Annotated in this window: 56 protein-coding genes (2 of these 56 only partly in view); 26 read left to right on the top strand and 30 right to left on the bottom strand. The window is 62.8% G+C overall.

All coding sequences use genetic code 11. The annotated features are described in order from the left end of the window. Positions 1-459 carry the 3' portion of a Gfo/Idh/MocA family protein gene (locus tag QM996_RS12100; RefSeq protein ID WP_500270302.1) on the top strand. It extends 630 nt beyond the left edge of the window, so 459 of the gene's 1,089 nt are visible here — the last part of the coding sequence; its start codon lies off the left edge, out of view; the stop codon is at positions 457-459. A gap of 41 nt (positions 460-500) precedes the next feature. On the opposite strand, the gene QM996_RS12095 is transcribed toward QM996_RS12100, so the two are convergent. From QM996_RS12095 to QM996_RS12070, 6 genes are all read right to left on the bottom strand, one after another. Beyond that, positions 501-1,535, bottom strand: coding sequence for a Gfo/Idh/MocA family protein (locus tag QM996_RS12095; RefSeq protein ID WP_500267687.1), 1,035 nt, complete (start codon positions 1,533-1,535; stop codon positions 501-503). Positions 1,536-1,825: 290 nt separating this feature from the next. After that, the gene (locus QM996_RS12090) at positions 1,826-2,170 is read right to left on the bottom strand and encodes an ArsR/SmtB family transcription factor (protein WP_500267686.1); all 345 of its coding nucleotides are present in this window, start codon (positions 2,168-2,170) and stop codon (positions 1,826-1,828) included. Positions 2,171-2,289: 119 nt separating this feature from the next. Continuing rightward, positions 2,290-3,033 carry a HugZ family pyridoxamine 5'-phosphate oxidase gene (locus QM996_RS12085; protein WP_500267685.1) on the bottom strand — a complete coding sequence of 248 codons (744 nt, stop codon included), beginning with the start codon at positions 3,031-3,033 and terminating at the stop codon, positions 2,290-2,292. 186 nt (positions 3,034-3,219) lie between these two features. Next, positions 3,220-4,269 (bottom strand): choline ABC transporter ATP-binding protein, encoded by a 1,050-nt coding sequence (choV, locus tag QM996_RS12080; protein ID WP_500267684.1) that lies wholly within the window; start codon positions 4,267-4,269, stop codon positions 3,220-3,222. Continuing rightward, a complete protein-coding gene (choW, locus tag QM996_RS12075) occupies positions 4,266-5,111 on the bottom strand; it encodes a choline ABC transporter permease subunit (protein WP_429816236.1) in 846 nt (281 codons plus the stop codon). Before choW ends, choV begins: the two co-directional genes overlap by 4 nt. An 84-nt stretch (positions 5,112-5,195) precedes the next feature. Continuing rightward, on the bottom strand, positions 5,196-6,152 hold the full coding sequence (locus QM996_RS12070; protein WP_500267683.1) for a choline ABC transporter substrate-binding protein: 957 nt from the start codon (positions 6,150-6,152) through the stop codon (positions 5,196-5,198). A 244-nt stretch (positions 6,153-6,396) separates the two neighbouring features. On the opposite strand from QM996_RS12070, the gene QM996_RS12065 reads away from it, so the two are divergent. From QM996_RS12065 to QM996_RS12030, 8 genes are all read left to right on the top strand, one after another. Further along, positions 6,397-6,984, top strand: a complete 588-nt coding sequence (locus tag QM996_RS12065; RefSeq protein WP_500267682.1) for a thymidine kinase — start codon at positions 6,397-6,399, stop codon at positions 6,982-6,984. A gap of 103 nt (positions 6,985-7,087) precedes the next feature. After that, entirely contained in the window at positions 7,088-7,474 is a 387-nt protein-coding gene (locus QM996_RS12060) for a c-type cytochrome (RefSeq protein ID WP_500267681.1), read from the top strand. A gap of 167 nt (positions 7,475-7,641) precedes the next feature. Further along, entirely contained in the window at positions 7,642-8,730 is a 1,089-nt protein-coding gene (locus QM996_RS12055) for a coiled-coil domain-containing protein (protein ID WP_500267680.1), read from the top strand. A gap of 58 nt (positions 8,731-8,788) precedes the next feature. Beyond that, positions 8,789-9,937, top strand: a complete 1,149-nt coding sequence (locus QM996_RS12050) for a hypothetical protein (protein WP_500267679.1) — start codon at positions 8,789-8,791, stop codon at positions 9,935-9,937. A 2-nt stretch (positions 9,938-9,939) separates the two neighbouring features. Further along, positions 9,940-11,856, top strand: coding sequence for an AAA family ATPase (locus tag QM996_RS12045; protein WP_500267678.1), 1,917 nt, complete (start codon positions 9,940-9,942; stop codon positions 11,854-11,856). Positions 11,857-11,977: 121 nt separating this feature from the next. Further along, on the top strand, positions 11,978-13,267 hold the full coding sequence (locus tag QM996_RS12040; RefSeq protein WP_500267677.1) for a DUF6638 family protein: 1,290 nt from the start codon (positions 11,978-11,980) through the stop codon (positions 13,265-13,267). 3 nt (positions 13,268-13,270) lie between these two features. Then, positions 13,271-14,491 carry a DUF2333 family protein gene (locus QM996_RS12035; RefSeq protein ID WP_500267676.1) on the top strand — a complete coding sequence of 407 codons (1,221 nt, stop codon included), beginning with the start codon at positions 13,271-13,273 and terminating at the stop codon, positions 14,489-14,491. Positions 14,492-14,586: 95 nt separating this feature from the next. Continuing rightward, on the top strand, positions 14,587-16,266 hold the full coding sequence (locus QM996_RS12030; RefSeq protein WP_500267675.1) for a formate--tetrahydrofolate ligase: 1,680 nt from the start codon (positions 14,587-14,589) through the stop codon (positions 16,264-16,266). A 99-nt stretch (positions 16,267-16,365) separates the two neighbouring features. On the opposite strand, the gene QM996_RS12025 is transcribed toward QM996_RS12030, so the two are convergent. Further along, on the bottom strand, positions 16,366-16,875 hold the full coding sequence (locus QM996_RS12025) for a DUF1993 domain-containing protein (protein ID WP_500267674.1): 510 nt from the start codon (positions 16,873-16,875) through the stop codon (positions 16,366-16,368). A gap of 245 nt (positions 16,876-17,120) precedes the next feature. Here QM996_RS12025 and QM996_RS12020 point away from each other — a divergent pair, with 245 nt between their 5' ends. Beyond that, positions 17,121-17,573 carry a thioesterase domain-containing protein gene (locus QM996_RS12020; RefSeq protein ID WP_500267673.1) on the top strand — a complete coding sequence of 151 codons (453 nt, stop codon included), beginning with the start codon at positions 17,121-17,123 and terminating at the stop codon, positions 17,571-17,573. A gap of 27 nt (positions 17,574-17,600) precedes the next feature. Here QM996_RS12020 and QM996_RS12015 read toward each other — a convergent pair whose 3' ends face one another. Beyond that, the gene (locus tag QM996_RS12015; RefSeq protein WP_500267672.1) at positions 17,601-18,506 is read right to left on the bottom strand and encodes an extensin-like domain-containing protein; all 906 of its coding nucleotides are present in this window, start codon (positions 18,504-18,506) and stop codon (positions 17,601-17,603) included. Positions 18,507-18,900: 394 nt separating this feature from the next. Here QM996_RS12015 and QM996_RS12010 point away from each other — a divergent pair, with 394 nt between their 5' ends. The 5 genes from QM996_RS12010 to queF all read left to right on the top strand — a co-directional run bounded on the left by QM996_RS12010 (position 18,901) and on the right by queF (position 25,486). Next, positions 18,901-21,003 carry a TonB-dependent receptor gene (locus tag QM996_RS12010; protein ID WP_500267671.1) on the top strand — a complete coding sequence of 701 codons (2,103 nt, stop codon included), beginning with the start codon at positions 18,901-18,903 and terminating at the stop codon, positions 21,001-21,003. A 124-nt stretch (positions 21,004-21,127) separates the two neighbouring features. Continuing rightward, on the top strand, positions 21,128-21,172 hold the full coding sequence (gene trpLE, locus QM996_RS12005; RefSeq protein WP_178385070.1) for a trpE operon leader peptide TrpLE: 45 nt from the start codon (positions 21,128-21,130) through the stop codon (positions 21,170-21,172). 216 nt (positions 21,173-21,388) lie between these two features. Further along, positions 21,389-23,578 carry an anthranilate synthase gene (locus tag QM996_RS12000; RefSeq protein WP_500267670.1) on the top strand — a complete coding sequence of 730 codons (2,190 nt, stop codon included), beginning with the start codon at positions 21,389-21,391 and terminating at the stop codon, positions 23,576-23,578. A 373-nt stretch (positions 23,579-23,951) separates the two neighbouring features. Then, positions 23,952-24,872 carry a cation diffusion facilitator family transporter gene (locus tag QM996_RS11995; RefSeq protein ID WP_500267669.1) on the top strand — a complete coding sequence of 307 codons (921 nt, stop codon included), beginning with the start codon at positions 23,952-23,954 and terminating at the stop codon, positions 24,870-24,872. A gap of 149 nt (positions 24,873-25,021) precedes the next feature. Next, entirely contained in the window at positions 25,022-25,486 is a 465-nt protein-coding gene (gene queF, locus QM996_RS11990) for a preQ(1) synthase (protein WP_173517425.1), read from the top strand. Positions 25,487-25,643: 157 nt separating this feature from the next. On the opposite strand, the gene QM996_RS11985 is transcribed toward queF, so the two are convergent. After that, positions 25,644-26,222, bottom strand: a complete 579-nt coding sequence (locus QM996_RS11985) for a HupE/UreJ family protein (RefSeq protein ID WP_500267668.1) — start codon at positions 26,220-26,222, stop codon at positions 25,644-25,646. 239 nt (positions 26,223-26,461) lie between these two features. Here QM996_RS11985 and QM996_RS11980 point away from each other — a divergent pair, with 239 nt between their 5' ends. After that, positions 26,462-27,049: an ATP-dependent Clp protease proteolytic subunit gene (locus QM996_RS11980; protein WP_483503893.1), complete on the top strand. Its 588-nt coding sequence runs from the start codon at positions 26,462-26,464 to the stop codon at positions 27,047-27,049. A 474-nt stretch (positions 27,050-27,523) separates the two neighbouring features. Then, entirely contained in the window at positions 27,524-29,233 is a 1,710-nt protein-coding gene (gene leuA / locus QM996_RS11975; RefSeq protein WP_500267667.1) for a 2-isopropylmalate synthase, read from the top strand. A gap of 119 nt (positions 29,234-29,352) precedes the next feature. On the opposite strand, the gene QM996_RS11970 is transcribed toward leuA, so the two are convergent. Both QM996_RS11970 and QM996_RS11965 read right to left on the bottom strand, forming a co-directional pair. Further along, a complete protein-coding gene (locus tag QM996_RS11970) occupies positions 29,353-30,180 on the bottom strand; it encodes an anti-sigma factor family protein (RefSeq protein WP_500267666.1) in 828 nt (275 codons plus the stop codon). A 3-nt stretch (positions 30,181-30,183) separates the two neighbouring features. Beyond that, positions 30,184-30,702, bottom strand: coding sequence for an RNA polymerase sigma factor (locus QM996_RS11965; RefSeq protein WP_500267665.1), 519 nt, complete (start codon positions 30,700-30,702; stop codon positions 30,184-30,186). Positions 30,703-31,014: 312 nt separating this feature from the next. On the opposite strand from QM996_RS11965, the gene QM996_RS11960 reads away from it, so the two are divergent. Next, a complete protein-coding gene (locus QM996_RS11960) occupies positions 31,015-31,932 on the top strand; it encodes a DUF3313 domain-containing protein (RefSeq protein ID WP_500267664.1) in 918 nt (305 codons plus the stop codon). A 102-nt stretch (positions 31,933-32,034) separates the two neighbouring features. Here the strand turns inward: QM996_RS11960 and QM996_RS11955 are convergent, their stop codons facing one another. Then, a complete protein-coding gene (locus tag QM996_RS11955; protein WP_500270301.1) occupies positions 32,035-32,583 on the bottom strand; it encodes a tetratricopeptide repeat protein in 549 nt (182 codons plus the stop codon). Positions 32,584-32,821: 238 nt separating this feature from the next. Further along, the gene (locus tag QM996_RS11950) at positions 32,822-33,724 is read right to left on the bottom strand and encodes a metallophosphoesterase family protein (RefSeq protein WP_500267663.1); all 903 of its coding nucleotides are present in this window, start codon (positions 33,722-33,724) and stop codon (positions 32,822-32,824) included. 111 nt (positions 33,725-33,835) lie between these two features. Here QM996_RS11950 and QM996_RS11945 point away from each other — a divergent pair, with 111 nt between their 5' ends. Further along, positions 33,836-34,303, top strand: a complete 468-nt coding sequence (locus QM996_RS11945) for an NUDIX domain-containing protein (protein ID WP_500267662.1) — start codon at positions 33,836-33,838, stop codon at positions 34,301-34,303. 28 nt (positions 34,304-34,331) lie between these two features. Here the strand turns inward: QM996_RS11945 and QM996_RS11940 are convergent, their stop codons facing one another. Further along, on the bottom strand, positions 34,332-35,309 hold the full coding sequence (locus tag QM996_RS11940) for a glutathione S-transferase family protein (protein WP_500267661.1): 978 nt from the start codon (positions 35,307-35,309) through the stop codon (positions 34,332-34,334). A 259-nt stretch (positions 35,310-35,568) separates the two neighbouring features. Here QM996_RS11940 and QM996_RS11935 point away from each other — a divergent pair, with 259 nt between their 5' ends. Continuing rightward, positions 35,569-36,114, top strand: a complete 546-nt coding sequence (locus QM996_RS11935; RefSeq protein ID WP_500267660.1) for a GNAT family N-acetyltransferase — start codon at positions 35,569-35,571, stop codon at positions 36,112-36,114. Between the two features lie 8 nt (positions 36,115-36,122). Here QM996_RS11935 and QM996_RS11930 read toward each other — a convergent pair whose 3' ends face one another. Genes QM996_RS11930 through QM996_RS11905 form a run of 6 tightly spaced genes read right to left on the bottom strand, consistent with a single transcriptional unit; the run spans position 36,123 to position 43,865 of the window. Continuing rightward, complete coding sequence (locus QM996_RS11930; RefSeq protein WP_500267659.1) at positions 36,123-36,545, bottom strand: GNAT family N-acetyltransferase; 423 nt, start codon at positions 36,543-36,545, stop codon at positions 36,123-36,125. Positions 36,546-36,555: 10 nt separating this feature from the next. Further along, positions 36,556-37,029, bottom strand: coding sequence for a GNAT family N-acetyltransferase (locus QM996_RS11925; protein ID WP_500267658.1), 474 nt, complete (start codon positions 37,027-37,029; stop codon positions 36,556-36,558). Beyond that, positions 37,026-39,095: a hypothetical protein gene (locus QM996_RS11920; RefSeq protein WP_500267657.1), complete on the bottom strand. Its 2,070-nt coding sequence runs from the start codon at positions 39,093-39,095 to the stop codon at positions 37,026-37,028. The genes QM996_RS11925 and QM996_RS11920 overlap by 4 nt, the downstream gene beginning before the upstream one ends. 10 nt (positions 39,096-39,105) lie before the next feature. After that, entirely contained in the window at positions 39,106-41,931 is a 2,826-nt protein-coding gene (locus QM996_RS11915) for a DUF4159 domain-containing protein (RefSeq protein ID WP_500267656.1), read from the bottom strand. Beyond that, positions 41,928-42,848 carry a DUF58 domain-containing protein gene (locus QM996_RS11910; protein ID WP_500267655.1) on the bottom strand — a complete coding sequence of 307 codons (921 nt, stop codon included), beginning with the start codon at positions 42,846-42,848 and terminating at the stop codon, positions 41,928-41,930. The genes QM996_RS11915 and QM996_RS11910 overlap by 4 nt, the downstream gene beginning before the upstream one ends. A gap of 3 nt (positions 42,849-42,851) precedes the next feature. After that, positions 42,852-43,865: an AAA family ATPase gene (locus tag QM996_RS11905; protein WP_500267654.1), complete on the bottom strand. Its 1,014-nt coding sequence runs from the start codon at positions 43,863-43,865 to the stop codon at positions 42,852-42,854. 273 nt (positions 43,866-44,138) lie between these two features. Between QM996_RS11905 and QM996_RS11900 the strand changes: the two genes are divergently transcribed. From QM996_RS11900 to QM996_RS11890, 3 genes are read left to right on the top strand one after another with little or no spacing between them, the layout of a single operon-like run. Next, positions 44,139-44,762, top strand: a complete 624-nt coding sequence (locus QM996_RS11900) for a DUF1285 domain-containing protein (protein WP_500267653.1) — start codon at positions 44,139-44,141, stop codon at positions 44,760-44,762. Then, positions 44,759-45,391 carry a CoA pyrophosphatase gene (locus QM996_RS11895; RefSeq protein WP_429816133.1) on the top strand — a complete coding sequence of 211 codons (633 nt, stop codon included), beginning with the start codon at positions 44,759-44,761 and terminating at the stop codon, positions 45,389-45,391. The genes QM996_RS11900 and QM996_RS11895 overlap by 4 nt, the downstream gene beginning before the upstream one ends. After that, positions 45,388-46,647 (top strand): CCA tRNA nucleotidyltransferase, encoded by a 1,260-nt coding sequence (locus QM996_RS11890; protein WP_500267652.1) that lies wholly within the window; start codon positions 45,388-45,390, stop codon positions 46,645-46,647. The genes QM996_RS11895 and QM996_RS11890 overlap by 4 nt, the downstream gene beginning before the upstream one ends. Before the next feature lie 92 nt (positions 46,648-46,739). Here the strand turns inward: QM996_RS11890 and QM996_RS11885 are convergent, their stop codons facing one another. Next, positions 46,740-46,925 (bottom strand): DUF1059 domain-containing protein, encoded by a 186-nt coding sequence (locus QM996_RS11885; RefSeq protein WP_500267651.1) that lies wholly within the window; start codon positions 46,923-46,925, stop codon positions 46,740-46,742. A gap of 194 nt (positions 46,926-47,119) precedes the next feature. Here QM996_RS11885 and QM996_RS11880 point away from each other — a divergent pair, with 194 nt between their 5' ends. Continuing rightward, positions 47,120-47,665, top strand: coding sequence for a purine phosphoribosyltransferase family protein (locus QM996_RS11880; RefSeq protein ID WP_500267650.1), 546 nt, complete (start codon positions 47,120-47,122; stop codon positions 47,663-47,665). A gap of 249 nt (positions 47,666-47,914) precedes the next feature. Here the strand turns inward: QM996_RS11880 and QM996_RS11875 are convergent, their stop codons facing one another. From QM996_RS11875 to ychF, 4 genes are all read right to left on the bottom strand, one after another. Then, positions 47,915-48,127: a hypothetical protein gene (locus QM996_RS11875; protein WP_500267649.1), complete on the bottom strand. Its 213-nt coding sequence runs from the start codon at positions 48,125-48,127 to the stop codon at positions 47,915-47,917. 200 nt (positions 48,128-48,327) lie between these two features. Beyond that, positions 48,328-48,798, bottom strand: a complete 471-nt coding sequence (locus QM996_RS11870; RefSeq protein ID WP_500267648.1) for a MaoC family dehydratase — start codon at positions 48,796-48,798, stop codon at positions 48,328-48,330. After that, the gene (locus QM996_RS11865; RefSeq protein ID WP_500267647.1) at positions 48,798-49,250 is read right to left on the bottom strand and encodes a MaoC family dehydratase; all 453 of its coding nucleotides are present in this window, start codon (positions 49,248-49,250) and stop codon (positions 48,798-48,800) included. Before QM996_RS11865 ends, QM996_RS11870 begins: the two co-directional genes overlap by 1 nt. A 278-nt stretch (positions 49,251-49,528) precedes the next feature. Further along, complete coding sequence (ychF, locus tag QM996_RS11860; RefSeq protein ID WP_500267646.1) at positions 49,529-50,632, bottom strand: redox-regulated ATPase YchF; 1,104 nt, start codon at positions 50,630-50,632, stop codon at positions 49,529-49,531. 377 nt (positions 50,633-51,009) lie between these two features. Between ychF and clpS the strand changes: the two genes are divergently transcribed. Then, complete coding sequence (gene clpS, locus QM996_RS11855) at positions 51,010-51,321, top strand: ATP-dependent Clp protease adapter ClpS (protein ID WP_057253114.1); 312 nt, start codon at positions 51,010-51,012, stop codon at positions 51,319-51,321. 39 nt (positions 51,322-51,360) lie between these two features. On the opposite strand, the gene QM996_RS11850 is transcribed toward clpS, so the two are convergent. Together QM996_RS11850 and QM996_RS11845 are read right to left on the bottom strand one after the other, a co-directional pair. Further along, positions 51,361-51,663: a DUF6958 family protein gene (locus QM996_RS11850; RefSeq protein ID WP_500267645.1), complete on the bottom strand. Its 303-nt coding sequence runs from the start codon at positions 51,661-51,663 to the stop codon at positions 51,361-51,363. Continuing rightward, positions 51,647-52,207 (bottom strand): GFA family protein, encoded by a 561-nt coding sequence (locus QM996_RS11845; protein ID WP_500267644.1) that lies wholly within the window; start codon positions 52,205-52,207, stop codon positions 51,647-51,649. The genes QM996_RS11850 and QM996_RS11845 overlap by 17 nt, the downstream gene beginning before the upstream one ends. A 119-nt stretch (positions 52,208-52,326) precedes the next feature. Between QM996_RS11845 and QM996_RS11840 the strand changes: the two genes are divergently transcribed. Next, entirely contained in the window at positions 52,327-52,956 is a 630-nt protein-coding gene (locus QM996_RS11840) for a TetR/AcrR family transcriptional regulator (RefSeq protein WP_500267643.1), read from the top strand. 106 nt (positions 52,957-53,062) lie between these two features. On the opposite strand, the gene pth is transcribed toward QM996_RS11840, so the two are convergent. From pth to QM996_RS11825, 3 genes are all read right to left on the bottom strand, one after another. Beyond that, complete coding sequence (pth, locus tag QM996_RS11835) at positions 53,063-53,782, bottom strand: aminoacyl-tRNA hydrolase (protein ID WP_500267642.1); 720 nt, start codon at positions 53,780-53,782, stop codon at positions 53,063-53,065. Between the two features lie 67 nt (positions 53,783-53,849). Further along, positions 53,850-54,584 (bottom strand): substrate-binding periplasmic protein, encoded by a 735-nt coding sequence (locus QM996_RS11830; RefSeq protein WP_500267641.1) that lies wholly within the window; start codon positions 54,582-54,584, stop codon positions 53,850-53,852. A gap of 92 nt (positions 54,585-54,676) precedes the next feature. Further along, positions 54,677-55,588 carry the final stretch of a putative bifunctional diguanylate cyclase/phosphodiesterase gene (locus QM996_RS11825; RefSeq protein WP_500267640.1) on the bottom strand. Its footprint extends 1,473 nt past the window's final position, so the window shows 912 of its 2,385 coding nt (coding positions 1,474-2,385); the start codon falls outside the window, past its right edge — the gene reads right to left on this strand; the stop codon is at positions 54,677-54,679.

Below are 55,588 nucleotides of genomic sequence, written 5' to 3'. Positions count from 1 at the left end.
TTCTCGGTGGGGTGTCTCACCTTCCGCTCCGGCGTGACGGCGCGCGTCACCTGCGGCCTGGCGGCGCCTCGCGATCGGTCGCTGACGATTATCGGCGACAAGGGAACCATCGTCGTTCGCGACCTCTGGGACAATCGTTCGCCCGTTCATGTGGAGGCGTTCGGCGCCAAGCGCTCGCTTGTGCATCGCGGGCTCGATTGGCTGGAATGGAAAATGGGGCGCAAATTGCCTCTGCGGCTCTATCCCGGAACGAAGGTGCACTACGCCAAGGCGACGTCCGGGCCGGCCCTTCCGGCCTTTCCATCGCAGATCGATTTCGTGCGGGGGATCGCAGTCCAGGCCGACGCGATCAAGCGCGGCGAAACACCATTTTTCTCCGGCGCGACGGCACGGCACCTGACCGAGGTCGTGCTCGCACTCAACAGCGGCTGGCGGGACTATCGTCCGCTCGATCTCTAGAAACTCTACCGAAGGACGGCCACCATCGTGTCGGGGCGCGGTCAGGCCAGGGGTGCCTTGGCGCGGATCGTCTCGATGATTTCCAGAGCTGCGATGCTGCGCGAAAGCGGCATCAGCGGATGCTCGCGCCCGCCCTCTAGAATAGCTGCGCTGGCGGCCTCGATCTCGAATTGCAGGCCGTTGCCCGGAAACGCATGGTCGAAGCGTTCGAGACCGGGCAAGCGGATCCGCCGTGCGACCTTGAAAAGGGTTTGCCCTGTCGATGCCAGCAGCCTGCGCGCCGGGGCGCTGGTGCCGACGAACAGGCGGCTTGCCTTCAGGAACGGTGCGTCAATGGCGAGTGTGCCGCGGTCGCCTTCGATGACGAAGCGATTGCCGCCGTTTCGATCAAAACCACAGCGGAGTTCGGCATCGAAGCCGTAATAGGCCAGCGCGACGTCTGCCGAGACATCAACGCCGGTCGGCGCGCTTCTCCAGGTGCCGCCAATGGACTTCGGGTGGCCGAAGAGGTTCAGGCAAAGCGCGATCGGATAGATACCGAGATCGAGCAGCGAACCACCGCCCAGCGTCGGATCGAAGAAGCGGCTGCCGGCATCGAACGGCTTTTCATAGGCGAGTTCCGCCCGGACGTGCCTGATGGTGCCAAGCCTCTCCTCGCGAAGGAGCATGCGAAGCTCGGCGATCGCCGGCAGGAAGCAGGTCCATAGCGCTTCCATCGCGAAGGCGCCGCTGGCGGCGGCAGCTTCCGCGAGGACGCGCGCATCAGCGACGTATGTGGTCAGCGGCTTCTCGATCAGCACGGCCTTGCCGGCAGCAAGGGCCAAGACGGCATGCTCGCGGTGCACCGCATTGGGTGAGGCGATGTAGATGGCATCGATATCCGGCGCCTCCACCAGCGCCTGGATGTCGTGATAGCTGCGGATGCCGCCATAATGCGCGGCGAAAGCATGGGCCTTCTCAGCACTGCGGGAGGAAACGGCGGCAAGCGTCGCATTGCCGGCGAACCGCAAATCGGATGCGAAGCTGTTCGCGATTATGCCGGTTCCGGCAATGCCCCAACGGACCCTGTCACGCATTCCCTAATGTCCGCTGTTCAGGCTGATCTGTCGGGCGCATGGTGCCGCGGAAGTCTCAAGGCCCGGTAAACGGCGGAGGCGAGGCTGGCGCCCGTCACGGGCTTGTTGCGATCCCCTACAGCGCCGCGCGTCTTATCAGACGCGCAAAGGTCGCTGTAGCACTTTGATTTTCTGCATGTCTTCGTCCTTAAATCGAAGTCGATTTAAGGAGACATGCAGTAGAAAAGAATAAGCCCCGCGCGATTTCTCGTGTGGGGCTGTTCGAACGGGTCCGCAGAGCGAACCGAATATCAGGCCGACTTGCGGACCATAGTCTTTTCTGCGGTGACGTTTTGCTCGTCGCCGTAGATTTCGTTGAGCGTGCCTAGAATCCGCATCACTGCGTCGGATGAGCTCGAATAATAGATGGTCTGCGCATCGCGGCGGGTGCTGACGAGATTCTGGGCACGGAGCTTCGAGAGATGCTGGGAGAGAGCCGACTGGCTCAGCCCAACCTTGTTGGCCAATGCGCCGACCGCCATCTCTTCCTTGACGAGGGAATCGAGGATGAGAAGGCGCTTAGGGTTTGCCATGGCCGAGAGGAAACCGGCTGCTACCTCGGCTTCATCGTGTTTTTCAGGCGAAAGTGGCTGCATTGCGTGCTCCATGCGAAAATTACATCACACGTAGTTATGGTTGACGAAGCACGATAATTAGTCGTGGCGCATAAAAGGGCAACCACCCACTGCAAGAAATGGGGGTAGGTCTTTTGCGATTAACCGTAAAGTTCACGCAAAATTGCCCGTAAATTGGAACTGTCTTCAATTGGCACGGAAAATTCAAGGCGCTTCAGCCGATCGCCATCGGCGAGATCGATGCCGGCAGCGTCGATCCCGACGATCTTCCAGTTGCCTTCCGGCGCGTTGCAGAGCTTGACGGCATAGTGCTGCACGGCGTCCGAATGATCCGCATTCATGTGCTCGATCGCACTTGCTTCCTTGGCGGCGAGCGAGGCTATGGCGGGCGTGTCGATCAGCAGATCTTCCGCCGTCAGGACATAGGCGCGACCGAAACCGCCGTTGAGGCTGGCGCGCAATGGTTTCAGCCGGAAGAAGCCGAAATCGGGAAAATCGACATAGAGCTTCGACTTCGGGTGACGACGAACGAATCGCTCACGGATGCGGACGTGGGTTTCGCTGTCGCGGGCGACCTGTTCGGCGGCGCACTGCACGGTGAGGCGCGGATGCGCCAGAGGATCGCCCTTGCCGGGCTCGCCCGTCAGCAAGGAGGCGCGGTTGTCGGCGAGCAGCGCCTGGGTGTGGGTCGAGAGCCTGGAGATCAGAATGACCGGCACGCCGTCGACATCCGTGCCGACGAGAACGCGGCTGACGAAGGGAAAGCCGCCGCTTTCTGGTTCGATCGCGGCGAGCGAACCGCTGCGGGCGCCCCGCAAAAGGGTGCGGGCGAGGGTGCGGGCCTCGTCATCGGTATCGCGCAATACGTTCGGCTTGTCGCTCATGTCCTCAACCCTTCCTGTCATGCTATCACGGCGCCGCGCGTCTTATCAGACGCACAGAGGTCGCAGCGGCACTTTGAAGGACTGCATGTTTTCACCCTTCGGTCGGTTATGACTTAGGGAAACATGCAGAAACAAAAAGGCCCGGAGCGATACTCCGGACCTTTATTGGCTTGCTGAGCGGTTTCGTCAACTTTTGTTGCGGTGCTGCGTCAATCCCTGAACGATGTCCTGGGCATCGATGGTGCCGACCACCGAACCGTTGTCGACGACGCCGATGCTGCCCGGCTGGCGGGACATGGCGTCGAGAATATCGACGAGCGGCGTCGTCGGCTTGGCGGTGGCGGTAACGCCGGCAACCGTTGCGCCGCGCTGTACGCCAGTCTGCATCACGTCCTTGGCGGTCAGCATGGTGATCGGGTTCATGTGCTGAACGAAATCGGCGACATACTGGTTGGCCGGATTCTTGACGATATCCTGCGGCGTGCCGCACTGGATGATGCGCCCGCCTTCCATGATGGCAATGCGGTTGCCGATGCGGAAGGCCTCGTCGAGGTCGTGGCTGACGAAGATGATCGTCTTCTTCAGCCGCCGCTGGAACTCGAGCAGTTCGTCCTGCAGACGGGTGCGGATCAGGGGGTCGAGCGCCGAGAACGGCTCGTCCATCAGAAGGATCGGCGCGCCGGTGGCAAAGGCGCGGGCAAGCCCGACGCGCTGCTGCATGCCGCCCGAAAGCTCGTTGACCTTGCGCCCCGCCCATTTCGTCAGGTTGACGAGGTCGAGCTGTTCGCCGACACGCGCCTTGCGCTCGGCGTCCGGCATGCCGGCAAGCTCGAGGCCGAAGCCCACATTGTCGGCAACGGTGCGCCAGGGCAGCAGTGCAAACTGCTGGAACACCATCGAGACCGTGTGCATGCGGAAGTCGCGTAACGATTTCGCATTGGTCCGGTAGGGGTTGAGCGGTCCGTTCGAGGTCTTCACCTCGACATCGCCGCGCACCACAGGGGCGAGGCCGTTGACGGCGCGCAGAAGCGTCGACTTGCCGGAACCCGAAAGCCCCATCAGCACAAGGATTTCGCCCTCGGTGATTTCGAGCGATGCGCCGGCGACACCCAGCACCAGCCCGGTTTCGGCGCCGATCTCGTCGCGGGTCTTGCCCTGATCGACCATCTGCAGCGCTGTCTGCGGGTTGTTGCCGAAGATGATATCGACATTCTTGAAAACGACGGCGTTGGTCATGCGCCTTCTCCTTCGTCGGACGAGCGGAAAAGGCGATCGAGAATGATCGCCAGAATGACGATGCAGAGGCCAGCTTCAAAGCCCTTGGCGACGTTGACGGAGTTCAGCGCGCGCAGAACGGGAACGCCGAGACCGTTGGCGCCGACGAGCGCCGCGATAACCACCATCGACAGCGACAGCATGATCGTCTGGGTCAGGCCGGCCATGATCTGCGGCATGGCGAAAGGCAGCTCCACCTTGCGCAGCACCTGGCCGGGCGTCGCGCCGAAGGCCTGGGCGGCCTCGACGAGCGACGGCGGTGTCGAGATGATTCCGAGGCGGGTCAGGCGGATTGGCGCGGGGATCGCGAAGATCACGGTGGCGATGAGGCCGGGGACCATGCCAAGGCCGAAGAGAATCAGCGCCGGGATCAGGTAGACGAAGGTCGGGATCGTCTGCATCAGGTCGAGGATCGGCCGCATGATGGCGTAGACCCAGGCCCGGCGGGCGGCGGCGATGCCGAGCGGCACGCCGACGGCCATGCTGACGAAGCTGGCGGCAAGCACCAGCGCCAGGGTTTCCGTCGTTTCCTTCCAATAGCCCTGGTTGATGATCAGCAGCAGGCCGAGGCCGGTGAACAGCGTGACGCCGAGCGAGCGGCGGAACCACCAGGCAGCCGCCGTGATGACGGCGACGACGATCAGCGGGTGCGGGGTCTGCAGCACCCAGAGCAGCACGGCAACGACGCCGGAGAGGAAGCGGGCGAGCTGGTCGAAGAAGAGTTCGAAATTGGTCGTCAGCCAATCGACGAACGCCTTGGCCCAGCCCCCGATGGGGATGCGGTTATCGGTCAGATATTCCACGAAGGTAGATCCGTTTCGTCAGGTCAAAAAGTGCGCATGACGCGGTGAAAAAAAGGCGGGGTCTTTCCCCCGCCTTGATGCCGATCAGAGGCCGAGCGCGGCCTTGACCGCGGCGAGCCCATCGCCGCCGTCCTTGGCGGTCACACCGGCAAGCCACGGATCGATCACGGTCGGATTGGCCTTCAGCCATTCTTCCGCGGCCTTGTCCGGCTCCTGCCCATCGTTCAGGATCTTGCCCATGATCTCGTTTTCCATCTGGAGCGAGAACTTCAGATTGGTGAGCAGCTTGCCGACGTTGGGGCACTCGGTCGTGTAGCCGGCGCGCACGTTGGTGAAGACTTCCGCGCCGCCGTAGTTGGCGCCGAAGATGTCGTCGCCGCCCGAGAGATAGGTCAGCTTGAAGTTGGCGTTCATCGGGTGCGGTTCCCATCCGAGGAAGACGATCGGCGAGCCGTCCTTTTCGGCACGGGCGACCTGGGCAAGCATGCCCTGTTCGGAGGATTCGACCACCTCGAAGCCCTTCAGGCCGAAGGTGTCCTTGTCGACCATGTCGATGATCAGGCGGTTGCCGTCATTGCCGGGCTCGATGCCGTAGATCTTGTTATCAAGCGCGTCCTTCTTGGTGGCGATATCCTTGAAATCCTTGATGCCGAGTTCGGCACCCTTGGCATTGGTCGCCAGCGTGTACTTGGCGCCGACCAGGTTCGGCCCGAAGGATTCGACCGACTTGTCGTCGAGATAGGGGCGCACGTCGTTTTCCTGGGTCGGCATCCAGTTGCCGAGGAAGACGTCGATGTCCTTGTTCTTGAGCGAGGTGTAGGTGACCGGAACCGAGAGAACCTTGATGTCGGTCTGGTAGCCGAGGCCCTTGAGGACGGTCGAGACCGTCGCGGTGGTTGCAGTGATGTCCGTCCATCCGACATCGGAGAAACGGACGGTTGCACAGCTTTCCGGCTCGGCAGCTGCAGCCTGCCCAGCGGTAATGGCGACGACCGAAACGGCGCCCGCCAGCATCAGTTTGAGAGAGAGTCCTTTTTTCATTGTCGTTCCCCTGCCTCTATTATTGTTTTAGCCAAACACCATTGGATAGCGAATTCAAGCGCTTTGATGTCGAAGGAAGTGTATTGCGTCAATATGCTGACGGGGTGCACGATGCGACGCTGAATGTCGCAATGTCCACGAAATGCTCGAGTCCGGCGAAAAACTGTGGGTGCTGCAAACACGCTCTGGCCTTCCGGGACAAGCCTCGTCATTACCCGGGAGACGGAAACCGGACACGGTAAAGATGGCCAAACTCTATTTCAGCTATGCAACGATGAACGCGGGCAAGAGCACGATGCTCTTGCAGGCCTCCTACAACTACCAGGAGCGCGGCATGCGCGTCGTGATGCTGATCGCCGCGCATGACGACCGGGCAGGGGTGGGCCGCATCTCGTCGCGCATCGGCCTTGCCTCCGACGCCATTCCGTTCCATGGCGACGATGACCTCTATACGTTGGTAGAAACGCTCCATTCCGATGGTGCCGGCGAGATCGCCTGCGTGTTCGTCGACGAGGCGCAGTTCCTCAACGAGGGGCAGGTCTGGCAGCTCGCGCGCGTCGCTGACCGCATCGGCGTTCCCGTCATGGCCTACGGCCTGCGCACGGATTTTCAGGGCAAACTGTTTCCGGGATCGATGGCTCTGCTGGCAATCGCCGACGAGCTGCGCGAAGTGCGCACCATCTGCCATTGCGGCCGGAAGGCGACCATGGTCGTGCGTCTCGATGGCCAAGGCAAGGTCGTCCGCGAGGGCGCCCAGGTCGACGTCGGCGGCAACGAAAAATATGTCTCTTATTGCCGGCGTCACTGGGAGGACCTGATGCGTTGCCAGTGACTGCGGCGCAGCGCGTCTTTTAAGATGCGCCGAGCGGCTGCAGTACGTTGAATCGCCACAGTCACGGTGCCATTGTGGCCCGATCTTCTCCATGAGGTCTTCCATGTCGCGTCTGGTTGCCGGCCTTCTCCTCTGTCTCTGTCTTGGAGCATCGGCCGCTGAGGCCGGTGGCGATGCGACTGCGGGGGCGGTGGTGTTCCGCAAATGCGCGACCTGTCACACGGCGAGCGAGCCGGTCAATCGAGTGGGCCCGAGCCTCATGGGGGTCGTCGGCCGGCCGGCGGCATCGGTTTCCGGCTACAGCTATTCTGAGGCGATGAAGGCTTTCGGCGCCGAGGGACATGTCTGGGACGAGGCGACGCTGAGCGAATATCTCCTGAGCCCCAAGGCGATGGTCGGCGGTACCAAGATGAGTTTTCCCGGTCTCAAGAAGCCTCAGGACATTGCCGACGTGATTGCCTATCTCAAGGCGCCGCAGGCCGCCAAATAGGCAATGCCTTCGATATCTCAAGCACTTCGCTGCAACGCCTGATCGAAAAAAGCCGCCGGGAAAGGCTTGTTCTCTTCCCGCAAACACCCTTTATATAACTGCAATCGAAGGCTGAATAATTCGGCCGGGCTGGCGCGTTTGGCCGGGGTAGATCGAGGGGGCAGGACATGGCGACTCTTCAGAATTTTGATGCGGAGATCGAGAAGACGAAAGGCGTCGTCGAACAGATGCGCGGCAAGCTCGAGCAATCCGGTGTGGTGCTGGAGCAATTCGCCAAGGCCGAGACCAAGCTCGGCGACGTCAACTTCGACATCGAGAACGCCCGCATCCAGGACGTGATCAACCAGCAGAAGGTGATGGAAGCCAACATCGCCGACCTGATCATCGGCCTTGAGGATGCGACCAACGTCTTCGGCTCCGAATTCGAGAGCATGAAGAACTATACGGGCTACGAGAAGTTCATCGGCATCTTCTCCAAGCAGAAGATGCAGCGCATGCGCACCGACCGCGTGCGCAACATGTCGCTCGCCGGCAATCTGCAGGAACTCCTGTCGAAGTCCGACATGATCGTCGGCATCCTCAAGGAGCAGAAGTCGATCCTCGACCAGCGCTACAAGACCTCGGAGCAGAGCCTGATCCAGGTGATCGAGCGCCGCAAGGGCACGATGGCCAACCTCGAAGCCGTGCAGAAGCGGATCGAAGAACTGAACCCGCTGCTGCTCGACATCGAGAACCGCATCGCCGCTTCGACGGAGCAGAAGGCTCGCACCGAGCTTGAAGGCGAACGCTCCGCGCTTGCCACCGAATACAACGAGAAGCAGGCCAAGGAGCAGGAGCTGCTTGCCGAGAGCCAGACGCTCGAGCGCTACACCTCGATGTTCCAGACCTTCGTTGATTCGCTCAACAACCAGATCGCCGCGCAGAACACGCTGATCAACAAGCTGACGATCGATACCGAGCAGCGCATCGTGCTCTACAAGGCGCTGGAAGACTCCTTGAAGACGGCTGCCCAGCAGGACGTTGCCCACAAGATCAACACGCTCGGCAGCCAGGTCGACACGGCCGCCGAAGAAACGATGGCCGGTATCGGTGCCGCGGCACAGCGCCATATCGGCGATCTCCTCGAAATGCACGAAAAGAACATGCTTTCGACGCAGGATATCCAGCGCCGCAAGAAGCTCGCCGACGACGCTTTTGCCCGCCGCTTCCAGGCGGTGATGGATAAACACAACACTGCCAACTACGTGAAGCAGTGATCGGCAGGCGCATGATCGGAACCGAGTTTGCCGGCTGGCACGCGCCACGGGGATTTGCATGAAGGTCGCGGCTTCATCCGCTGTCGCACAATATTTCGCGTCGATCCACGCGGCGCTCGCCGGGCTCGAACTCTTTCTCGGCGACCGCAACTCGCCGCTCTATCGCAACACGGTCGTCGGCGAGGTCATCGTTCCCTATCTCGCGCGCTTGAAAGCCTCGATCGACTGCTGGGAGAACCGGATCGGCTTCGTCGACCAGTTCCGGATTTCCCGCGCCGAAAGCGGTTTTCCTGTCTTCCAGAACGTGCTGGAACTGGAGAACGATCGCCAGACGGCGACCAAGCGCCTGGCCGACATTCCCTCGGCCGATGCGCTGCGCGACGAGATGGTCGATTTCATCCTGAGGCAGAAGGCCTTTCCGGAGGCGCTGCAGACGCGCATGGCCGAGCGGCTCTATCTCGAGCAGATCGGCAAGGGCGAGATCTTCTCGCCCTTCATCCTGCCGGAAACCATCCGCGTCGCCGTCAATTCCAAGACGATGCGGCCCTATTACGTGGTGAGCTGGGGTGCCTTCGACGGCGCCAACACCTTGCCGATGGTCTATATGGCGACGATCGAGGATTCGTCCGAGAAGATCGTCGAGATGCTGGTGACCGAGGACGGCAAGCTCAACCCGCAGGTCGAGATCCCGCTGCCGGTGGGCGGCCTGCTCAATCCGGATCTTGCCAGCCGCTTCGACGACTTTGCCTCCAAGAACAGCAACTATTCGCTGACGCCGGCGACGATCGCCACCAATCTCGACAAGGATTTCGACGAGCTGCACCCGAAGCAATTGCGCCGCATCGTGCTCGGTCCTTTCTATTCGGCAGGGATCACCGAGAACAATGCGCGCATCAACGACATTCTCTCCAAGGTACGCAAGACCGAGAATGCCTGGCTTTTGACCTGGACGGTGCAGGAAGTCTTCTCGAAGGCGGAGCGGCCTGCCAAGCGCGGCTTCTGGTCGACGACGCCGGCGCAGGAGGAATTCCACATCGATACCGCCAATCTGGAAGCGACGCGCATGGGGGTCTCCTCCTACGAGAAACATGCGCTGGTGCCGCATGATGCCTATCAGGCGCTCTATGCCGCCGGCGAGGCTGAACAGGTCTTCGGCGACTACAAGGTCCACGTCATTTCCGGCAACCAGGTCGTGAGCGAGGTTTGACGATGACACTCAATACGGGGCTGACGACGCTGCACGAGGACGACATCGCCAAGCACCAGGCGGTGGCGCAGGGGCTGGTGACCAAGCTCATCATCCTGGAGCGCGAGGATGGATCCGCCGGCACGTCGCTTGCCGGTACCGGTCGCCGCTTCGTGTCGACGGTCTCGACCGGCGGCCAGCGGCGCACGCGCGAGGTCGAGCTGACCAAGACCATCCAGGCCGTGCGTCAGGGCGACCCGATGTTCTCGCCGGCCCAGCACGCCGTGCTCTTCCGCACGCGCCGCGGCATTCAGGTGGCGCTTGCCGTCGCCGACGTCTTTGCGCGCCAGACGAGCCTGGAACAGTTGCAGGCGAGGAATGCCACCTCACCGCTTGCCGGAGACGAGGCGAACCAGTTCAAGGCGCTGCTTTCGGCCTCGGCTTACGTCGCGGCCTTCACGCTTGCAGCCTATCTCGGCTCGACGCTGTCGGGTGAGGGCGAGCCGGTCGATGATGCGGTCGAGCCCGACTTCCTGTTCGACACGCCGCAGGACGCGCTGAAGAGCCTCGTCTCGGCGCTCGACCGAAGCATTGCCGGGGCACCCGATGATCTGGCGCTGACCGCCCGGGCGCGTGCCTTCTCCCGCGTGGCGATCGAAGGGCTGATTGCCCGCAAGGCGCGCTTTACCGGCCTGCAAAGCTTCGAGACCGTGCATATCCGGCTCGACCAGGACGATTTCACGCTGAACGGTTTCGACGTCGCGCCCGGCCAGAAGCGCAAGCCGCTGGTCATGACCTTCAAGAAGCCGGAGGAGATCATCGGCAACCACATCGCCAAGTACCAGGCGCTGAAGCTTGCCAAGATGCTGATGGCCTACGACTTCGACCGGCAGATGAACCCCTTCGTCGAGCTCGGCGGCTTTCTCTTCACCTTCATCGGCGACGGCATGCCGGGTACCGGCAAGACGATCCTGATCCAGATGCTCGCCGGCATGCTCAACGATTATTGCGCGATTGCCGGCTACGCCTTCCACTATGAGAATTTCGGCGTCGACCAGATCTCCTCCTATCAGGGTAAGTCGGGCCAGAACTGCAAGGAGTTCGTCAACAACGTCATGAACCCGCGGGCGATCGGCTTCGGCACGATCGACGATGTCGACCAGGTGGCGGCGAAGCGCTCCGACGATCGGGCCTCGGCCGGCCAGCACGAGGTGACGGCGGTGCTGATGGAAAGCTTCGCCGGTGCCTCGACAGTGGTGCGCGGCAATTGCACTTTCGGCATGTTCTCCAACTACCCGGAAAATGTCGACGATGCGCTGCGCCAGCGTGCCGGCGCCCGCTGGCAGGTGGACGGGCCGCAGACGGAGGACGACTATATCGACATCTTCGCGCTGCTCGTCGGCAAGAACCACAAGATCCCCCTCGGCGACCACCAGCTTTTCGAGGGGCAGGAGATCAAGCGCGCGGTATCGCAATCCTATGCCGAACATTCGCGGCCGAAGGAGGATGGTCTCGTCGCCGTCTGGGAGCGTTACGAGAAGGAGAAGGGCGCAATCGCCTCGCTCGCCGATGTCGGCGCCTATCTGCACATGATCAAGGAGGCGGAACCTCGCTTTACTGGCCGGGCGATCAAGAACATCACCGACGCGATCAAGCTCAGGGCCATGGATGTCGAGCTTCCGGACGACTGGTTCAGGGACGCCGGCTCGTTCATGCACAAGAGCTACGACGAGAAGAAGGCGATGATCGAGGCGCTGCGCGGTCCGATCACCATCGAGATGGTGCTGCAGGAGATCAACCGCTACGCCGACAGCGAATTCCGCTACACCGACAAATCCGACGATGCCGCCGTCACCGACATCATCCGCCGCGAGCGCCAGCGCGAAAAGGCGATCCGCGAGATCGAGACGATGAAACGCGAGGGCCGGTGGCAGGGATGAAGATGTCTAGGCCGTGCTCAAGACTGAGAGGGTGGCTGCGAGCCACGACGCCGTCCCCTCTCCCCGCCTGCGGGGAGAGGGGACGTGGCCCATGCTGGGTTGGCGTTAGCGGAGATGCTGCATGAAACGCCTGCTTGAAGCCGAATTGATCTATGGGCGGCTGCTCGATATTTCCGAGCCGCATCTGATCGCGCGCTACAACAAGGCGCTCGAAGGCTTCGGCCTGCGGCCGACGGCACTCACGGCCTTCAGCATCGACATGACCGGATTTTCGCCCGAGATTGCCGAGGAACTGGGCGATCGCGACTATCTCGATCCAAACCGGGTCAACCGCCGCTTCATCATCATGACGCCGGAACAGGCGGAACTGCCGGTCGTTCACACGAGCTTTTCCAACACCGCGGCGCTGATGCATGAATTCTTCAACGCCAATAGCCGCGCGATCAACGCGGTTACGATCAAGGATGCGCTCTACGGCGAGATCGAGGATTCGGTTTCGATCGTCGACGACATCGACGATCTGCTGTCGATCAACGAAGTGCGTTTCCGGGTTCTGTCTGCTGAGGACATGCTCGGCAAGGCGGCCGAGTTGCGCGGGCTGGTCGACCGGCTGAAGAAGGTGCCGACGGCCTGGGCCGACGATGAGATGCTGAATCGCATGGTTGAGCTCGCCAAGCTGACCGGCGATATCCGCCAGAACGCGCTGGTGCCGGATCAGCTCGTCTTCCGCCACGAAGCCTTCTGGGCCAATCATTTCGGCGGCGTCTACGTCTTCCTCGACGACAAGACGACCACCGTCATCTGCGACCCCTCGGTTCCCGGCTTCCGCCGGTCGCGGCCCTGGCAGGTGAGCTACATCGCCATCAACGACCACGCCCGGATCTACGATTTTCTCGCCTCGACCAAACGCCTGCAATTGCCGCAGGCCTCCTGGGTCGAGGACTCCGGCCTCTACCAGCATCGCGCCGACATGGTCGTGCGCGGCCTGATCAACGAGAGCGATCCGACGGCCGATCTCGCCAATGCCGATCGGATCTGGCTGCAGACCTGGATGCATCGCAATGCGGCCGCTGTCGCCAGGGACGGGGCCTATCCGTTCCTGCAGGAGATGATCCGCATGGTCGCTGCGACCGGCACGATCAAGATGCAGGATGTCGCGCCAGCGAACCGCTTCATGCTGGTGCGCGCCGCTCCCACCCATCCCGATCAATGGCTCGTCAACCGGCTGATTTCCCAACTCGTCCCGCGCGATTTCGTCTCCCGCTTCGTCTTCGACAAGCAGGGCTTCTATGACGCCTATGAGCGCTACAGCGAGAGCTTCAAGGCCTATGTTGTGGCGACGCTGACGGGGTCATATCTCAAGGACAAGGCGGCCTTCCGCCACAAGCTTTACGGCCTCAGAGAGGAATAGGACATGTTCGACCCGATCGTTGCGTTTTTCCAGCGTGTCTTTACCGCGATCGGCCGCGGCATCGGGCTCGCCGTTGCCTGGCTGCTCTGGCCCTTCATCGCGGTCGGCAACTGGTATCGGCAGCGCAGCTGGATCATCAAAGGTCCGATCGGCATCATCCTGCTCGGTCTGATCCTCTTTTACGGCTATTTCATCTGGCAGACCCAGGCCTGGACGAACTTCAACGAGGACTATGTCGACCGCTACAAGCTGGCGGAACGCAAGGTGCCTGCCGGCTCGCCGATGAGCGGGCCCGGCGCGACGACAGGACAGTCGGCTGCGGGCGGCGCCAGCAATCTCGCGGGCGTTGCGGGGCAGCCGCAGGAATCGACGCCGGAAGCGCTGTCGGCCGTGCAGTTGCCGGCCGGCACCGTCTGCCAGACCTCGGCAATCGTCGATGTCACCGCCGACCTCATCGATTTCAATGTCAACGAGAATGCCTGGATCTCGTCGATGCTGCTCTACAAGCTCGGCTTCTTCGGGCTCGACTGGGACGACACGCCCTGGCTCGACAACAAGGCGTCGTTCCAGCGCGGCATCAACCAGGCGATCCGCCGTACCTCGGTCGAGCTCGTCGATTCGCTCGGTCGCGTCCGCGGCACGTCCGGCATCAACAACGACCTTCAGCGCGCGCGCGGCAACCTCCAGTTCGACGAGGAGACCTGGTATTTCGGCCTGAACCCGTTTGGTCCGAAGACGCCGACGCCGAGCTTCTATCGTGCGGCAATGAAGGACCTGCGCTCCTTCAACACCTCGCTCAGCAAGTGTGAAGCGATCTTCGACGGCCGTTCCGACAACCTCGTCGAGTTTCTCGATCGCGTCGCCAACGACCTCGGCAACACCTCGGCGATCCTTCGCGAGCGTTCGGAAAACCACAATGGCGGCTGGTTCGACACGCGCGCCGACGACCGCTTCTGGTTCGCCTATGGTCAGCTCTATGGCTATTACGGCATCCTGTCGGCAGCCGGTGCTGATTTCGAAAACGTGGTTGCCCAGCGCGGGCTGACGCCGATCTGGGTCGAGACGATCAAGCAGTTGCGTGCCGCCTTGCGCATCCAGCCGTTCATCATCTCCAATGGCGAGGAGGCCGGTTGGATCATGCCGACGCATCTGGCGACCATGGGCTTCTACATTCTGAGGGTGCGCTCGAACATCGTCGAAATGCGCGATATTCTCGCCCGCTAAAGCGAAAGAGGGCGGTCGCCGACGGCCGCCCTTGCAGGCGTTCATAACGCGCCCGAAACGGAGCGAACAAGAAAAGAACCAGGGAGGAGCAGGGCATGACGGAGGTGAAGTCGGATATCGAAATCGCGCGCGCGGCCAGGAAGAAGCCGATCCTGGAAATCGGGGCGGCGCTCGGAATACCACCCGAAGATCTGCTGCCCTATGGCCACGACAAGGCGAAGATCAGTGCCGATTTCATCGCGCGCCAACAGGACAAGAAGAACGGCCGCCTGATCCTGGTAACCGCGATCAACCCGACGCCGGCCGGCGAAGGCAAGACGACGACCACAGTGGGTCTCGGCGACGGGCTGAACCGCATCGGCAAGAAGGCGATCGTCTGTATCCGCGAGGCCTCGCTCGGCCCCTGTTTCGGCATCAAGGGCGGCGCCGCTGGCGGGGGGTATTCCCAGGTCGTGCCGATGGAAGACATAAACCTGCACTTCACCGGCGATTTCCATGCGATCACGTCGGCCCACAATCTGCTCGCCGCGTTGATCGACAACCACATCTATTGGAGCAATGAGCAGAATATCGACGTCCGCCGTATCGCCTGGCGGCGGGTGATGGACATGAACGACCGGGCGCTGCGTCACATCGTCGGCTCGCTCGGCGGCGTCGCCAACGGCTATCCGCGCGAGACCGGCTTCGACATTACCGTCGCCTCCGAGGTGATGGCAATCCTTTGCCTGGCGACCGATCTTAAGGATCTCGAACAACGGCTCGGCAACATCATCATCGGCTATCGCCGCGACAAGAGCCCGGTCCTTGCCCGTGATATCAAGGCTGATGGCGCGATGGCGGTGCTGCTCAAGGACGCGATGCAGCCGAACCTGGTGCAGACGCTCGAAAACAATCCCGCTTTCGTGCACGGCGGTCCCTTTGCCAACATTGCCCATGGCTGCAATTCGGTGATCGCGACGACGACGGCGCTAAAGCTCGCCGACTATGTGGTGACAGAAGCCGGTTTCGGTGCCGATCTCGGCGCGGAAAAATTCTTCGACATCAAGTGCCGCAAGGCGGGGTTGAAGCCAGACGCCGCGGTGATCGTCGCGACCGTCAGGGCGATCAAGATGAATGGCGGCGTCAAGAAGGACGATCTCGGCAAGGAAAATCTGGATGCGCTGCGCAAGGGCTGCGCCAACCTCGGGCGGCATGTGCAGAACGTCAAGAAATTCGGCGTTCCCGTCGTCGTCGCGATCAACCACTTCACCTCCGATACCGAGGCGGAGATCCAGGCGATCAAGGACTATGTCGCGACGCTTGGTGCCGAAGCGGTGCTCTGCCGGCATTGGGCTCAAGGGTCGGCTGGCATCGAGGAGTTGGCGCGCAGGGTTGCGGAACTCGCCGAAGCCGGCCATTCGCAGTTCTCGCCGCTTTATCCCGACGACATGTCGCTCTTCCACAAGATCGAGACGATCGCCAAGGACATCTACCACGCGAGCGAAGTGATCGCCGACAAGACGGTGCGCGATCAGCTTCGCACTTGGGAGGAGCAAGGCTATGGCCACCTGCCGATCTGCATGGCGAAGACGCAATATTCCTTCTCGACCGATCCGAACCTGCGCGGCGCGCCGACCGGCCATGCGGTGCCGATCCGCGAGGTGCGGCTTGCGGCCGGCGCCGGCTTCATCGTCGTCATCACCGGCGAGATCATGACCATGCCCGGCCTTCCCAAGGCGCCGTCGTCGGAGAAGATCTTCCTGAACGAGCAGGGTTATATCGAAGGCTTGTTCTAGGCGAGTTGCTTGCCGACAGCCTGACGAAAACAACGCCGCGCATCCGGTGGATGCGCGGCGTTGGCATGCCTGCATTTCTGTTCGCTTGCGTAGCGGAAACTAGGCCGTGAGGCTGAGGAAGTCACCCTTGCCGATCGGAACGCCCTTGTGGCGCAGGATGTCGTAGGCCGTCGTCAGGTGGAAATAGAAGTTCGGCAGCACGAACCTCAACAGATACTCTTCACCCGTGAGCGTCACTTTCAGCGTCGGGAAGTTGAGGACGACTTCGCGGCTGGCGCTGTCCTCCAGATCGACCGGACGGACCGTTTCGAGGAAGGCAACAGTGTTGGCGACGCGCTGACGCAGTTCGTCCAGGGCCTTTTCCTCGTCCGGGAAACGGGGCACCTCGATCGAGGTCAGGCGGCCGACCAGGCCCTTGCTCGTATCGCTGACGCGCTGCACCTGGCCGGCCAGCGTCAACATGTCCGGCGCCAGCCGGGCATTGACGAGGTCGTCGGAGGAGATGCCGTTGTCGCGCGCGAAAGCCTCGGCCTTGTCGAGCAGTTTGGTGAGGACACCGAGCCCGCGAATGAGAGCGGGAATGGAGAGCTGGTACATCGTCAATGCCATGACAATTATCCTTGAGACTGGGCGCAAATCGGGTGGATTTCCTCGCACCTGTATTTGGGAGCAGATGTACGGTCCTGCAAGGCGGGCGAGCCGGTATCTTTGCGGGCCATGGAACGCTGGCAAGAGGCGATAGGACGCAGGCCTGCTGCTCTGGCCGGGACATAGGGTTTCGTGCATTGATCGAAAGCGAACGCCGTGCGTCTAATATGGTGTGCAACGCTGCAGAAAAGACCATGGACACCGCGATGACACCACAGGATTTGCAGACCTATCTTCACGCCCATATTCCGCTTTCGGCGGCGATGCAGGTTCATGTGGACGACATAACGGACGACCATGTGCGGCTCTCTGCCCCCTTGGCGCCAAACATCAACCACCGCGAAACGGTGTTCGGCGGCAGCGCCTCGGCGCTCGCAATCCTGTCGGCCTGGTCGCTCCTGCATGTGCGGTTGCGCAACAGCGGCATGGCGGCCCGCCTGGTGATCCAGAGCAACCGGATGGATTATCTGAAACCCGTCGCCGGTGCCTTTGCGGCCCGCTCGTCGCTGGCGGACGCCGCGCAATGGCCGAGCTTTCTGCGGATGCTCGAACGGCGGGGCAGGGCGCGCGCCGTGGTCGTTGCCGATCTCCTTGACGGCGACGCTGTGGCCGGACGCTTCGAGGGTGAATTCGTCGCCCTCGGATATGGCAAGGGCTGAGCGGCGACGCCCCTCGCAAGTCCTCGCCTAACGGCAGTAGCGATAGCCGTTGCGGCGGTCGATGACGTCGAGATGCAGGTGGGATTCGTGGGCGACATCGCTGCCGGGATCGAGCACGGTCTTGAAATACAGGCAGGCGGAGGCGGTGACCGCGCGCTGGAACGCGCCTTCCATCGTGCCGTCCTCATCGCGCGGCTGGATGGCGATCGTCGTCCCGTCGCTCAAGCTGAAGGACGCGATGTCGACGGCATTGCCGTGGGCATGTTCGGAGATCTTGCCTGTCGTCGCATTGTTGCGCAGGCGACAAACATAGGTCGACGCCTGGTTCAACGCCTTGATCTTGATGTTCTTGGCGAAGGCGACTTCCGCGGCCGGCTGGGCGGTCTCCTTCGTCCAGCGTGCCAGCGCCAGCGCCGTCTCGCACCGCATCAACCCCTTGGGCGCGAGCTTGACGTCCGGCAGAATGCTGGTGACCTCCAGCGGCTTGTCGATGCCGCAGCCCTTGCCGTCGTCAATGCGCTTGGCTTCGACGAACGTTGCCCCGACCGCCCTCAAGTCGGTCAGACACTTCGCATATTCGGCAGCATTCTCCGTCTCGACCGGTGGATAGACGATTGGCGCCGGCATGGCATCCTTCTTCTCGTCTGCGTGCTGGTCCTTCTCGTCCGCCACCGGCTTCTCGTCCTCTTTCGGTTGCTCATCTCCAGCCGTCGGCTTCGGCTGCGGGACAGGTCGTTCGCCGTTGCCCGCCGGCGGCTCATGCGTCGTTGCGCCCTCGGCATCGTCCGCCGGCTTCTTGTCGGGCGTTGGAACAGCCTCTTCCGTTCCCGCATCTGGCGGCGGCCTTTTTATCGGGAGGGGACCGGATTTCGGCAGGCTTGCGCCCGTCAGGATCAGGAATGACAGCAGGATCAAGGGGAAAGAGCGACGCATCCGGTTCCTTTCGCACTGCCCGCGCAGCGGGCTTTGAGCGGAGGGAACGCGCAGAACCGGATCTGGTTTCATCGGATCACGATGATTTGGGTGCAATCGACCCAAATCATAAACGTCACCGATTCCAATGAATTAAGAACGGATGCGGGCGGAAAGCCGCAACTCCTCATCCGCTCCGGCTCTCCAGCAAAAGCGTTGCAGTTCGGCAACGCCTCGAATTGGCACGACCCCACAAATTATGGGGAGGATCTTTGTATGTTGACAAATACACTCATGTTTTTTATGCGGCATAAATGAGGCGGCGACATGTCGCAACGCCCAGAACACGCCCAGCCAGCCCCTTGAGTTTGCCGCTCAACAGCAAGCCCGGCCTCGAACCTCAAAGGATTGGTCCATGCTCACCCGGCATCGTCGCCAGGCCCTCTTGGCTTGCACGACAACTCTTGCAATTTCAGTCGCCACCGTCGCCTTCGCCCAGAGCGCGACTACCCAGGCAATGCCGGAAGAGAAAAGGGCCGAGGAGACCAGGAAGGGCGATACCTACCTGTCGCCGATCGTTGCCAAGGGCTCGCGCACCGCTGATCCCTATGCCAAGGCCGGCCCGGTCAGTGTCGTCACCTCCGACCAGATCGACCTGCAATCCGGTCTCGAGACCGACGACCTGCTGCGCGGCGTTCCCGGTACTTCGACCGCGAACAACCCGCAAAACCCGGGCGTCGCCGTGAACATCCGCGGCTTCGAGGGCTCCGGCCGCGTCAACATGATGATCGACGGTGTACGCCAGAACTTCCGTTTCACCGGCCACGAAGCCCAGGGCTTTGCCTATTTCGATCCGGCATTCCTGTCCGAGATCGACGTGACCCGTGGCGCCGTCACCGGTGTTGGCGGTGGCGCACTCGCTGGTGCGGTCAATTTCAAGACCTATGACGTCGAAGACCTGATCCAGGACGGCAAGAACTACGGCGGCATCGCTTCGGCCACCTACGGCAGCAACGAGGCCGGCTGGTCGGAATCGCTGATCGGCGCCTACCGTTTCAACGACGTCTTCTCGGTGCTCGGCGGTATCAGCAAGGCCGACCCCGGCAATTACGACAACGGCAATGGCGTAAAGGTGCCCTTTACTGAGGAAGACCTGCTTTCGGGCCTGCTGAAGTTCGAGGTGACGCCCGACAAGGACCACACCTTCAAGCTCACCGGCATCACCTATGACAACGACTTTTTCGCGAACTCCTACTTCCAGAACGTGAAGAATGAGACCGTTTCGGCGAGCTACTCCTACACGCCGGACAACGAACTCATCGACTTCAAGGCCAATGCCTATTGGAACCGGCTGAGGATGAAGTACGACGCGAACATTGCCGGCGGCGGCTCGGCAGCAGGCCGTCGCATCACCGATACCGGTAAGGGCTTCGATATCTCGAACACCTCGCTGTTCGATCTCGGCGATGTCTCGGTCAAGGCAAACTACGGTGTCGAATACTTCCGCGACGACTACGACGTCATCAACAGCGCGGCACGCCCGGCCGGCGGCGTCAACGGCAGCGGTACCAATGCCACGACCGGTGTCTTCAGCAACACCACCTTCACCTATGGCATCGTCGACCTGACGGCCGGCCTGCGTTGGGATCACTTCAGCCTGGATGGCTCCGGTGCCGTCTCGGCCGGCAACCCGATCGGCTTGCCGGCGGGTCCGTACACGGTCGACAAGTCCGATGGCCGTCTCAACCCAAGTGTCACGGTTGCGCTCAACCCGACCGACTGGTTCCAGCCCTATGTGACCTATGCCGAGACTTCGCGCTCGCCGACGGTCAACGAAACCTTTGCCGGCGGCTCCCACCCCGGCGGCTTCCAGATGTTCTTCCCCAATCCGTTCCTCGAGCCTGAACTCTCGAAGGGCTGGGAAATCGGCGCCAACTTCACCTTCGACGGTCTGCTCGATCCCAGTGACAGCCTGCGCCTGAAGGCCAACTACTTCCACAACCGCATCGACAACTACATCACGGCTGCTCTGCGCAATGGTGGTAGCCAGGTCTTCTTCGTCAACAATCCGGGCAAGTCGACCGTCCAGGGCTTCGAGCTTCAAGCGGCCTATGATGCCGGTTATGTCTTCGGCGATCTCGCCTACACCTACACCGAGAGCAATCTGCCTTCCCAGGTCAACGGTTTCGGCGTCCAGAGCTACCTGCCTGACAACATCATCAGCGCAACGCTCGGTGCGCGCTTCCTCGAAGACCAGCGCCTGACGGTCGGTACGCGGTTCTATGCCGTATCGAACGCCTTCGTCGGCGAGATCAACCGCACGCCGCCAAACGTTCCGGGCTACGGTCTCGTCGACCTCTTCGCGAACTACAAGTTCGAGAACGGCTTCGAGGTGACGGCGACGGTGACGAACCTCTTCGACAAGACCTACACGCCGTCGTCGAGCACGATTGCCGGCAGCACGATCGATACCGGCCGCGGCCGCACCTTCCTGGTGACGGCGAAGGCGAAGTTCTGATAGTATCGGATCAACTCCAGTCGGGGCGGCTCGCAAGGGTCGCCTCTTTTTTTGCCGCAACCGCCGCAGTTGCCGTCGCTTTCCCGCTTGCGCGTGGCATAAACCCACGCTAACACTTTCGCCCATGGAAAACGCACGCAACATTTCGATCTGGTGGTGGGCTCGCTGAAGCGGCCTTGACCAGTCATGCGTGATTGAGAGATGAAGCCGCCCGGAGATTTCGAGGCGGCTTTTTTCATGTTTGGGCCGCTTACTGCATAATTCCTTAAATCGGAATCGATTTAGGGACAAAATTATGCAGCAACTTTAAAGTGTTACAGCGTCCTTGGCGCGTCTTGAAAGACGCGCGGCGCTGTAAGGACCGGGCTTTTACGGAGCGAGGCGAATGGCAACGGTAATTCTCGAAGATGGAGCGGAGAGCTACACCACCAAAGGCGGCATCGTGGTGACGCGCAGGCGGCGCGAAGCCTCCTATGGCCAGGCGATCGCGAGCTATGTGGACAAGCTCGATGAACGCCGCGGCGCGGTGTTTTCCTCCAACTATGAATATCCCGGCCGCTACACCCGCTGGGACACGGCCGTCGTCGACCCGCCGCTCGGCATCTCCTCCTTCGGCCGCTCGCTCTGGATCGAAGCCTATAACGGCCGCGGCGAGGTGCTGCTGTCGATCATCGCCGAGCATCTGAAGACCGTTTCCGACATCACGCTCGGCGCTTCGACCAGCCGTCGTCTGGATCTCACGATCAACGAACCGGATCGCGTCTTCACCGAGGAAGAGCGTTCGAAGATACCGACGGTGTTCAGCGTGCTTCGCGCCGTCACCAATCTTTTCCATTCGGCCGAGGATGCGAGCCTCGGCCTCTATGGCGCCTTCGGCTACGATCTCGCCTTCCAGTTCGATGCGATCGAGCTGAAGCTGAAGCGGCCGGACGACCAGCGCGACATGGTGCTGTTCCTGCCGGACGAGATCCTGGTCGTCGACCACTATGCCGCCAAGGCCTGGATCGACCGCTACGACTTTGCCAAGGATGGCCGCACCACCGAAGGCAAGGCGGACGAGATCGCGCCGGAACCGTTCCAGACGGTCGACACTATCCCGCCGCATGGCGACCATCGTCCAGGCGAATATGCCGAGCTGGTCGTCAAGGCGAAGGAGAGCTTCCGCCGCGGCGACCTCTTCGAAGTGGTGCCCGGCCAGAAGTTCTATGAGCGCTGCGAGAGCAAGCCTTCGGAGATCTCCAACCGGCTGAAGGCGATCAATCCGTCGCCCTATTCCTTCTTCATCAACCTTGGAAACCAGGAGTATCTTGTCGGCGCCTCGCCGGAGATGTTCGTGCGCGTTTCCGGCCGCCGCATCGAGACCTGCCCGATCTCCGGCACGATCAAGCGTGGCGACGACCCGATCGCCGACAGCGAACAGATCCTGAAGCTCTTGAACTCGAAGAAGGACGAATCCGAACTCACCATGTGCTCGGACGTCGACCGCAACGACAAGAGCCGTGTGTGCGTCCCGGGCTCCGTCAAGGTCATCGGCCGCCGCCAGATCGAGATGTATTCGCGCCTGATCCACACGGTCGACCATATCGAAGGGCGTCTGCGGGACGACATGGATGCCTTCGACGGCTTCTTGAGCCACGCCTGGGCGGTGACGGTCACCGGCGCGCCGAAGCTCTGGGCGATGCGCTTCATCGAAAGCCATGAGAAGAGCCCGCGCGCATGGTATGGTGGCGCCATCGGCATGGTCGGCTTCAACGGCGACATGAACACGGGCCTGACGCTGCGCACGATCCGCATCAAGGACGGTATCGCCGAGGTGAGGGCAGGGGCGACGCTGCTCTACGATTCAAACCCGGAAGAAGAAGAAGCCGAAACCGAACTGAAGGCCTCCGCCATGATCGCAGCCATTCGTGACGCGAAATCCGCCAACAGCGCCAAGGCAAGCCGCGACGTTGCGGCGGTTGGCGCCGGCGTCAACATCCTGCTCGTCGATCACGAGGACAGCTTCGTTCATACGCTGGCGAATTATTTCCGCCAGACGGGGGCGACGGTCACGACGGTGCGTACGCCGGTGGCCGAAGAGATCTTCGATCGCGTCAAGCCGGACCTCGTCGTGCTTTCGCCTGGACCGGGCAATCCGAAAGACTTCGATTGCAAGGCGACGATCAAGAAGGCGCGGGCGCGCGACCTGCCGATTTTCGGCGTCTGCCTCGGCCTGCAGGCGCTGGCCGAAGCCTACGGCGGAGACCTGCGCCAGCTTGCGATCCCGATGCACGGCAAGCCGTCGCGCATCCGCGTGCTGGAACCCGGCATCGTCTTCTCCGGCCTCGGCAAGGAAGTGACGGTCGGTCGTTACCACTCGATCTTCGCCGATCCATCGAGCCTGCCCAACGATTTCATGATCACTGCCGAAAGCGAAGACGGCACGATCATGGGGATCGAGCACACGAAGGAACCGGTGGCGGCAGTGCAGTTCCACCCGGAATCGATCATGACGCTCGGCGGCGACGCCGGCATGCGGATGATCGAGAACGTGGTGGCGCATCTCGCCAAGCGCGCCAAGATCAAGGCCGCCTGACCGCGGGGCACTGCGCCTTCACCGAAGGCGGAGACGATACCCAGCAATAACCGGGCGCTGCTTCTGCGATAGAGGCGGCGCCCTTTTTAACTCGCCGCCGCCGGCACGCTCATGCGATGAGAGCGCTTCACTCAGAGAACCTGTTTTCTTTGTCGGTCGCGCTGGAGGGGACCTGCGGAATAGGCGAAACCGAGGGCTGTTCGATACCGTGCCGCTCGGCGAAACCGGATCCAACCGAACCAATCTTTGACAAGCGGCGTTTAATCCACCATATGCTTGTCCATCGACCGCCTGCGCGAAAATTCGCGCGGGCGGTTTTGCGTTTGAATGGGCTTGCGTTTGCAACTCGTTTGCATCTGCATGAGGAATGACAATGACGACTGGAACCGAAAACCGTGCCGTGCTCCGACTGGCCTTCTGGGGCATACCACTCTCGCTCGCCGTGCTCGGCCTGAAACTGCTCGCCTGGTGGCTGACCGGTTCGGTCGCGCTTCTGTCCGATGGGCTGGAGTCGACGGTCAACGTGATCGCGGCGGTCATCGCCTATGCGATGATCGGCTATGCGGCAAAGCCCGCCGATGCGGGTCATCCCTTCGGCCACCACAAGGCGGAGTATTTTTCGGCCGTCATCGAAGGTGTGCTGATCGTCGTCGCGGCACTGCTCATCGTCTGGGAGGCGGTGCCGGCGATCCTGTCGCCGGTGCTGCTAGAGGCTCCCGTGCTCGGGCTTGCGATCAACTTCGTTGCAGGTGTCATCAACGCCGGCTGGGCCTATGTGCTGATCCGCGCCGGCGCGCGCCATCGCTCCCCTGCGCTCAGCGCCGACGGCCACCATATCCTTTCCGATGTGGTAACCTCGGCCGGCGTGCTCGTCGGCCTTGTTCTCGCCATCGCCACCGGCTACGCGATCCTCGACCCGCTGCTGGCAGTGGTCGTTGCCTGTAACATCCTGTTCCAGGGCTGGAAGGTCATCTCCCGTTCGATCGACGGCTTGATGGACCGGGCGGTTTCGGGTGAAGAGGAAGAGGCGATCAAGCAGGCGATCGCCGCCAATGCCAAGGGATCGCTCGGCGTGCATGACCTCAAGACCCGCCAGGCCGGCCCTGCGATCTTCGTGGATTTCCACATGGTCGTGCCGGAGGCTATGCCGGTCGGCGAGGCGCATGATATCTGCGACCGGATCGAGGACGCGATCCGCGCCGTGCATCCGGGCGCCAGGATCGCGATCCATGTGGAGCCGGAAGGTGAAAAGGCGCACGGCGTGCGCGTCAAGACGACGTCGGCGCGCCACTGAAAACACAAACGGCCATATTTCTCTTGAACCGCAAGAAGGTTTCCTTCTTAAGGCAGTTCTGATTTAAGGGCCGCAAATGAGGCGGGTCGGCGCGGTGCGAGCCGGAACCGATCGCGCTGCTGCGCAATGTTCTCACGGAGCAACGGAAAATGAGCAAGACCGACGTATCCGGCCTTTCGCAATTGGGCGCGAAGGTCGATCTACCGCAAAGCCCGGAAGAGGCAGTGCTGGAGCGGGTGCCGAGCGGCAACCAGGGCAAGGACTATCTGGTGCGTTTCACCGCGCCGGAATTCACCTCGCTCTGCCCGATGACCGGCCAGCCGGATTTCGCCCATATTGTCATCGACTATGTGCCGGACGAGTGGCTGGTGGAATCGAAGTCGCTGAAGCTGTTCCTGCATTCCTTCCGCAACCATGGCGCTTTCCACGAGGATTGCACGATCGAGATCGCGAACCGGCTGGTTTCGCTGCTTTCGCCGCGCTGGCTTCGCATCGGCGCCTATTGGTATCCGCGCGGCGGCATCCCGATCGACGTCTTCTGGCAGACCGGCAAGCCGCCGGAGGGTTTGTGGCTGCCCGACCAGGGCGTGCCGACCTATCGCGGTCGCGGCTAAACGAAAATGGCGGGCCTACAGCGCCGCCGCACGTCTTATCAGACGCGCAAGGGTCGCTGTAGAACTTTGATTGCTGCATGTCTTCGTCCTTAAATCGAGGTTGATTTAAGGAGACATGCAGTAGCCCGCCATCTGCTTTTCTCTGGGTGATTTCAGATCAGCCGAAGATCAGCGCTGCACCCGCAAACGCCGTCAAGCCGCCGAGGATGCGGGCCAGCAGGCTGCCGCCGGAGAGGCGCTGCAGGGCGATACCGAGGCCGATGCCCGCCCCGTGAAGAGCCGCAGTGGCAGCGATGAAGCCGGCCGAGAAGGCGAGCGCGCCGGCGCTGCCGAGTTCGCCGCCATGGGCGTGACCATGGAAGAGGGCGAAGACGCCGACGATTGCTGCCGACGCAGCCGTGTCGAGACGCACGGCCATGGCGACGAACAGGCCGAGCGCCACAACGGAAGCGAGAATTGCCGGCTCGACGAAGGGGAGTGTGACGCCGGCCACAGCCAGCGCGAAGCCCGCCGTCATCATGGTGACGAAGGCGGTCGGCACGACCCACAAGGCGCGGCCGCCGATCTGGGCGGCCCATAGGCCAACGGCGACCATGACCAGGATATGGTCGACGCCGAAGAGCGGATGGGAGAAGCCGGCGGCAAGCGAGCCGTGTTCGGCCGGATTGAGATGGGCAAAGGCGGGCGCGGCCGAAGCCGCCAGTGCCGCCGCAGCGATCAGGATGCGTCTGTTCATGCGTGTCCCCATGGATCGGCGGGGCCTGGGAGAATGGCCCCGTCCTGCGATTGTTCGACGCGGTTAATCCTATTGGCCTTTCCGGACCTGTCTATACGGCATTTGGCGCAAGCAGTTTTTACCATAAGCATAGTCCGCCCCGCCGCTATGTTGCCCCTTCCGTTTGTTGCATTGTTTTCGGGGCCGAGTCGCATTATCTGATTTTGACTGTGAATTCATGAGACGCCGGAGAAATACGGATGAACGACAACGACGACGAGGACGACAAGAAGATTGAATTGCCGCTCGGCAAGGAAACGGAGGCGAACCTTTTCAAGTCGCGTTCGATTTTCATCTACGGCACGATCAACCAGGAACTGGCGCAGAAGGTCTGCTCGCAGCTCGTGGCGCTTGCCGCGGCCAGCGACGAAGACATCCGCATCTTCGTCAATTCGCCGGGCGGCCATGTCGAGTCGGGTGACAGCATCCACGACATGATCAAGTTCGTGAAGCCGAAGGTCTGGACCATCGGCACCGGCTGGGTCGCTTCCGCTGGCGCCCTGATCTATGTCGGCGCCGCGAAGGAACGCCGCATCTGTATGCCGAACACGCGCTTCCTGCTGCATCAACCGTCCGGCGGCACCCGTGGCATGGCTTCGGACATCGAGATACAGGCACGCGAAATCATCAAGATGAACGAGCGCCTGAACAAGATCTTCTCCGATGCGACCGGCCAGCCGGTCGAGAAGATCGCCAAGGACACCGACCGCGACTACTGGCTCTCGGCTGAAGAAGCCAAGGCCTACGGTCTCGTGTCGCGCATCATCACGTCGGCTGCGGACATCTGAGTTCGCGTCATTCGAATGGATATCGAGGGCACCGGCATTGCGCGGTGCCCTTTTCTTTTGCAGCGACCTTCGCGCATTGCGACGCTTGCTCCGGTCCGGCAAGCCGTGTATAGGCTTTGACCATGACCAAGGCAGACGCATATCGGATCACCTCGATCCCCGCCGGACACGATGACAATCGTGCGCCGTCGCGCGCCTTCGCATCGCTTCTTCTTCTCGGCCTTACTCGCGGTTGCCGGGTTCGCTGAGGAGCGCCCGGCGGCCGAAAAGCCACGCCGGCAGATGCTCCTCGAATCCATAAGAGTTTTACGATAAAGCGCGTTCGACGCGATGCTGTAACGCTTTAGGTCTGCTGCATGATTTTGTCCTTAAATCGCTTTCCGGTTTAAGGAATTATGCGGTAGCCATCGCAATCCGATCTCCGATCGGTTATGGCAAGGCGGCCAGGACGCTCAGTGATGAAGAGAAGCTGCAATGATCCAGAAATCGCACCCCGTTAAGATTGGCATGCCGGAAGCGGCGGTGAAGTATCAACCCTATCCGCAGATCGCGCTTGCCGACCGCACCTGGCCGTCGAAGACGATCACCAAGGCGCCGATCTGGTGCTCGGTCGACCTGCGCGACGGCAACCAGTCGCTGATCGACCCGATGGGCCACGATCGCAAGGCGCGCATGTTCCAGCTGCTGCTCGACATGGGCTTCAAGGAAATCGAGATCGGCTTCCCTTCGGCGTCGCAGACCGACTTCGACTTCGCCCGCTGGTGCATCGAAGAGGGCAATGTTGCCGAGGACGTGTCGCTGCAGGTGCTGGTGCAGTGCCGGCCTGAGCTGATCACCCGCACATTCGAAGCATTGGAAGGCGCCCACAAGCCGATCGTGCACTTCTACAATTCGACCAGCGAATTGCAGCGTCGTGTGGTCTTCGGCAAGGACGTCGCCGGCATCAAGCAGATCGCCACCGATGCCGCCAAGATGATCACCGATATGGCGGCCAAGGCCGGCGGCGGCTACCGCTTCGAATATTCACCGGAGAGCTTCACCGGCACCGAGCTCGAAGTGGCGCTGGAGATCTGCAACGCGGTCACCGAAATCGTCAAGCCGACGCCCGACAACAAGCTGATCCTGAACCTGCCGTCGACCGTCGAGATGGCGACGCCGAACATCTATGCCGACCAGATCGAGTGGATGTGCCGCAACCTCGACAACCGCGAGAGCCTGATCATCTCGCTGCATCCGCATAACGACCGTGGCACCGGCATTGCCGCCACCGAATTGGGCCTGATGGCCGGCGCCGACCGCGTCGAGGGCACGCTGTTCGGCAATGGCGAGCGGACCGGTAACGTCGACGTTGTCACGCTGGCGCTGAACATGTTCACGCAAGGCGTCGATCCGCAGCTCGACTGCTCGGATATCGAGCGGATCAAGGAAGTCTACGAATACTCCAACCAGATGGTCATTCCGGAGCGTCATCCTTATGTCGGCGAACTGGTCTATACGGCCTTCTCCGGCTCGCACCAGGACGCGATCAACAAGGGCATGAAGGCGATCAAGACCGCCAACAAGCCGCTTTGGGAAGTGCCTTACCTGCCGATCGACCCGCGCGACGTCGGCCGGTCCTACGAGGCGATCATCCGCATCAACTCGCAGTCGGGCAAGGGCGGCATCGCCTACATCCTGCAGGAGGACTACGGCATCAACCTGCCGCGCAACCTCCAGGTCGAGTTCCGCGAGGACATTCAGCGCATCACCGACGAGGAAGGCAAGGAGCTGCCCTCCAAGCGCATCTACGAACGCTTCATCGAGCGTTATGTCGAGCAGCCGGGCGCGCGCATCAAGTTCGTCGATCACCACACCTACCCGGTGGGCGAACATAAGGGCGTGCGCGTGGTTGCAGCCGAGATCACCGACAATGGCGAGGTCAAGCGGATCGAAGGCAAGGGCACCGGCCCGATCGACGGCTTCATCAATGCGCTGTCGATCTATCTCGGCATCGACCTCTCGGTCGCGGACTATTCCGAGCATTCGCTGCAGCACGGCTCCAACGCGGCGGCTATCGCCTACGTTGAGATGGAGCATCCGGGCGGCAAGCTCTTCGGCGCCGGCATCAACACCAACATCGTCGCCGCCTCGCTCGAAGCGATCGTCTCGGCGGCGAACCGCGTCCTGGACATGAAGCGCGGCTGATCGGCGCGTCAGGCGAACAAACAATAGGCCGTACCGGCAAGCCGGTGCGGCCTTTTTCATGTCATGAATTCGATTGTGGCATGCGCCTTGAAAGGACGCCGTTTTTTCAAGAAACGGCTTCAGATCGTTGCGGCGGCCGCCTCGGCGATATCCTGCATTCCCACATGGGCGGAAGGGCCGACGAGCACGAAGGAGGCGCCGCCTCTCTGCCAGGAGACCATGCCGAGATCGTCGCGGATGCTTTCGTCAAAATTGTTTGACTGCGGGCCGGTGGTGTTCTTGAGGAAGCAGATCGCGAAGATCTCGCCCTCGGCGCTGCGGTAGACGAGCTGTGCCACGGGTTTGCCGTTGGCCACCAGCAGGCGGGCGCCTTCGAAGGTCAGGCCCTTGCCGCCGAGCTGCGGAATCTTGAAGAGAACGCCGACGCTGGACGCAAGCCAGGTCTCGATCTTGGGGGCCTCGGAGGCGGGAACCTCGACGAGATGTTCCTTCTGGCGCGAGTAGACCCGGTGATAGTCGGCGATATCGTCCAGCCAGCCGCGCGCGGCGGCCACTTGGGTCGGTTCGCCCACATTGTTTGCCGCGCCGATGATGAAGCCGGCCGAGCCGCCGAGCAGTAACAGCGCCACCGACGCAGCAAGCACGCGCGGCCAGATACGCACATTTCGGACGCTGGCGGCCGTCGCCGTCACGCGTTCGGTCTTGGGGCTGACACCGGGACCCTGCTTGATCTGCCGCACCAGGGCCAGCGGCACCGGATCGTGCAGAAAATCCTCAAAAGCTGTATCGCCGAAGCTGCTGCCGGCCTTCAGCTTTTCAAACAAGGCCTTGGCATCGTCGTCGCGGGCGAGAAGCGCTTCGAGTTCAGTTCGTTCCGCTTCGCCGACCTCGCCGTCGATATAGGCGGATAGGCGAACTTCGAGTGCGTGACCCTTTGTCTGTTGCAACGGTCAGGCCCTCCTTTCGGTATTCTCGGAGATCAAGGCCGCAAGCCTGAGGCGCGCGGTCGACAGCCTGCTCATGACGGTGCCGATCGGAATGCCGAGGATGTCGGCCGTCTCGCGATAGCTATGGCCTTCGACATTGACCAGCAGGAACACACTCGCAAGCCCCTCGGGCATCGACAGGATCATTTTCTGCAACTGGTTGGCGTAGACGGCTTTTTCGGCCGAAGGCTCGATGCTGAGCTCGTCCTCGCCAAGCGCATCGACCGTGCCGCTGCCGGCACGGACCTTGCGCTTGCGGATCTCGTCGACCCAGAGGTTGCGCGTCATCGCATAGATCCAGCTCTCCAGACGGCCTTCTCCGTTCCAGAGGTGGCTGCGCGTAATCGCGCGCTCACAGGCTTCCTGAACGAGATCGTCGGCGTCATTGGCATTGCGCGTCAACGTCATCGCGAACCGACGCAATTTGGGCAGGAGGCTGACCAAGTCGCGTCTGAAGTCCTTCGTTTCTGCCGCTGGACGCATTGCTCTTCCAAATGAAACGTGCCGGATCGTGCGTTTATTCGCAGTGCGGGGCACGAGCCGGATTGTATGAAACATTTGCCCCTTAGTCTGCAAGGGAAGTGCCGGAACGGAAAGCAAATTCTGCTGTTTCTTGGCGTCTTTTCCCAAAAAGCTTTCGCTTGCCGGCTGCCGTTAACCAAGGTCCTCGTTACCGTAAACTGCAGCGGCACCCGGAGATCGCGTCAAAGTTCGGCCCGAATCTGGCCGGACCTCATCGCACAACTGCAGGTCGATGTCGGGGACACGCCAATGAATGCACAGCATCGGAATAGGATGAATTTTGCCTGGTTTGTCGGGAGGCGTCGTGGCGGAGGCTGTGTCCGGGGAGCCGCCGCGGCCATCCGCACCGCTGCCCTGGCTCCGTTGCTTGCGGGGCTCGCTGCTTGCCAGAGCGCCGAGGTCATCGAAACCGGATCGCTATCGTCCTACAAGGATTTCGTCGCCAGCAACGGGATGGTGACCAAGACGAAATATCGGGTCGATGCCGCCGCCACCAAGAACGTGAAGACGGTGCACGTGATCCCGACCACCTTCGCGGCCAATGCCGATCTCGACAAGCTTGGAGATCCGCAGAAGAAGCTGGTGGCGACGGCGATCGACCGCTCGCTCTGCGAAGCATTGAGTGCGCAATTCGATGTCGTGCCGATATCGAACCCGGCGGATATGGCCGTGCGTTCGGTGATCAGCAAGGTCAAATCGACAAATGCCGTCGTCGCGGGCGTGTCGACCGTCACCTCGGCGGTCGCGCCCGTTCCGGTTCCGCGCATTCCGATCGGTCTCGGAAGCCTCGCGGTCGAGGCGGAGGCTTTCGATGCGACCGGCAAGCAGATCGCCGGGCTGACCTGGGCGCGCGGCGCCAACATCCTCACCAATGGTTCCCGCGCATCGACGGCAGCCGACGCCTTTGAACTCGCCGGAGATTTTTCAGCCGATTTCAGTGCCTTGCTGGAAAAATCGGGTGACCCGATGAAATCCGATTTCGAACTGCCTTCGATGAAGAACGTCAAGAACAGCGTCGCCTATGCGGTGACCGGCAAGCCTACCGATCCGGATTGCGCTGTTTTCGGAAAAGGATCCGGTCTCGGCGGCATCGCCGGCGGCGCACTCGGCCTACCGCCGGAATGGTCGGAGAAGAAGAACGAGAGCGCGCCCCTTGCAAGCGGGACCGACGGAGGCGCAAAGAAGAGCTAGAAACCAATGCGGAAGCGCCTCTCGTGCCCTCGGCTGAACGCAAGGCGGATCCGTCGCTTGGCAATCGAGGTGGCGCCCAGCGCCACCCCATGCTGCCGTTGGTCAGTATTGGCGAATGCCGCCCAGCGACTGCAACAGGGCGCGGTAGGCCCAGGTGTTTTCGCCGCCGCGATCGCGGATCTCGACGAGCTGCACGCGGGCTTCCTCGACGCGTCCCTGTTCGATCAGCGCCTGGCCCATGTAGGAGCGGGCGAGAATGTAGTTCTCGTCGGCCTGGAGCGCGCGTTTGTAGTATTGCATGCCGAGTTCCATGCGGCCGGCCTTGCGGTTGGCATAGCCGAGATAGTTGAGTACGCGGGCGCTCTTCTGGTCCTTGACCGCGCCGAGCACCTTGATCGAATTTTCATACTGGCCCGCATAGGCGAGCTCGCGGGCGGCCTGGAACAGGATATCGTCACCGAGGTCGCTCTTCTTGGCGTTGACGCAAGCCTTCTTCTTTGCGTCCCACACCTTGCCATCCGTGCATTCGCTGGTCGTCTTGGTCTTCTTGGGCGGTTCGCTGGTGTCTTCGCCGGCGGCCATCACGGCCTGCGCCGTGAAGCTGGTTGCGGCGGCCACAATCATGGCACCAAGCAGGCTCTTCCAGTACATCATGCCATCCCCCGTTCCTCGCGCATGCCCTTGAAAGTCCGCGCGTCGTTTCAAATTGATCGCATGTCCTTGACGCTCCGAAAAGGAGGTGAGCCGCCGTCGGGCCGATCCACCCACGAAGATGCCAAAGACAGTGCACGCCACCAGCGAGTGGCACGCAACCGGCGTATGACGCATGAATACGGGAAATTATTCGCCGGGTGGTGAAGATTCTGCGAAGCGGATCCGCCTGACACCTTCAGAAACGCGTCGTTTCGGCGAGCGTCAGCGTGGTTGCGTCGCTGTTCAGCGCATAGCGCTCGCGCGTGAGGTGCCAGTTTCCAGGCTCGCCGACCACGGTGAACAGGTTGTAGGCCGCCGGCGGCTTATGGCCGTCCGGTCCCTGCGAAGCGGAGGCGATGCCGACGACCGGGACCGGAGCCTCCGGCCCCTTGAGCCAATAGACGGTGTTGAGGTGGGTGTGGCCATGAATGACCAATTCCGCGCCGCCCGATGAAATCGTCGCGGCAAAGCGGCGAATGCCGATCATGCGCTTGTGCATCGAGGTCGCGCCGCGGATCGGCGGGTGATGGATCATGACGATGCGAAAGAGGCCGGCCTCGCCGGCGGCCCTGAGCATGTTGACGGTCGCGCGCGCCTGGCGCTGGCCGAAATAGCCGCTTGCGGCAAAAGGGGGCGTCGCGACGGCGGTCGAGCAGCCGATCAGTGCGACGGGCCCTCGCACCCGCATATAGGGAAAGCAATGGTACCGGTCGTGCCAATCGGCGGGCGCATCGTCGCCCCGCATATAGGGGTACCATGCACGGGTGGTCTTCTCGTAAGCGCCCGGCACATAGGCGTCGTGGTTGCCGGGCACCACGGAAATGTTCTCCGGCTTGCCGGCACCCTCCAGCCATTCGGTCACGGCCTTGATCTCCAGCGAAGACGCCAGGTTCACGAGGTCGCCGGTGATCGCCAGATGGTCGGGATCCTTCTTCTCGATATCGGCCAGCAGGGTGTCGAGCATGCCGGTGAAGAGATTCCGGCTGCGGTTGCGGTGCCAGTTGACGAAACCGGTGATGCGCTTCGACGCGAGCTCCCGCAGGGACAATTCGGGCAGGGGGCCGAGATGGACATCGGAGATATGGGCAAGTTTGAACATCGCCCCCGTCTAGCGCATATTCCGGTCGAGGGGAATCAGGTCGCCCGATGAATCGCGTGCGGCCCAAAACTGAGAAGGACGAGACGACTGAGCGACGAACGGCCACCGGAGATGCGGCGCTGGTATCTCCGGCTCCTGATGCGGCTCGCGCATGGCTATTTCGCAGTTGCGCGCGGCATGACGATGGGCGTGCGCGCTGCCTGTTTCGATGACGAGGGCCGGATCTTTCTGGTGCGCCATTCCTATCTGCCGGGCTGGCACCTGCCGGGTGGGGGCCTCGATCGCAACGAAGCCTCGATCGACGGGCTGCTGCGGGAGCTGCGCGAAGAGGGGAACCTGGAGGTAACGACGCCGCCGGTTCTGGTCCAGGTTTATTACAACAGGCGCACGAGCCGCCGTGACCATGTCATCTTCTATCGCTGCAACGGCGTCAGGCAGACGGCGCCGAAGGCGCCGGACTTGGAGATTGCCGCGAGCGGCTTCTTCCCGCTCGATGGGCTGCCGGAAGAGACCACGCCGGCGACGCGCCGCCGGCTTGCGGAACTCGCCGGCAGCGCTGATTTCGACCTTTACTGGTAGAGGCGATCGATCCGCTCGAACGATCGATCTACAGCCGCTCGCGTCCGTGCGGGGAGGCGAGGTTGAGCACCGGCCCCACCGGCACGACGCCGGTCGGGTTGATGGTCGTGTGGCTGCGGTAGTAGTGCTCCTTGATGTGGCGCATGTCGACCGTCTCGGCCACGCCCGGCACCTGGTAGAGTTCCCGAAGGTAACCGTGAAGGTTCGGATAGTCGGCGATCCGGCGAATGTTGCACTTGAAGTGGCCGACATAGACCGGGTCGAAGCGCACCAGCGTGGTGAACAGGCGCCAGTCGGCCTCGGTGAGGCGGTTGCCGATCAGGTACCGGTGCGATGCGAGGCGTTCTTCCAGCTTGTCGAGCCGGGTGAAGAGCGCGGTGACGCTCTCCTCATAGGCGGCCTGCTTGGTGGCGAAACCCGCCTTGTAGACGCCGTTGTTGACGTCGTTATAGACGTCCGTGTTCATCGCATCGATCTCGTCGCGCAGTTCTTCCGGGTAGAAGTCGAGCGTCGAGCCGGTGAGGCCATCGAAGGCGGAATTGAACATCCGGATGATTTCGGAGGATTCGTTCGAGACGATGGTGTCTTGCTGCTTGTCCCAGAGAACCGGCACGGTCACGCGGCCGGAGTAGTGGGCATCGGCGCGGGTATAGATCTGCCACAGCGCTTTCGATCCGAAGAGATGGTCGCTCGTGCCGATGCCGCCTTCTTTGAACTCCCAGCCCTGGGTGAGCATCAGCGGATCGACGACCGAAACGGAGATGAGGTCCTCGAGCTTCTTCAGCTTGCGGAAGATCAGCGTGCGGTGCGCCCAGGGACAGGCGAGCGAAACATAGAGATGATAACGGCCGGCCTCCGCCTTGAAACCGGCGTCACCGCTTGGGCCCGCCGATCCGTCTGCCGTCACCCAGTTGCGGAACTGCGAAGCGCTGCGCTTGAAATGGCCGTTCGTTGCCACCGTATCGTACCAAACGTCCTGCCAGACGCCGTCCACCAACCTGCCCATCTTGAAATCTCCTTCGTGATCCTTGCCGTCATAGATAGCGCTTCCAGCGGCGTCCGATAGATAGCGAATTGGGAACAGTGCGTTTTAGGCTTTGACAGAGGGCATTTTTCTGATATCGGCGATCTCACGACTTTTTTCGTGTTGGAAGAAACCACACTGATGATGCTCTCGGGAAACCTGCGACGACGCTGATGCTGCCAACGCCCTATTTCGGGCGACGCCATCCCTATGTCTGTCCGCATGCTTGGTTCCCGTTCCCATGAAAAAGCACGATCTCGTCTACCTGACCGAAGACGCGTCTCATGACGCAGCCATCGAAATCATCAATGAAGAAGCCTTCGGCCCCGGCCGGTTCGCCCGGGCGGCCGCACGGATTCGCGAGCAGGGGCCGCATGATCGGTCGCTCTCCTTCATCTGCGCCGACAACGGCGAGACGATCGCCTCGGTCAGGATGACGCCGGTCATGGCCGGTTCGGTCAAAGGTCATCTGCTCGGGCCGCTCGCGGTGCGGCCGTCGCACAAGAACCAGGGCATCGGCCGGGAACTGGTGCGCATCGCCGTCGAAGCGGCACGGCGGAAGGATTCGCAAGCGGTGATCCTCGTCGGTGATCCGCCTTACTACCAGCCGCTCGGCTTCGAGAAGGTTCGCTACGGCGCGCTCGAGTTTCCGGGACCGGTCGATCCCGCGCGCGTGCTCGTCGTGCCGATGGCAGACGACGTGCATGCCGGCCTTGCTGGCGTCATCGGCTGGCGGGACGATGCGGTGGTGCCGGCCGTGGCGCTCGATCTGCCGCTTGCGGTCTGACGCAGACGCTATCCGGCGGCGAGCGATTTCTTCAGGAAAACCCGCGTGCGGCCGATGGGGAAGGCAGGCAGTTCACCGAAGGCCTGGTAACCCTGGCGTTCGTAAGCGCGCCGGGCTTGCGGATTGAAGGTATCGATCCAGGCACCGTGGCAGCCGCGGTTTCGAGCCTCATCCTCCGCTGCCTGGAGCAGCTTGCCGGCGAGCCCTTGGCCGCGAAGATCCTCCGGCAGCCACAGCCACTGCACGAAGAGCCAACCCCAGCCGGTGTAACCGTTCAGGCCACCGCGTTGCCCCTTCGCATCGGGACCGCCGACGAGAACGGCGAGCGGTCGCCGCTCCGACGGGCCGACATCGGCGGTATTGAAGGCCGTCAGGCCATTGCCGATCGCTTCCAGCGCCTCGGGCGAAGGCGCGTCGGTCACCTCGAACATCGAAGACCTCTCACGTGCGGCGCATGCTGAAGACGTCGAGGCGATCCGCGCCCACGTCCCTTTCATCGAGCCGCCAGCCGAGGCGCTCGTAGAAGGCCCGCTTGCCGGGAAGGGCGCAGAGATGCACGGCCTCTGCGCCTGTATCGAGCGCCGCACAAGCGGCCTTCAGCACGATATCGCCGCCGATGCCGAGCCCACGGAACGGCGGGTCGACCCAGACGGCTGCCACCCAAGGGGTGAGGTTCGGCCGCTCCTCAAGATCCGAGGCAATTACGGAGGCGGTGCCGACAAAGCGATCTCCGGCATGAGCCACCAGGCAATGGGATTCTGCGCCATCGGCGAGGCTCTCCTCGAGCAGGCCGGTGATATGGCTCAGCGGGAAGCCCTGTGGCTCCCACCAGGCGCGCCAGATACGGTCGGCCACCGCATCGAAGAAATGCGGCGCGTCGCGAAGGTCGCTGACGACCACGGTCCGATCGGTCATCGTCCCTCGCGATACCAGGTGGCGGAGATCAGGAAGAGCAGTGCCGCAAGCCCGAGAAGCCCGGTGAACAACGGCAGCGAGTTGATGCCCTTCAATACGGTTTCGTCGGTCATGCGGATGGAGAGGCGCTGATCGTCGGCCGACCTTATCGAGCCCCTGACCGGCAGCACCGTCGGCAGATCAAGCGGGCCGTCGGCGCTTGCGAGACGCCGCACCAGCCCCTTGGTCTTCTCCGCCCAGGGGCGCAGCTTGTCCTCGGTCGAAATCGCCGCCTTGAACTCCGGCGCATTGGGATCGCCGACATGGGCAAGGGCCGTGAGTTCGCCATTGCTCATCTCGAACAGGCCGGTCTCGGTCGTGGCGAGTTCTGCCGAATAGAGACCCGGCTGGCGCTCGGTCAGCTTCACGTCCTGCTTTTGGCCCGACGGGGAAACGAGGGAAACGGGACCAGGATCGCCATCGATCGTCTGGCGGGTGATCTCCAGCGTCCGGCCCCGGGCGCGTGCCGTCAAGGCTTCTTCCTCGAGCGACGGCTCCTGCATCAGCCAATGGGCGGTGCGGCGATAGAGCGAGACGTGCGGGCCGCCACCTTCAAAGCCGCGGGCCCAGAGCCAGCCCTGGTCGGAGAGCAGCATCGCGACGCGACCCTTGCCGACGCGGTTGAGCACGAGCAGCGGCTTGCCGTCGGCCGCTTCCATCACCGTATTGCCCTGCGGCCTGTTGACATCGACCGTGCGGAACCAACGGCCCCAGTGCGGCGGCTCGCTGTCGGAGCCTTCGAGGCCGCGGGTGACCGGATGTTTCTTCCCTTCCTCCGACAGGCGGGGGAAGAAGGCCTTGTCGTTCATGACGCCTGTGGGCGCGGCCGGAAGCACGGCCGAGAGCGGTGTTGCGGCGATCGAATCGTCGCCGGCATGTTCCGGTCCGGCGGCAATCAGAAGCGCGCCGCCATTCTCCACATATTGCGCGATGTTGTCGTAGTAGAGGATCGGCAGCAGGCCGCGGTGCTGATAGCGGTCGAGGATGATCAGGTCGAACTCGTTGATCTTGTCGACGAACAGCTCACGCGTCGGGAAGGCGATCAGCGACAGTTCGTTGATCGGGGTGCCGTCCTGCTTTTCCTGCGGACGCAGAATGGTGAAGTGCACCAGATCGACAGCGGCGTCGGATTTCAAAAGGTTGCGCCAGGCGCGCTCGCCGGCATGCGGTTCGCCGGAGACGAGCAGCACGCGAAGGTTTTCGCGAATGCCGTCGAGCACGTGCACCGCGCGGTTGTTGGCCGTGCTCACTTCGCCAGGAACCGCATCCACTGCAAATTCAAGCACGTTGTTGCCGCCGCGCGGAACCTTGAAGCTGAAGGGAACGTCGGTACCCGGCTCGGCCCTTTCCCGGGCGATTTCATTGCCGTTGAGGCGGATGCTCACTTCCGCGGTCCCGCCGGGTGCGGCGCCGTCGTCGACGACCCGGAACGAAAGCTTCTGCTCTTCGCCGACGATGCCGAAGCGCGGCGGGTTGATGAGCTCCACGCGCCGGTCGAATTCATCAGGCTTGCCGGTGATCAGGCCGTGAATCGGGGCATCGAAACCCAGCTTGCGGCTGACGTCCGGCACGTCGTGGATCTGGCCGTCGGTTACGAAGATGGCGCCGCCGATGCGCGCCGGCGGAACGTCGGCGAGCGCTGTCGCGAGGGCGGAGAAAAGATTGGTCGCCGGCGAGACGCTTGCCGGATCGGACTTGGCCTCGATGATGCGCGGCTCGATCAGCGGGATCCCCGCCAGCCGCGCCTTCAGGCCTTCGACCGCGCGGTCGGTCTGCGCGGTGCGGTCGCCATTCTGCTGGCTCTGGCTGCGGTCGACGACGATCGCGACGATCGTCGAAAGCGGATCACGCAGTTCGACGAAGATGGAGGGGTTGGCGATCGCCAGGGCGAGCGCAGCCAAGGCGAGGGCGCGCAGCCACGCCCCGCGTATCTTTCGCCACAGGCCATAGCCGATGAACAGCGCCGCGACGACCAGAAGCGGCAGGAAGAACATCAGCGGAAGCAACGGAGCAAAACCATAGGTCATCGATCGGCCCTCACTGCCCAAGCCTCTGGAGGAGGTCCGGCACATGAACCTGATCGGACTTATAGTTGCCGGTCAGCATATACATCATGATGTTGACGCCTGCCCGATAGGCATATTCGCGCTGCATTTCGTCCGGCGGCACAGTCGGCAGAAGCGGCGCGCCGTTGGCGTCCACAGCCCAGGCGCCGGCAAAATCGTTGCCGGTGATCATGATCGGCGTGACGCCGTCGCCGCCGCGCACCGGTCGGTTGCTCTGTTCCTCGGCGCCGTTGGGGGCGGCCTCCACCCACAACTGGCTCTCGGTGTAGCGGCCGGGAAAATTCGAAAGCAGGTAGAAGGCCTTCGTCAGGACGTGGTCGGTGGGCACCGGTTCCAGCGGCGGAATGTCGAGACCGTTCAGCATCTCCTGCAGGCGCTGCACGTTGGGGCTGTCGCCTGCCGCCGAAGGCGTGAGCGAGGAGAACTGGTCGCGCGTGTCGAAGAGAACGGTGCCGCCGTTGCGCATATAGGCGTCGATCCGGCTCATCACTCGGCTGCTCGGCATCGGCGCGGTGGCGGATACCGGCCAGTAGATGATCGGGTAGAAGGCCAGCTCGTCCTGTTCGAGGTCGACGCCGACAGGTGCGCCCGGTTCGAGAGCCGTGCGATAGGTCAGATAGTTGCTCAGTCCGACGAGGCCCTGTTCCGACAGTCGGTCGACCTCGGCCTCGCCGGTGATGACATAGGCGAGGTGGGTCGTGTCGAGCCGTTGCAGCGTCTGCTCGTCGCTCGGCTGGCTGTCCTGTGCGTTCGCGACCGTCGGTGCCAGCGCGGCAAAACCAAGTGTTGCGAGGCCGAGTGTGGCGAGCACCGCTGCGGTGGCGGCGCCACGGCTTCCGCGGCCGCGCAATCCCGCAAGGCCGCCGGCCATGTAAAGCACGATTAGCGTGTCGAGCAGGAAGAGCATCAGCGCCAGCTCGAAGAGATAGGGGCGGATAGAGAAGGGGCGCGCGCCTTCCAGCCCTTCCGCGCGTTCGCTGACGAGGTTGCCTCTGATCGGAGCGAGGCTGCCGCCGTCGGGAAGAAGATTGTTGGCAACGAAGCCCTCTTCCGAGCCGTAGAGGCCGGGCGGTGTGTCTGCGGAAACGGTCGGGGGAACTCCTGGGGCGATCTCAAGCGGCCGGGCGCTGCCGGTCTCGGTGGTCAGTTCGCCGCGGGCATTTACCAGGCGATAGGGCGGCAGGGTCTCTGCCTTGCTCGTCTGGTCGCCGGCGATGCCGCCGGCACGGGAAAGCTGGATGGACCGGCGCAGCATGTCGACGAAGGAGCCTGAAATCGGCAGGTTCGACCAGCCCGGGTCTGCGCTCACATGGAAGAGCACGATGCGGCCGCGTCCGCGTTCGGCTGTCGTGACCAGCGGCGTGCCATCGGCGAGGTTGGCCCAGGTCCGTTCGGCAAGGTCTGGTGTCGGTTGTGCCAGCACCTGGCGTTTGACAAGCACATCGCGCGGATGCTCGAGGCCGGCAAAGGGGCTGGAAGACGGGTAGTCGGCAAGCGGCTGCGGCTCTGACCAAGAGAGCGCGCCATCGAGGGAACGTTCGCCCTGCCTCAGCACGACGGGGACCAGCGGGTCATCGGCAGGCGCACCGGCCAGTCTTGGGCCGGCAAAGCGAACGAGCATGCCGCCGTTCTCCAGCCAACGCGTCACCAGCGGATAGCTTTCGTCGGGCAACCGGCCGACGTCGGCCATGACAAGGATCGAGGGATTTTGAGCGAGAAGTTCGGCAATCGCCTTGCCGATCGCTTCCTCTCGCGGTTCGATCAGGTCGGCATGCGGTTCGAGCGCCCGCTTGATGTAGTAGAGCGGCGAGAGCAGCGGCTGCGATTGGTGAACCTCGCCGCTCAGCAACGCCACGCGACGGCGGCGGTTGCCGTCGTCGAGCAGGTGGATGCCGCCGGCCGTCGCCTGGCCCTCGATCGTCAGGCGTGCGAAGTCGTTGCGCAGCTCGAAGGGCGCCCTCAGAAGAGCGTTCGCCGTCGTGGCGCCTGCACCGAAGCGGAGTTCGCCTTCGGCAATGGCGGTGCCGCGCGTGTCGCGGGCAAAGACGTAATAGGCCCGTGGCTCGCCAAGCGGCAGCCGCGATGCCGTGACCCGCATGCCTTCGTTTTCGTTGGTCGCGGACGTCAGCGCGATGGCGCTTTCCGCATTGCCTTCGATCCGGCGAACGTTGGCCGCGCCGATCTCCGCCACTCGCCGCATCGTCTGGCCGTCCCCGGTCTCGATCCCGTCACTGAGGAAGGCGAGCGTGCCGGGCGGCGAGCTCGAGAGGGCAGCTTTCATGGCGGCAAGCGCCTGGTCGCGCACGGCTGGCAGCGGTTGCGGCTGCGCCGCGGCGAGACGGTCGCGCGCAGTGTTGGCCGCGGCCGGTGTCGCGTCGTGCTGCCGGTCGGTCGTGAAGACGATCGAAACCGGCAGGTCCTTCGCTTCCGCGTCGTCGATGAGGGCATTGGCGGCCTCGACCCGCCGATCCCAATCGGAGACCGTGGCCCAACTGTTATCGATGACGAGCGCGAGCGGGCCTGCGGACGAGAGCGTGTTCTGTCGCGGGTTGAACACCGGGTCGGAGATCGCCAGGATCACCGCGGTGGCCATCAGCATGCGCAGCAGCGTCAGCCACCAGGGGCTCTGCGCTGGGGTTTCCTCGCGCTTCATCACGGACGCCAGAATGCGCAGCGGCGGGAAGACCTCGGCCGCGGGCCTTGGCGGCGTCATGCGCAACAGCCACCAGATGACAGGCAGGGCGACCAGGGCGGCGAGGATGGCGGGGTTGGTGAAGAGGAAGGGCAAGCCGCTCATAGCTGGCCCCCGTGCGTCGCGCGTCCCGGCATGCCGGAGAGATAGGTGTGCACGCCGACGAGCGCCTCCGAGGCTGGCCGGTCGGTTCTGTGCGGGATGAAGGTCCAGCCGAGATGGCGGAGCGTCACGCCCAGGCCGTCGCGGCGGCTGACATAGGCGCGCTGATAATCCTCGCGCAGCACTTCGGCGCGGCCGGCCGTCAGCTTCTCGCCGGTCTCCGGGTCGGTGAATTCGGTGCGGCCGCTATAGGGAAACACCTCTTCGGCCGGGTCGGCGATCTCGACCACATGGCCGCGCAACCCCCGCCGTGCCAGCGGACCGAGGCGGTCCATGATCTTTTCCGCCGGATCGAGGAAGTCGCCGATCAGCACGAGATCGCTGGCGCCGCGGATCATCCCGGTATCGGGGAGGCCTTCCGCGAGCGGGCTCAGCATGATCGCGGTCGCCAGCCGTTCGGCAGCGTTGCGAGCCGAGATCGGTTCCATGATGCCGGGGCAACCGATGCGTTCGCCGGAGCGCGCGAGGATTTCAGCGAGCGCCAGCATCAACACGAGTGCGCGACTTTCCTTGGAGACGGCGCCGAGCTTCGACTTGTACATCATCGACGGGGAAAGATCTGCCCACAGCCAGATGGTGTGCGCAGCCTCCCATTCGCGGTCGCGCACATAGGTGTGGTCGTCGCGAGCCGAGCGGCGCCAGTCGATGCGCGACATGCTTTCGCCGTCGCTATAGGGCCGGAACTGCCAGAAATTCTCGCCGATCCCACGCTTGCGCCGGCCATGCCAGCCCGAAATCACCGTGTTGGCGATCCGCCGCGCTTCGACCAGGCAATCGGGAACGAGCATGGCGCGCTGTTGGGCGCGCGAAAGCACTTCACCAGCGGGAGTACGCGAGACTATGTGCCCGATGGTGGCCATGCCTTAGCCCCTGGCCTGCTTCACCAGGCCGGCGATGACGTCGCGCACGGTCATGCCTTCGGCGCGGGCAGCGAAGGTCAGCGCCATGCGGTGCTGAAGCACGGGTTCGGCGAGCGCCAGGATGTCGTCGATCGACGGCGCCAGGCGGCCGTCATAGAGCGCGCGAGCGCGGGCGCAGAGCATCAGCGCCTGTCCGGCGCGGGGCCCGGGACCCCAGGCGACGTTCCTGTCGGTCGCCGCGTTGCCGTTGCCCGGACGGGCCGAGCGCACCAGCGCCAGGATCGCATCGACCACCTTTTCGCCGACCGGCATCTGGCGGATGAGCGCCTGGATCTGCTGAAGCCGCGCCGCGTCGATGACCGGGTGGGCGGTCGCTTCGCCGACGCCGGTGGTTTCGAGCAGGATCTGCCGCTCGGCGGAAAGGTCCGGATAGCCGACGTCCACCTGCATCAGGAAGCGGTCGAGCTGTGCCTCGGGCAGGGGATAGGTGCCTTCCTGCTCCAGCGGGTTCTGGGTGGCGAGCACGTGGAAAGGCTGGGGCAGGTCCTTGCGCGCGCCCGCAACGGTGATGTGATACTCCTGCATTGCCTGCAGCAGTGCCGATTGCGTCCGCGGCGAGGCGCGGTTGATTTCGTCGGCCATCAGCAATTGCGTGAAGATCGGGCCGGGGATGAAGCGGAACGAGCGATGGCCGGCCGCGTCCTGGTCCATGACTTCGGAGCCGAGGATGTCGGAGGGCATCAGGTCGGGCGTGAACTGCACGCGGCTGGAATCAAGGCCGAGCACGGTGCCGAGCGTGGCGACGAGCTTCGTCTTGGCAAGGCCGGGAACGCCGACGAGCAGGGCATGGCCGCCGGAAAGAACGGCGAGCAGGGTCTGCTCGACGACGCTTTCCTGGCCGAAGATGACCTTGCCGACTTCCGCGCGCACCCGGGCGATTTCTCCGAGCGCGCTCTCGGCTGCGGCGACAATCGCCTTCTCGTCGATCGCGTCGGCCGCGCCCTTCATCACAGTCATGGTCGTACTCCCCGGTCGCCCGTTGTTAAACCGAATCGCCTTACAGTGCCGCGCGCCTTTATAAGACGCGCAAAGGTCGCTGTAACATTTTGAGCTGCTGCATAATTCTGTCCTTAAATCGATTCCGATTTACGGAATCATGCGGTAGCCGGATTTCAGTTGCCAAATTCCAATTTAGACCCTGCCGGACGGCTGACAAGTCGGCGCCGACGCACTATCTCGTGAGATATCAAAGGTCTCGATGCAAAAATCGGGGTCAAACGGGACGGAACAATGGCAGAAGCCGAAATTCAGCAAACCGGCGATGCCGCCGGACTGGCGGCGCTGATTGCGCGTGCCGCCGGGCAGACCGGCGAAAAGGCGCGCGGCCTGCCGCCGGTGGACCGTTGGAATCCGCCGTTCTGCGGCGACATCGACATGGAGATTCGCGCCGACGGCACCTGGTTCTATCTCGGCACACCGATCGGCCGGCAGCCCCTGGTCAGACTATTCTCCACCGTTCTGCGCAAGGACGAGGACGGGCGCACCTATCTTGTGACTCCTGTGGAAAAGGTGGGCATCCGCATCGTCGATGCCCCCTTCGTCGCCGTCGAAATGAGCGTCACGCATGGAGAAGCGGGCCAGGTCCTGACGTTCCGCACCAATGTCGGCGACGTGGTCGAAGCCGGGCCGGAGCATCCGCTGCGCTTCGTCATCCATGGCGAGAACCGGGAGCTGAAGCCATATCTGCATGTGCGCGGGCGCCTGGAGGCGCTGGTGTCGCGGCCGGTGATGTATGACATCGTCGAACTCGGCGAGACGCTTGAAGTCGACGGCACCGAGATGTTCTGCGTGCGATCCGCCGGCGCCGTCTTCCCGATCATGCCGGCGGCCGAGTTGGAAGTGCTGTCCCGATGAACCGGCATCTCTTTTCCGCTGACGAGTTCCGGCGACGCGCGCTGACGCAGATGGGCGGGCCGGTGGAAACCGCCTGGCGCGACCATGGCGACTTCCTGCTCAATCCCGGCATGGTGCCCTATCTGGAGACGCTGCATCTGAAGGACGCCGCCGTTCTCGTACCGGTCGTCGACGATGGCGACGATGCGAGCGTCATCCTGACCCAGCGCACCACCAGCCTGCGCAAGCATTCCGGCCAGGTGGCTTTCCCCGGCGGCGCTGTCGATCCCGAGGACCGGTCCGTCGAAGTGGCGGCGCTGCGCGAAGCGCAGGAGGAGATCGGTCTCGATCCGCGCTTCGTCGAAACCATCGGCCGGCTGCCGCATTACATGGCCATGTCCGGTTTTCGCATCACCCCGGTGCTGGCGGTCGTGAAACCCGGCTTCGAACTGACGGCCAATCCGGACGAGGTCGAAAGCGTCTTCGAGGTGCCGCTGTCCTTCCTGATGAACCCGAGCAATCACGCCCGCGGGCGTGGGCATTGGCAGGGCGAGGAACGGCATTTCTACCGAATGCCCTATGGCGACTACAACATCTGGGGTATCACCGCCGGCATTCTCCGCATGCTCTATGAAAGGCTTTACGCATGACTTCCGTTGCCGGCGAAGGCTGGTTTTCATCGCCCTCTCTCCGCCGCGTCTTCGAGGTCCTGAATGTCGAGGGCGGCGAGGTCAGGGTCGTTGGCGGCGCGGTGCGCAACAGCCTGATGGGCCTGCCGGCCGGCGACATCGACATGGCGACCACCTGGCGTCCGGAGGACGTGTCCGAGCGGGCAAAGGCGGCAGGCATCAAGGTGGTGCCGACGGGCGTCGATCATGGCACGGTGACGCTCGTCATCGATGGAACGCCCTATGAAGTCACGACGCTCCGCCGCGACGTTGCGACCGATGGGCGCCGCGCGGAAGTCGCCTTCGGCACCGACTGGAAGGCGGACGCGGAGCGGCGGGATTTCACCATCAACGCACTCTATGCGAACGATCGCGGCGAGGTGTTCGATGACGTCGGTGGGCTGGCGGATATCGAGACCCGCACGGTCCGCTTCATCGGCGATGCTTCCGAGCGGGTCGCCGAGGATTATCTGCGCATCCTGCGTTTCTTCCGGTTCTTCGCCCATTACGGCAGCAGCCGGCCGGATGCCGACGGCTTGCGTGCCTGCGCGAGGGCGCGTTCGAAGCTTGCAACGCTTTCGGCCGAACGGGTCTGGGCCGAAACGAAGAAATTGCTTTCTGCCGCCGATCCCGGCCGTGCACTCCTTTGGATGCGCCAGGCCGGCGTGCTGACCGAGATCCTGCCGGAAACGGAGAAATGGGGCATCGACGCGATCCCGGATATCGTTGCCGCCGAGCGGGCCTTTGGCTGGACGCCGAGCCCGCTTCTGCGCCTGGCCGCAATCGTACCGCCGGACGAGGAGCGGCTGGAGGCAATGGCGGAGCGTCTGCGTCTCTCGAAGGTCGAGGCCGCCTATTTCGGCCGCTGGGCCAAGGCGCCGGCGGTCCCGGCGACGACCGCCGATACGGCCTTCGATCGGCTGCTCTATCGTCATGGCGCGGAGGGGATTGTCGTAAAACTGCGGCTGGCGCTGGCAACGGCGCGGCGCAAGTCGGAAGGCGACCCGGCGCTGTTATCCGAGACCGCAGCGCTGCGGCGGTTGCTGGCGCGTGCCGAAGCCTGGAAACGCCCGAGCTTTCCGCTGAATGGCGGTGACGTGCTGAAGGCCGGCGTGCCGGCCGGCCCAAAAGTGGGGGAAATCCTCGGCGAACTCGAAAATCTCTGGATCGAGCGCAACTTCAGTCTCGACCGGGCAAACCTCATCGCACGGCTCGAAGCCATGGCGCGGCCGGACTGATCGGAGGGCTTGCGCCGCCTTGAGGACGGTTTAGCCCGCCTTGAGGACGGCTACGCCGCCTTGGCCGGACGGCTACGCCGCTTGAGGACGGCTCACGCCGCCTTGGTTTCGTCGGTGATCCGGGCCTTGATGTTTTCGATCATGTTTTCGCGGATGACCGTCTCGCCGTGCGTTTCGCGCATGTGCTCGACGACGCGGCGCACGATTTCGGCATCGTTGTCGGCACGCGTGTGCCATTCGCAACCCGGGACGAGTGAACCGCATTCAAACAGGCGCATGGTGCTTCCTTCCCTGTGTAAGTTTGATGCGAGAGCGCGGTGCGCCAGCCGGGCGACCGCGCAAATAGAGTAGCATCAACCCCCCAGGCGGCCAAATTGTTCCAGCCGGGCGCACGAGAAGAAAGCATTATCGACAAGCGTGCCGATGGTGTTATGGGTTTGCGGTAACAAGAGATGCAAAGGCCCTTTCGCCCATGACCACCACCGTTCAGTCGGAACTGATCTCCGCCATCCGGAACATTCCAGATTATCCGAAGCCGGGCGTGATGTTTCGCGATATCACCACGCTGCTCGGTAATCCACGCGCCTTTCGCCGCGCGATCGACGAGCTGGTGCATCCCTACGCCGGTACCAAGATCGATAAGATCGCCGGCATCGAGGCGCGCGGTTTCATTCTCGGTGGCGCGATCGCACACCAGCTTTCATCGGGCTTCGTGCCGATCCGCAAGAAGGGCAAGCTGCCGCATGACACCGTGCGCATCGCCTACAGCCTGGAATACGGCGTCGACGAGATGGAGATGCACAAGGATGCGATCCGACCGGGTGAAAAGGTGATCCTCGTCGACGACCTGATCGCAACCGGCGGCACAGCGGAAGCCGCTACCAAGCTTCTGAAGCAGATGGGCGCCGAAATCGTCGCGGCCTGTTTCGTCATCGATCTGCCCGAACTCGGCGGCCGCAAGAAGTTGGAAGCACTCGGCGTCAACGTCCGGACGCTGATCGAATTCGAAGGCCATTGATCAATCCAGCGATTCCTGCATGTCGCCTCGAATCGACCTCGATTTGGGGACGAAGATATGCAGCAAATCGCCGACCTTCGCGCGTCTGACAAGACGCGCGGCGCCATAGAGCGGGGCGAAAGCTGCGCCCCTTTCTCGCCTCTGCGCTAGAGCATCCTGCTTTCAAGTGGTATCACTTGAAAGCAGAAAGATACTCTAGAATCAAGGTGCTAGAGCGTCCTTTCTGCGTTCATGTGAACGCACGGCGCTCTAGAGCCGGTTGATCGTCCGCAACATCAGCTGCACTTCACGCTGTGTTGCCGGTGGCAGTGTTTCCACTTCCTTCTGCCAGAAGCTTTCGGCTTCCGGCGGCTCTTCTTCCCAGCTTCTGACTGATGTCTGGTTGTCGTCTATGACGACACGACGGTGACCGCCGAGACGCATATATTCGTCCGCCAGTTCGCGGACATGGGTTTTTTCCATGGCTGCTCCTCCGCTACGAGCGGTTCGTCGCCCTCAAGCCGCCGGGGACGCGGCCGACGGCGCGCGACCTTGCTTGCGAATAGAAACTTTACCTCTGGTCAGCGGCGAATTTATGGAGGCGTGGCAGTTCAAGGTGTTACAGCGATCTTGGCGCCTCTTGAAAGAAGCGTGGCGCCGCAGGCTGGGCGGCCATCGCCGCGTCATACGAACTCGATCACCTTGCTCTCGAAGCGGATCACCGTCTCGCCATGCTGGTTGTCGCCTTCGCACAGGATCGTGTTGATCCGCCAGCCGGGCTTCGAGTTGAGCGAACGGCTTTCGAGGAAGGTCACGAAATAGGTGACGGTGTCTCCGGCATAGACCGGCTTCAGCCATTTGAGATCGCGGAAGCCGGGCGAAGGGCCGAGGTTCGGCGCACGCAGACCCTCGGCGGCAAGCCGGCGCTGCTCGTTCTTCCAGAAGCGGACGAAGCATTGCATCCAACCGGCTGAGGTATGCCAGCCCGATGCGCAGAGCCCACCGAACAGCGAATGCCGCGCCGCTTCTTCATCGAGATGGAAAGGCTGCGGGTCGAAGTCGCGAGCGAAGCGGACGATGTCCTCGGCCGTGAACGTCAGGCTGCCGATGGCAGTCTTGGTCCTGGCGGTGTAAAATTCTTCCATCGTCATCATCAGGCCTGGCCCTTCTCGCGGGCGCGAAAGAGAACCGTGCATTCTGAGATCGCCACGGGTTCACCCGCCTGATTGGTGATTTCGTTGCGGAACTTGACGATGCCAAGATCGGGCTTCGACCGCGAGCGCCGCGCCTCGAGCACGAGGCTGAAACCGGTGAGGACGTCTCCGGCGATAACCGGTTTCCTCCAGTCCATGAAGTCGATGCCGGGTGAGCCCTGCGACGTCGAGTTGCCCATGAAGGCGTCGAGCATCATGCGCATGCCGACGGCGCTGGTGTGCCAGCCGGACGCTGCGAGACCACCAAGGATGCTGCGTTTTCCCGCTTCCTCGTCGAGATGCATCGGCTGCTGGTCGAACTCGCTGGCGAAGGCGATCATCTCCGCCGGCTTCATCTCGACCGGCCTGTAGTCGAAACGCCGCCCTTCGGAAAAATCCTCGAAATACAGCATGCTTGAGTGGCCCCGTCTGATTTGTTGCCGCCTTACCTACTGCATAATTTCACGGAGCGGAATCGATTTGAGCGGGACGGCTGGATGCCGGCCTCAAAGGTTTGTCGGCATCGGCATCTGCTGGCGGCGACTGCGCCGCAAGGTCATGGACCTGCCGCCGGGAAAGAATACGGCGCGGTTGCATGCCGCGCCGTAATGCCGTGTTCGTTGCGCGCTGCATCCTTTGCGTTGCGCCCTGTTTTTGATCCTGCGCGTGTCGCGCAAGACCGTCGCAATGCTTACGTGTTGAAGCGGAAGTGGATGACGTCGCCGTCCTGGACGACGTATTCCTTGCCTTCGTCGCGCGCCTTGCCGGCTTCCTTGGCGCCGGTTTCGCCGCCGAGCGCGATGTAATCGTCATAGGCGATGGTGTTGGCGCGAATGAAGCCGCGTTCGAAATCCGAGTGGATGACGCCGGCGGCTTGCGGCGCCTTGGTACCGCGCTGGATCGTCCAGGCGCGGGTTTCCTTGGGGCCGACGGTGAAATAGGTGATGAGGTCGAGCAGCTTGTAGCCGGCGCGGATCAGGCGGTCGAGACCGGCTTCTTCCAGGCCGAGCGCGCTGAGGAATTCCTTGGCCTCTTCATCCGGCAGTTGCGCCACTTCCGACTCGATGGCAGCCGAAATCACGACGGACTCGGCGCCCTGGGCCTTCGCCATTTCGGCGACGGCACGGGTGTGCTCGTTGCCGTCGGCGGCGTCACTTTCGGCGACGTTGCAGACATAGAGAACCGGATGCGCGGTCAGGAGGCTGAGCCCCTGCAGGATGCGCAGTTCTTCGGCGTCGAGCCTCGAAAGCAGGGTGCGGACCGGCTTGCCCTCGCGCAGCAGGTTCAGCGAAGCCTCCATGATCGGAAGCTGAGCCATGGACTCCTTGTCCTTGCCGACGGCGCGCTTGCGGGTCTGCTCGGTGCGGCGCTCCAGGCTATCGAGGTCGGCCAACATCAGCTCGGTCTCGATCGTCTCGGCGTCGGCGACCGGATGGATGCGGCCTTCGACGTGGGTGATGTCGTCATCCTCGAAACAGCGGAGCACGTGAACGACGGCGTCCACTTCACGGATGTTGGCGAGGAACTGGTTGCCGAGGCCTTCGCCTTTCGACGCGCCGCGCACCAGGCCGGCGATGTCGACGAAGGAGATGCGCGTCGGGATGATTTCCTTCGACTTGGCAGTTTCGGCAAGCTTGCGCATGCGCGGATCCGGCACTGCCACTTCGCCGGTGTTCGGCTCGATGGTGCAGAAGGGATAGTTGGCGGCTTGCGCGGCCGCCGTCTTGGTGAGCGCGTTGAAGAGGGTGGACTTGCCGACGTTCGGCAGTCCCACAATACCGCATTTGAAGCCCATGGGGTCTCGTCCGTATCTTAAAATTCCGTTGGCGTGGCTATGCGGGAAGGGCGCTTCCTGGTCAAGGGCGCACGCCCCGTTCACGGTAAATAAGGGGCTTGCGCCGTTGAACGCGCGACCTTTGGGCCGCATATGCGCTGCGATGCCCGTCGGACTTGGCGCGGCGGCGTAGATTTGAGGGGGCCTGCATCGATCGAGCGCGGCGCTGGAGCGGGCCTGCGCCTGTGACAAGGCGGTAAGCATGTTCGTCAGCCATCGGTGCGAAACTGATCGACGCAATCCCTGGAGGTCTGCTTTTGCTTGATCGGCGCGTCTGCCCGTAGGATAGTGCAGCCGGCGGTCGTGCCGCCCGATCTGTCATCAACGGGGTGGTTCCGATGAGTGACAACGAAGTTGCCAGAAAAGTCAAAGTGAAGGTCAAGCCGAAGCTCGAACGGCCGAAGCTTTACAAGGTCATGCTGCTCAATGACGATTACACGCCGCGGGAGTTCGTCGTCGGCGTGCTCAAGGCCGTGTTCCATATGAGCGAGGAGGCGGGTTATCGCGTGATGATGACGGCGCACAAGATGGGCACTTCGGTGGTCGTCGTCTGTGTGCGCGACATTGCGGAAACCAAGGCCAAGGCGGCGACCGACCTTGCCAAGGAGGCGGGCTTTCCATTGCTCTTCACCACCGAGCCCGAAGAATAGCGGCCGGCGCTGAGGATGCCCCGCTGCTGCCGGCTTGCTTTATGCGTTCTTGTGCAGACGAAGCGGCTTGGTCGCTTCTCGCTCGATCGTGCCCTTGGCTTCGAGGTCGAGCTGAGCCGCCTTCAGCCACCAGCCAGCCTTTGCACCCTCGGGGAAAAGGTCCTGCGGCAGTAGCGGCAAGAGCCGCTCCTTCGCTTCCGCGACGGTCAGTCCCGGTGCAGCCGGTGGCAGCACCGTGAGCAAGGCTTCCCGCATTGCCTCGTATTTCACCCGGTCGACGCGGTACTTGTGGTCGGGCGATACGATATTTTCGATCTCGATCTTCTCAGCCGCCGATGCCATCTGCCTGACCTTTCACATAGTCGATCTTCGGCGCCTTGAACCCCATGGCGGCCCAGGCCTTCAGCAGCCGCCACATGAACCGGCCCGAGTGCGTCTTGTAGCTCGGCAACGTGTCGGCAAATTCGACGCCCGCCTTGCGATCTTTCGTCATGGTCCGCATTTCGAGCGGCGGCTGTTCATCCGGGGCGAAGCGCTGGTTGTAGACGCTCAGCCAGTGGCCGCCTTTGAATTCGAGGAACATGGCGGCGTTGCAGCAGCTCGCAATGACCCGGCGCGTCGGCGCCTCGGGCGTCAACCGATGCTCGCGCAAAAGGTCGCTGCCCCGGATGCAGCGGATCCTATCCTTCCGGTAGAGCGCGAAGCGCGTCGAGCCATCGGCTTCCAGCACCGGCGACGCTTCGGGCAGAGCCTCGAAGCGTTCGCCGGCGGTGCGGCAACTGGTGCAGTAGCAGGCGGCGCCGACGATCGGCTCGTCGACGGCTTCAAAGGCAACCAGCCCGCAGCGGCAGGCGGCAATGCGATTTCTTGCTTGCGGTTTGACCATGGCTTTCCCCGATCTCATTTCGCTAAGTAGACTGGACCGTCCAGTTTGATTTGTCAATCCGACTGGCCTATTCTGCGTGGCAAGTGATTTGGCGACGTGAGGCAGGGGGAAGGGCAGGTTTGAGCAACGGCGCAAAGACGCGCATGGAGCGCACCCGCAGGGCGATCGTGGCGGCGGCGAGCGATCTCTTCCTGAAGCACGGCTTTCTCGGCACCAACATGGATGAGATTGCGGCGACCGCCGACGTGTCGAAGCAGACGGTCTATTCCCGTTTCCAGAGCAAGGAGGCGCTGTTTCTGGAAGTCGTGCGCAGCATGACCGGTGGCGCCGGCGACGAGTTTCAGGAGCAGGTCGCCGACCCTGAAGGCGATGAGCCGATCGAGCAATTCCTGCTCGACTATGCCACCCAGTTGCTGACGATCGTGATGACGCCGCGGCTGATGCAGGTGCGACGTCTGGTGATCGCCGAGGTCGAGCGCTTTCCACAGCTCGGCGAAGCGTTGCACCAGCGCGGGCCGATGCGTTCGATCAGGCGGCTTGCGGCCGCCTTCAAGCGCTATAGCGAGAAGGGCGACATCCGGGTGAAGGATGCTGAGGTCGCCGGCGGGTTCTTCAACTGGCTCGTCATGGGTGGACCGGTGAACGACGCCATGCTGCTCGGCGATGGCGCCATTCCAGCGCCGGAAGCGTTGCAAGCGCATGCGGAGGAAGCGGTGCGGATCTTCCTGGCGGCCCACAGGGGAGGCTAGACGAGGACGTCAGGCCCGCCGGTGGTCGAGCCGAACCCGTCTCGGTTGGGTCCGCGGAGGCGGACCAGCGTAGGATCATGTTTCCCATGCAAGCGGGAAGGCGAGCTCAGTCGCCCTTCGAGCCGAACATCTTCTTCAGCATGTCGGCCATCGGACCGGTCGCCGGCAGCTTCTTCGGCTGGGCTGAATTACGGGCCTGATGGATGTGCGATTGCGCACCCTGCTTCTTCGGGGCTTCGGGCTTGTCCGCTTCCGGCTTGCCGCCGGTCGCGAGCGCGATCTTGTTCAGGAGCTGGGAATCCTCGCCGCGCACCAGCATGTCGGCATTGTCGGCGATCGCGTCGAGCAGGGGCACCAGCCAGGCCTGGTCGGCCTTGGCGAAATCGCCGAGCACATGGGCGTGCACCAGATCCTTGACGCCGGGATGGCCGATGCCGAGGCGCAGGCGACGATAGTCCTTGCCGCAATGAGCGTCGATCGACTTGATGCCGTTGTGGCCGCCATGGCCGCCGCCAACCTTGATCCGCGCCTTGGCGGCCGGCAGGTCGAGCTCGTCATAGATGACGGTGATGTCCTTCGGCTGCAGCTTGTAGAAGCGCATGGCCTCGCCGACCGCCTCGCCGGAGAGGTTCATGAAGGTCTGCGGCTTCATCAAGAGCACGCGCTCGCCGGCGATCTCACCTTCGGCAATCTCGGCCTTGAACTTCTTCGACCAGGAGGAAAAGCCATGCCGGCGATGGATGACGTCGACCGCCATGAAGCCGATATTGTGCCGGTTGGCGGCGTATTTCGAACCTGGATTGCCAAGCCCTGCGATGATCAGCATGTCGTCACGCGTCGATGATTTCGGGGTGGGGCCATCCAAAATCATCGTGCCCGGGGGAAGTCAACGCTTATTTCTCGGCATGCAGGCTGGCATTCGGCGTCAGGCCGTAGTGCTTGAAGATCTCGTCCTGGGTACCGTTGCCGACCAGGCGGTCAAGTTCACGCTGCATCGCGGCGATGGTTACTCGCGATACGTCGCGGTGGCAGGCGATGCCATAGAGCTTGCCCTCGAGCACGAGCGCCGCTTCGACCGGTTTGCCCTCGGCGCGCATGATCTCGAAGGTCTTTTCCGACGTCATCAGCAGGTCGACGCGTCCGGCGATCAGCTTCTTCAGGCTGGAGTCGAGGTTGGCGGCATAGTCGATCTTCGGAAAGCCGTGGTCCTTGAGATAGGTTGCGGAGAAGTCTTCACGCTGCGTGCCCACGGTGTATTGACGCGCCGCTTCCAGTGAAACCGGCGCTATGTCGGAGCCGGTGTGGCGAACCATCACCATGTGATCGACGAGCAGCGGCTCGACCCATTGGAATTTCCTGTCGCGTTCGGCGTCGTGGCCGGTGGTGAAAACGCAATAGGCGGGATCGGTTTCGGCCAGCATGAAGGCTCGCGCCCAGGGCAGGACCTCGATCGTGTAAGGCTGTTTCAGCCGCTCCATGATCAGCTTGACCTGGTCGACGGCGGCGCCGCTCGGACCGTTCTCGGTCGAAAAATTGTAAGGCGGGTACTCCTCGGTGACGAACTTGATCGTCTGCGCCTGCGCGGTCGTGAAGAGACTGAGGAAAAATAATGGGATCAACGGCTTCACGTGCCTTCCTCCTTTTGCCGCCTGTTGCGGTGTCCGCGCGACATGTCCGCGTCCCGAATCTCCATCGGGATCGTGGCCGCTGGCGGCGAACATCATGCCCGCTTGCCTGCGACCGTCGCCGCCTTTGCTTCCGAGTCGCTTTCCAGCATGTTCAACATGCTTTCGATCGGCATCGGCCGGCTGAAGAGATAGCCCTGGCCGCAATCGACACCCAGCTTGCGCAGGAGCTGCCATTGCTCCTTCGTCTCGATGCCCTCGGCGACGACGGTACAGCCCATCTGGTGCGAGATGGTGCGGATGCCCTTGATCAGCATGCGGCTCTTGCGGCGGATGTCGGCGGTGCCTGAGCTCAGAGAACGGGTGAAGGACTGGTCGACCTTGACGATATCGACCGGGAAACGGTTGAGGTAGCTCAGCGACGAATAGCCGGTGCCGAAGTCGTCGAGCGCGATGCGGCAGCCGAATTCGTTGAGCTGTTTCAGCACCGCATGCACTTCCGGATTGTCGAGCATGAGCACGGCCTCGGTGATCTCGACGACGACCCGGCTCGGCGAAATATGGTGCTTCAGGAGCAGGGCGGCGAGATTGTGCGGCAGGGTCAGCTCGAATTGCAACGGCGAGAAGTTGACGGCCAGATAGGTATCCTGCGTGCCGTCCAGCTCGGAGACCGCCGCCAGATGACGGATCGCCTTTTCGAGGATGCGGTCGCCGATGCGCGCGATCGTGCCGGTTTCCTCCGCGATGCCGATGATCTTGCCCGGCGGCATCAGGCCCTTTTCCGGGTGGTTGAGGCGCATCAGCGCCTCGAAGCCGGCGATCTGCCCGTCGGCAAGGCTGACGATCGGCTGCAGCCAGGCTTCGAAGTGGTCGTCCTTCAGCCCGGCTTCGATGCACTGTTCGATCTCATGGCGTTCGCGGGAAGCGTCGAGCATGCTGGCGTCGAACAGCTTCAGGCCGTTCTTGCCATCGTGCTTGCGCGCATACATCGCCATATCCGCCTTGAG

Source organism: Sinorhizobium chiapasense (assembly GCF_045277575.1).
GTDB classification, from domain to species: Bacteria; Pseudomonadota; Alphaproteobacteria; order Rhizobiales; family Rhizobiaceae; genus Ensifer; species Ensifer chiapasense_A.
Note: the sequence above shows the minus strand (reverse complement) of the source record. Positions and strands in the feature narration are given on the sequence as shown.

What these genes read in the sequence shown, in the direction of transcription:
- pth (WP_500267642.1), bottom strand. Translation starts at nt 53,782, where the DNA reads ATGCTGATCATCGCAGGGCTTGGCAATCCAGGTTCGAAATACGCCGCC.
- QM996_RS11870 (WP_500267648.1), bottom strand. Translation starts at nt 48,798, where the DNA reads ATGATGACGATGGAAGAATTTTACACCGCCAGGACCAAGACTGCCATC.
- queF (WP_173517425.1), top strand. Translation starts at nt 25,022, where the DNA reads ATGAGCAAGACCGACGTATCCGGCCTTTCGCAATTGGGCGCGAAGGTC.
- QM996_RS11925 (WP_500267658.1), bottom strand. Translation starts at nt 37,029, where the DNA reads ATGACCGATCGGACCGTGGTCGTCAGCGACCTTCGCGACGCGCCGCAT.
- QM996_RS12000 (WP_500267670.1), top strand. Translation starts at nt 21,389, where the DNA reads ATGGCAACGGTAATTCTCGAAGATGGAGCGGAGAGCTACACCACCAAA.
- QM996_RS12045 (WP_500267678.1), top strand. Translation starts at nt 9,940, where the DNA reads ATGACACTCAATACGGGGCTGACGACGCTGCACGAGGACGACATCGCC.
- QM996_RS11960 (WP_500267664.1), top strand. Translation starts at nt 31,015, where the DNA reads ATGAATTTTGCCTGGTTTGTCGGGAGGCGTCGTGGCGGAGGCTGTGTC.
- QM996_RS11915 (WP_500267656.1), bottom strand. Translation starts at nt 41,931, where the DNA reads ATGAGCGGCTTGCCCTTCCTCTTCACCAACCCCGCCATCCTCGCCGCC.
- QM996_RS11995 (WP_500267669.1), top strand. Translation starts at nt 23,952, where the DNA reads ATGACGACTGGAACCGAAAACCGTGCCGTGCTCCGACTGGCCTTCTGG.
- QM996_RS12085 (WP_500267685.1), bottom strand. Translation starts at nt 3,033, where the DNA reads ATGAGCGACAAGCCGAACGTATTGCGCGATACCGATGACGAGGCCCGC.
- QM996_RS11885 (WP_500267651.1), bottom strand. Translation starts at nt 46,925, where the DNA reads ATGCGCCTGTTTGAATGCGGTTCACTCGTCCCGGGTTGCGAATGGCAC.
- QM996_RS12090 (WP_500267686.1), bottom strand. Translation starts at nt 2,170, where the DNA reads ATGCAGCCACTTTCGCCTGAAAAACACGATGAAGCCGAGGTAGCAGCC.
- QM996_RS11910 (WP_500267655.1), bottom strand. Translation starts at nt 42,848, where the DNA reads ATGGCCACCATCGGGCACATAGTCTCGCGTACTCCCGCTGGTGAAGTG.
- QM996_RS12010 (WP_500267671.1), top strand. Translation starts at nt 18,901, where the DNA reads ATGCTCACCCGGCATCGTCGCCAGGCCCTCTTGGCTTGCACGACAACT.
- QM996_RS11985 (WP_500267668.1), bottom strand. Translation starts at nt 26,222, where the DNA reads ATGAACAGACGCATCCTGATCGCTGCGGCGGCACTGGCGGCTTCGGCC.
- QM996_RS11895 (WP_429816133.1), top strand. Translation starts at nt 44,759, where the DNA reads ATGAACCGGCATCTCTTTTCCGCTGACGAGTTCCGGCGACGCGCGCTG.
- QM996_RS11865 (WP_500267647.1), bottom strand. Translation starts at nt 49,250, where the DNA reads ATGCTGTATTTCGAGGATTTTTCCGAAGGGCGGCGTTTCGACTACAGG.
- leuA (WP_500267667.1), top strand. Translation starts at nt 27,524, where the DNA reads ATGATCCAGAAATCGCACCCCGTTAAGATTGGCATGCCGGAAGCGGCG.
- QM996_RS11945 (WP_500267662.1), top strand. Translation starts at nt 33,836, where the DNA reads ATGCGGCGCTGGTATCTCCGGCTCCTGATGCGGCTCGCGCATGGCTAT.
- QM996_RS12065 (WP_500267682.1), top strand. Translation starts at nt 6,397, where the DNA reads ATGGCCAAACTCTATTTCAGCTATGCAACGATGAACGCGGGCAAGAGC.
- QM996_RS12040 (WP_500267677.1), top strand. Translation starts at nt 11,978, where the DNA reads ATGAAACGCCTGCTTGAAGCCGAATTGATCTATGGGCGGCTGCTCGAT.
- QM996_RS11875 (WP_500267649.1), bottom strand. Translation starts at nt 48,127, where the DNA reads ATGGAAAAAACCCATGTCCGCGAACTGGCGGACGAATATATGCGTCTC.
- QM996_RS11880 (WP_500267650.1), top strand. Translation starts at nt 47,120, where the DNA reads ATGACCACCACCGTTCAGTCGGAACTGATCTCCGCCATCCGGAACATT.
- QM996_RS11940 (WP_500267661.1), bottom strand. Translation starts at nt 35,309, where the DNA reads ATGGGCAGGTTGGTGGACGGCGTCTGGCAGGACGTTTGGTACGATACG.
- QM996_RS11950 (WP_500267663.1), bottom strand. Translation starts at nt 33,724, where the DNA reads ATGTTCAAACTTGCCCATATCTCCGATGTCCATCTCGGCCCCCTGCCC.
- QM996_RS11965 (WP_500267665.1), bottom strand. Translation starts at nt 30,702, where the DNA reads ATGCGTCCAGCGGCAGAAACGAAGGACTTCAGACGCGACTTGGTCAGC.
- QM996_RS12060 (WP_500267681.1), top strand. Translation starts at nt 7,088, where the DNA reads ATGTCGCGTCTGGTTGCCGGCCTTCTCCTCTGTCTCTGTCTTGGAGCA.
- QM996_RS11920 (WP_500267657.1), bottom strand. Translation starts at nt 39,095, where the DNA reads ATGACCTATGGTTTTGCTCCGTTGCTTCCGCTGATGTTCTTCCTGCCG.
- QM996_RS11890 (WP_500267652.1), top strand. Translation starts at nt 45,388, where the DNA reads ATGACTTCCGTTGCCGGCGAAGGCTGGTTTTCATCGCCCTCTCTCCGC.
- QM996_RS12070 (WP_500267683.1), bottom strand. Translation starts at nt 6,152, where the DNA reads ATGAAAAAAGGACTCTCTCTCAAACTGATGCTGGCGGGCGCCGTTTCG.
- QM996_RS12020 (WP_500267673.1), top strand. Translation starts at nt 17,121, where the DNA reads ATGACACCACAGGATTTGCAGACCTATCTTCACGCCCATATTCCGCTT.
- QM996_RS11930 (WP_500267659.1), bottom strand. Translation starts at nt 36,545, where the DNA reads ATGTTCGAGGTGACCGACGCGCCTTCGCCCGAGGCGCTGGAAGCGATC.
- QM996_RS12015 (WP_500267672.1), bottom strand. Translation starts at nt 18,506, where the DNA reads ATGCGTCGCTCTTTCCCCTTGATCCTGCTGTCATTCCTGATCCTGACG.
- QM996_RS11955 (WP_500270301.1), bottom strand. Translation starts at nt 32,583, where the DNA reads ATGTACTGGAAGAGCCTGCTTGGTGCCATGATTGTGGCCGCCGCAACC.
- QM996_RS12055 (WP_500267680.1), top strand. Translation starts at nt 7,642, where the DNA reads ATGGCGACTCTTCAGAATTTTGATGCGGAGATCGAGAAGACGAAAGGC.
- QM996_RS12025 (WP_500267674.1), bottom strand. Translation starts at nt 16,875, where the DNA reads ATGGCATTGACGATGTACCAGCTCTCCATTCCCGCTCTCATTCGCGGG.
- QM996_RS11905 (WP_500267654.1), bottom strand. Translation starts at nt 43,865, where the DNA reads ATGACTGTGATGAAGGGCGCGGCCGACGCGATCGACGAGAAGGCGATT.
- QM996_RS12030 (WP_500267675.1), top strand. Translation starts at nt 14,587, where the DNA reads ATGACGGAGGTGAAGTCGGATATCGAAATCGCGCGCGCGGCCAGGAAG.
- QM996_RS11980 (WP_483503893.1), top strand. Translation starts at nt 26,462, where the DNA reads ATGAACGACAACGACGACGAGGACGACAAGAAGATTGAATTGCCGCTC.
- choV (WP_500267684.1), bottom strand. Translation starts at nt 4,269, where the DNA reads ATGACCAACGCCGTCGTTTTCAAGAATGTCGATATCATCTTCGGCAAC.
- clpS (WP_057253114.1), top strand. Translation starts at nt 51,010, where the DNA reads ATGAGTGACAACGAAGTTGCCAGAAAAGTCAAAGTGAAGGTCAAGCCG.
- ychF (WP_500267646.1), bottom strand. Translation starts at nt 50,632, where the DNA reads ATGGGCTTCAAATGCGGTATTGTGGGACTGCCGAACGTCGGCAAGTCC.
- QM996_RS12095 (WP_500267687.1), bottom strand. Translation starts at nt 1,535, where the DNA reads ATGCGTGACAGGGTCCGTTGGGGCATTGCCGGAACCGGCATAATCGCG.
- QM996_RS12035 (WP_500267676.1), top strand. Translation starts at nt 13,271, where the DNA reads ATGTTCGACCCGATCGTTGCGTTTTTCCAGCGTGTCTTTACCGCGATC.
- QM996_RS12050 (WP_500267679.1), top strand. Translation starts at nt 8,789, where the DNA reads ATGAAGGTCGCGGCTTCATCCGCTGTCGCACAATATTTCGCGTCGATC.
- QM996_RS11850 (WP_500267645.1), bottom strand. Translation starts at nt 51,663, where the DNA reads ATGGCATCGGCGGCTGAGAAGATCGAGATCGAAAATATCGTATCGCCC.
- QM996_RS11900 (WP_500267653.1), top strand. Translation starts at nt 44,139, where the DNA reads ATGGCAGAAGCCGAAATTCAGCAAACCGGCGATGCCGCCGGACTGGCG.
- QM996_RS11935 (WP_500267660.1), top strand. Translation starts at nt 35,569, where the DNA reads ATGAAAAAGCACGATCTCGTCTACCTGACCGAAGACGCGTCTCATGAC.
- QM996_RS11845 (WP_500267644.1), bottom strand. Translation starts at nt 52,207, where the DNA reads ATGGTCAAACCGCAAGCAAGAAATCGCATTGCCGCCTGCCGCTGCGGG.